This is a genomic window from Microbacterium gubbeenense DSM 15944, assembly GCF_000422745.1.
Lineage (GTDB): Bacteria > Actinomycetota > Actinomycetes > Actinomycetales > Microbacteriaceae > Microbacterium > Microbacterium gubbeenense.
Map to the genome: position 1 here is coordinate 1 of NZ_AUGQ01000011.1, position 55,198 is coordinate 55,198.

At 70.4% G+C, this 55,198-nt stretch carries 61 protein-coding genes and 1 pseudogene (1 of these 62 cut by a window edge); 46 read left to right on the top strand and 16 right to left on the bottom strand.

Translation table 11 applies throughout. The features are described from left to right. Positions 1–319 (top strand): ISL3 family transposase (locus G510_RS15990; protein ID WP_036322465.1); only part of this gene is annotated, 319 nt, incomplete at its 5' end. Here G510_RS15990 and G510_RS15995 read toward each other — a convergent pair. Then, positions 300–830: pseudogene (locus tag G510_RS15995) on the bottom strand (transposase family protein); the annotation flags it as partial. The gene G510_RS15990 and the pseudogene G510_RS15995 sit on opposite strands and share 20 nt — an antisense overlap. Positions 831–1,005: 175 nt before the next feature. On the opposite strand from G510_RS15995, the gene G510_RS0108005 reads away from it, so the two are divergent. The 5 genes from G510_RS0108005 (at position 1,006) to G510_RS0108025 (ending at position 6,368) form a co-directional block, all read left to right on the top strand. Then, positions 1,006–1,653, top strand: coding sequence for a TetR/AcrR family transcriptional regulator (locus G510_RS0108005; RefSeq protein WP_029153208.1), 648 nt, complete (start codon positions 1,006–1,008; stop codon positions 1,651–1,653). Then, on the top strand, positions 1,650–2,579 hold the full coding sequence (locus tag G510_RS0108010) for an ABC transporter ATP-binding protein (protein ID WP_029153209.1): 930 nt from the start codon (positions 1,650–1,652) through the stop codon (positions 2,577–2,579). The genes G510_RS0108005 and G510_RS0108010 overlap by 4 nt, the downstream gene beginning before the upstream one ends. After that, entirely contained in the window at positions 2,576–3,373 is a 798-nt protein-coding gene (locus tag G510_RS0108015) for an ABC transporter permease subunit (protein ID WP_169562586.1), read from the top strand. The genes G510_RS0108010 and G510_RS0108015 overlap by 4 nt, the downstream gene beginning before the upstream one ends. Before the next feature lie 410 nt (positions 3,374–3,783). Further along, positions 3,784–4,821 carry a YeiH family protein gene (locus G510_RS16000; protein WP_036322467.1) on the top strand — a complete coding sequence of 346 codons (1,038 nt, stop codon included), beginning with the start codon at positions 3,784–3,786 and terminating at the stop codon, positions 4,819–4,821. A 47-nt stretch (positions 4,822–4,868) separates the two neighbouring features. Further along, on the top strand, positions 4,869–6,368 hold the full coding sequence (locus tag G510_RS0108025) for an HNH endonuclease signature motif containing protein (protein WP_029153211.1): 1,500 nt from the start codon (positions 4,869–4,871) through the stop codon (positions 6,366–6,368). Positions 6,369–6,463: 95 nt separating this feature from the next. On the opposite strand, the gene G510_RS0108030 is transcribed toward G510_RS0108025, so the two are convergent. The 4 genes from G510_RS0108030 to G510_RS0108050 form a co-directional block, all read right to left on the bottom strand. After that, positions 6,464–6,646: an Rv0909 family putative TA system antitoxin gene (locus G510_RS0108030; RefSeq protein ID WP_029153212.1), complete on the bottom strand. Its 183-nt coding sequence runs from the start codon at positions 6,644–6,646 to the stop codon at positions 6,464–6,466. A gap of 93 nt (positions 6,647–6,739) precedes the next feature. Continuing rightward, complete coding sequence (locus tag G510_RS0108035; RefSeq protein ID WP_157560483.1) at positions 6,740–7,459, bottom strand: hypothetical protein; 720 nt, start codon at positions 7,457–7,459, stop codon at positions 6,740–6,742. 100 nt (positions 7,460–7,559) lie between these two features. Next, positions 7,560–8,261, bottom strand: coding sequence for an ABC transporter ATP-binding protein (locus G510_RS0108045; RefSeq protein WP_029153214.1), 702 nt, complete (start codon positions 8,259–8,261; stop codon positions 7,560–7,562). Further along, the gene (locus G510_RS0108050) at positions 8,258–8,629 is read right to left on the bottom strand and encodes a GntR family transcriptional regulator (protein ID WP_029153215.1); all 372 of its coding nucleotides are present in this window, start codon (positions 8,627–8,629) and stop codon (positions 8,258–8,260) included. Before G510_RS0108050 ends, G510_RS0108045 begins: the two co-directional genes overlap by 4 nt. A gap of 149 nt (positions 8,630–8,778) precedes the next feature. Between G510_RS0108050 and G510_RS0108055 the strand changes: the two genes are divergently transcribed. Genes G510_RS0108055 through G510_RS16005 form a run of 3 tightly spaced genes read left to right on the top strand, consistent with a single transcriptional unit; the run spans position 8,779 to position 10,665 of the window. Next, positions 8,779–10,002: an inorganic phosphate transporter gene (locus tag G510_RS0108055; protein WP_029153216.1), complete on the top strand. Its 1,224-nt coding sequence runs from the start codon at positions 8,779–8,781 to the stop codon at positions 10,000–10,002. 2 nt (positions 10,003–10,004) lie between these two features. After that, positions 10,005–10,289 carry a hypothetical protein gene (locus G510_RS0108060; RefSeq protein ID WP_051216596.1) on the top strand — a complete coding sequence of 95 codons (285 nt, stop codon included), beginning with the start codon at positions 10,005–10,007 and terminating at the stop codon, positions 10,287–10,289. A 1-nt stretch (position 10,290) separates the two neighbouring features. After that, entirely contained in the window at positions 10,291–10,665 is a 375-nt protein-coding gene (locus tag G510_RS16005; protein ID WP_084644273.1) for a DUF3349 domain-containing protein, read from the top strand. A 21-nt stretch (positions 10,666–10,686) separates the two neighbouring features. Here G510_RS16005 and G510_RS0108070 read toward each other — a convergent pair whose 3' ends face one another. Together G510_RS0108070 and G510_RS0108075 are read right to left on the bottom strand one after the other, a co-directional pair. Continuing rightward, entirely contained in the window at positions 10,687–11,253 is a 567-nt protein-coding gene (locus G510_RS0108070) for a hypothetical protein (protein ID WP_029153218.1), read from the bottom strand. After that, positions 11,250–12,059, bottom strand: a complete 810-nt coding sequence (locus tag G510_RS0108075) for a hypothetical protein (protein ID WP_029153219.1) — start codon at positions 12,057–12,059, stop codon at positions 11,250–11,252. The genes G510_RS0108070 and G510_RS0108075 overlap by 4 nt, the downstream gene beginning before the upstream one ends. A gap of 92 nt (positions 12,060–12,151) precedes the next feature. On the opposite strand from G510_RS0108075, the gene G510_RS0108080 reads away from it, so the two are divergent. Then, positions 12,152–13,447: a M20/M25/M40 family metallo-hydrolase gene (locus G510_RS0108080; protein ID WP_029153220.1), complete on the top strand. Its 1,296-nt coding sequence runs from the start codon at positions 12,152–12,154 to the stop codon at positions 13,445–13,447. Between the two features lie 18 nt (positions 13,448–13,465). Then, complete coding sequence (locus G510_RS0108085; RefSeq protein ID WP_029153221.1) at positions 13,466–14,308, top strand: undecaprenyl-diphosphate phosphatase; 843 nt, start codon at positions 13,466–13,468, stop codon at positions 14,306–14,308. A gap of 6 nt (positions 14,309–14,314) precedes the next feature. Here G510_RS0108085 and G510_RS0108090 read toward each other — a convergent pair whose 3' ends face one another. Further along, positions 14,315–15,169, bottom strand: a complete 855-nt coding sequence (locus tag G510_RS0108090; RefSeq protein ID WP_029153222.1) for a PAC2 family protein — start codon at positions 15,167–15,169, stop codon at positions 14,315–14,317. Between the two features lie 109 nt (positions 15,170–15,278). Here G510_RS0108090 and G510_RS0108095 point away from each other — a divergent pair, with 109 nt between their 5' ends. Genes G510_RS0108095 through tatC form a run of 6 tightly spaced genes read left to right on the top strand, consistent with a single transcriptional unit; the run spans position 15,279 to position 21,078 of the window. Next, positions 15,279–15,923, top strand: coding sequence for an HAD family hydrolase (locus G510_RS0108095; RefSeq protein ID WP_036322498.1), 645 nt, complete (start codon positions 15,279–15,281; stop codon positions 15,921–15,923). Continuing rightward, complete coding sequence (locus tag G510_RS0108100) at positions 15,920–16,942, top strand: tRNA (adenine-N1)-methyltransferase (protein WP_029153224.1); 1,023 nt, start codon at positions 15,920–15,922, stop codon at positions 16,940–16,942. Before G510_RS0108095 ends, G510_RS0108100 begins: the two co-directional genes overlap by 4 nt. A gap of 9 nt (positions 16,943–16,951) precedes the next feature. Then, positions 16,952–17,923: an FKBP-type peptidyl-prolyl cis-trans isomerase gene (locus G510_RS0108105; protein ID WP_029153225.1), complete on the top strand. Its 972-nt coding sequence runs from the start codon at positions 16,952–16,954 to the stop codon at positions 17,921–17,923. A 21-nt stretch (positions 17,924–17,944) separates the two neighbouring features. After that, positions 17,945–19,936, top strand: coding sequence for a helix-turn-helix transcriptional regulator (locus G510_RS17900; protein WP_084644274.1), 1,992 nt, complete (start codon positions 17,945–17,947; stop codon positions 19,934–19,936). Between the two features lie 53 nt (positions 19,937–19,989). Further along, positions 19,990–20,244, top strand: a complete 255-nt coding sequence (gene tatA, locus G510_RS0108120; protein ID WP_029153226.1) for a twin-arginine translocase TatA/TatE family subunit — start codon at positions 19,990–19,992, stop codon at positions 20,242–20,244. A 6-nt stretch (positions 20,245–20,250) separates the two neighbouring features. Beyond that, positions 20,251–21,078, top strand: coding sequence for a twin-arginine translocase subunit TatC (gene tatC / locus G510_RS0108125; RefSeq protein ID WP_029153227.1), 828 nt, complete (start codon positions 20,251–20,253; stop codon positions 21,076–21,078). A gap of 42 nt (positions 21,079–21,120) precedes the next feature. Here tatC and G510_RS0108130 read toward each other — a convergent pair whose 3' ends face one another. After that, positions 21,121–21,462: a carboxymuconolactone decarboxylase family protein gene (locus G510_RS0108130; RefSeq protein WP_029153228.1), complete on the bottom strand. Its 342-nt coding sequence runs from the start codon at positions 21,460–21,462 to the stop codon at positions 21,121–21,123. A gap of 145 nt (positions 21,463–21,607) precedes the next feature. Here G510_RS0108130 and G510_RS16020 point away from each other — a divergent pair, with 145 nt between their 5' ends. The 12 genes from G510_RS16020 (at position 21,608) to G510_RS0108190 (ending at position 36,904) form a co-directional block, all read left to right on the top strand. Further along, positions 21,608–22,762 (top strand): LLM class flavin-dependent oxidoreductase, encoded by a 1,155-nt coding sequence (locus tag G510_RS16020; RefSeq protein WP_051216597.1) that lies wholly within the window; start codon positions 21,608–21,610, stop codon positions 22,760–22,762. A 49-nt stretch (positions 22,763–22,811) separates the two neighbouring features. Continuing rightward, positions 22,812–24,452: an ABC transporter substrate-binding protein gene (locus tag G510_RS0108140; RefSeq protein ID WP_029153229.1), complete on the top strand. Its 1,641-nt coding sequence runs from the start codon at positions 22,812–22,814 to the stop codon at positions 24,450–24,452. Further along, on the top strand, positions 24,449–25,420 hold the full coding sequence (locus G510_RS0108145) for an ABC transporter permease (protein WP_169562588.1): 972 nt from the start codon (positions 24,449–24,451) through the stop codon (positions 25,418–25,420). The genes G510_RS0108140 and G510_RS0108145 overlap by 4 nt, the downstream gene beginning before the upstream one ends. Beyond that, positions 25,417–26,325, top strand: coding sequence for an ABC transporter permease (locus tag G510_RS0108150; RefSeq protein WP_029153231.1), 909 nt, complete (start codon positions 25,417–25,419; stop codon positions 26,323–26,325). Before G510_RS0108145 ends, G510_RS0108150 begins: the two co-directional genes overlap by 4 nt. Then, entirely contained in the window at positions 26,322–27,959 is a 1,638-nt protein-coding gene (locus tag G510_RS0108155) for a dipeptide ABC transporter ATP-binding protein (protein ID WP_211219165.1), read from the top strand. Before G510_RS0108150 ends, G510_RS0108155 begins: the two co-directional genes overlap by 4 nt. Continuing rightward, complete coding sequence (locus G510_RS16025; RefSeq protein ID WP_084644276.1) at positions 27,956–29,356, top strand: FAD-binding oxidoreductase; 1,401 nt, start codon at positions 27,956–27,958, stop codon at positions 29,354–29,356. The genes G510_RS0108155 and G510_RS16025 overlap by 4 nt, the downstream gene beginning before the upstream one ends. Beyond that, a complete protein-coding gene (locus G510_RS0108165; RefSeq protein ID WP_029153233.1) occupies positions 29,353–30,552 on the top strand; it encodes an aminotransferase-like domain-containing protein in 1,200 nt (399 codons plus the stop codon). Before G510_RS16025 ends, G510_RS0108165 begins: the two co-directional genes overlap by 4 nt. Continuing rightward, on the top strand, positions 30,549–31,961 hold the full coding sequence (locus tag G510_RS17535; protein ID WP_051216598.1) for an LLM class flavin-dependent oxidoreductase: 1,413 nt from the start codon (positions 30,549–30,551) through the stop codon (positions 31,959–31,961). The genes G510_RS0108165 and G510_RS17535 overlap by 4 nt, the downstream gene beginning before the upstream one ends. Next, positions 31,958–33,241: an LLM class flavin-dependent oxidoreductase gene (locus G510_RS0108175; protein ID WP_029153234.1), complete on the top strand. Its 1,284-nt coding sequence runs from the start codon at positions 31,958–31,960 to the stop codon at positions 33,239–33,241. Before G510_RS17535 ends, G510_RS0108175 begins: the two co-directional genes overlap by 4 nt. 22 nt (positions 33,242–33,263) lie before the next feature. After that, on the top strand, positions 33,264–35,669 hold the full coding sequence (locus tag G510_RS0108180; RefSeq protein WP_029153235.1) for a DEAD/DEAH box helicase: 2,406 nt from the start codon (positions 33,264–33,266) through the stop codon (positions 35,667–35,669). A gap of 81 nt (positions 35,670–35,750) precedes the next feature. After that, positions 35,751–36,437, top strand: coding sequence for a tRNA (guanosine(37)-N1)-methyltransferase TrmD (gene trmD, locus G510_RS0108185; protein ID WP_029153236.1), 687 nt, complete (start codon positions 35,751–35,753; stop codon positions 36,435–36,437). Next, positions 36,434–36,904 (top strand): MogA/MoaB family molybdenum cofactor biosynthesis protein, encoded by a 471-nt coding sequence (locus tag G510_RS0108190; protein WP_029153237.1) that lies wholly within the window; start codon positions 36,434–36,436, stop codon positions 36,902–36,904. Before trmD ends, G510_RS0108190 begins: the two co-directional genes overlap by 4 nt. A gap of 3 nt (positions 36,905–36,907) precedes the next feature. Here G510_RS0108190 and G510_RS0108195 read toward each other — a convergent pair whose 3' ends face one another. From G510_RS0108195 to G510_RS0108215, 5 genes are read right to left on the bottom strand one after another with little or no spacing between them, the layout of a single operon-like run. Next, positions 36,908–37,141 carry a MoaD/ThiS family protein gene (locus G510_RS0108195; protein ID WP_029153238.1) on the bottom strand — a complete coding sequence of 78 codons (234 nt, stop codon included), beginning with the start codon at positions 37,139–37,141 and terminating at the stop codon, positions 36,908–36,910. Continuing rightward, on the bottom strand, positions 37,138–37,386 hold the full coding sequence (locus tag G510_RS0108200) for a DUF6457 domain-containing protein (RefSeq protein WP_029153239.1): 249 nt from the start codon (positions 37,384–37,386) through the stop codon (positions 37,138–37,140). The genes G510_RS0108195 and G510_RS0108200 overlap by 4 nt, the downstream gene beginning before the upstream one ends. After that, the gene (moaC, locus tag G510_RS0108205) at positions 37,386–37,868 is read right to left on the bottom strand and encodes a cyclic pyranopterin monophosphate synthase MoaC (RefSeq protein ID WP_029153240.1); all 483 of its coding nucleotides are present in this window, start codon (positions 37,866–37,868) and stop codon (positions 37,386–37,388) included. The genes G510_RS0108200 and moaC overlap by 1 nt, the downstream gene beginning before the upstream one ends. Then, positions 37,865–39,067 (bottom strand): molybdopterin molybdotransferase MoeA, encoded by a 1,203-nt coding sequence (locus G510_RS0108210; protein ID WP_029153241.1) that lies wholly within the window; start codon positions 39,065–39,067, stop codon positions 37,865–37,867. Before G510_RS0108210 ends, moaC begins: the two co-directional genes overlap by 4 nt. Further along, the gene (locus G510_RS0108215) at positions 39,064–40,191 is read right to left on the bottom strand and encodes a ThiF family adenylyltransferase (RefSeq protein WP_029153242.1); all 1,128 of its coding nucleotides are present in this window, start codon (positions 40,189–40,191) and stop codon (positions 39,064–39,066) included. Before G510_RS0108215 ends, G510_RS0108210 begins: the two co-directional genes overlap by 4 nt. Before the next feature lie 56 nt (positions 40,192–40,247). Between G510_RS0108215 and moaA the strand changes: the two genes are divergently transcribed. Next, positions 40,248–41,306: a GTP 3',8-cyclase MoaA gene (gene moaA, locus G510_RS0108220; RefSeq protein WP_029153243.1), complete on the top strand. Its 1,059-nt coding sequence runs from the start codon at positions 40,248–40,250 to the stop codon at positions 41,304–41,306. Here moaA and map read toward each other — a convergent pair. Continuing rightward, positions 41,303–42,070, bottom strand: a complete 768-nt coding sequence (gene map / locus G510_RS0108225; protein ID WP_029153244.1) for a type I methionyl aminopeptidase — start codon at positions 42,068–42,070, stop codon at positions 41,303–41,305. The two genes, moaA and map, sit on opposite strands and share 4 nt — an antisense overlap. 253 nt (positions 42,071–42,323) lie before the next feature. Here map and rplS point away from each other — a divergent pair, with 253 nt between their 5' ends. The 8 genes from rplS to G510_RS0108265 all read left to right on the top strand — a co-directional run bounded on the left by rplS (position 42,324) and on the right by G510_RS0108265 (position 48,596). Then, positions 42,324–42,674, top strand: a complete 351-nt coding sequence (rplS, locus tag G510_RS0108230) for a 50S ribosomal protein L19 (RefSeq protein WP_029153245.1) — start codon at positions 42,324–42,326, stop codon at positions 42,672–42,674. Between the two features lie 76 nt (positions 42,675–42,750). Continuing rightward, complete coding sequence (gene lepB / locus G510_RS16035; protein WP_036322473.1) at positions 42,751–43,482, top strand: signal peptidase I; 732 nt, start codon at positions 42,751–42,753, stop codon at positions 43,480–43,482. Then, a complete protein-coding gene (locus tag G510_RS0108240; RefSeq protein WP_029153246.1) occupies positions 43,479–44,141 on the top strand; it encodes a ribonuclease HII in 663 nt (220 codons plus the stop codon). The genes lepB and G510_RS0108240 overlap by 4 nt, the downstream gene beginning before the upstream one ends. Before the next feature lie 27 nt (positions 44,142–44,168). Next, positions 44,169–44,495 carry a DUF2469 family protein gene (locus tag G510_RS0108245; RefSeq protein WP_029153247.1) on the top strand — a complete coding sequence of 109 codons (327 nt, stop codon included), beginning with the start codon at positions 44,169–44,171 and terminating at the stop codon, positions 44,493–44,495. 112 nt (positions 44,496–44,607) lie between these two features. After that, the gene (locus tag G510_RS0108250; protein WP_029153248.1) at positions 44,608–44,970 is read left to right on the top strand and encodes a YraN family protein; all 363 of its coding nucleotides are present in this window, start codon (positions 44,608–44,610) and stop codon (positions 44,968–44,970) included. Further along, positions 44,967–46,502, top strand: coding sequence for a YifB family Mg chelatase-like AAA ATPase (locus G510_RS0108255; RefSeq protein WP_029153249.1), 1,536 nt, complete (start codon positions 44,967–44,969; stop codon positions 46,500–46,502). The genes G510_RS0108250 and G510_RS0108255 overlap by 4 nt, the downstream gene beginning before the upstream one ends. Beyond that, positions 46,499–47,647, top strand: coding sequence for a DNA-processing protein DprA (dprA, locus tag G510_RS0108260; protein ID WP_051216599.1), 1,149 nt, complete (start codon positions 46,499–46,501; stop codon positions 47,645–47,647). The genes G510_RS0108255 and dprA overlap by 4 nt, the downstream gene beginning before the upstream one ends. 49 nt (positions 47,648–47,696) lie before the next feature. After that, entirely contained in the window at positions 47,697–48,596 is a 900-nt protein-coding gene (locus tag G510_RS0108265) for a tyrosine recombinase XerC (RefSeq protein WP_029153251.1), read from the top strand. Between the two features lie 12 nt (positions 48,597–48,608). On the opposite strand, the gene G510_RS0108270 is transcribed toward G510_RS0108265, so the two are convergent. Continuing rightward, positions 48,609–49,169 carry a murein hydrolase activator EnvC family protein gene (locus G510_RS0108270; RefSeq protein ID WP_036322476.1) on the bottom strand — a complete coding sequence of 187 codons (561 nt, stop codon included), beginning with the start codon at positions 49,167–49,169 and terminating at the stop codon, positions 48,609–48,611. 312 nt (positions 49,170–49,481) lie between these two features. On the opposite strand from G510_RS0108270, the gene rpsB reads away from it, so the two are divergent. From rpsB to G510_RS0108310, 8 genes are all read left to right on the top strand, one after another. After that, positions 49,482–50,351 (top strand): 30S ribosomal protein S2, encoded by an 870-nt coding sequence (gene rpsB / locus G510_RS0108275; protein WP_029153253.1) that lies wholly within the window; start codon positions 49,482–49,484, stop codon positions 50,349–50,351. Between the two features lie 29 nt (positions 50,352–50,380). Continuing rightward, positions 50,381–51,208, top strand: a complete 828-nt coding sequence (gene tsf / locus G510_RS0108280) for a translation elongation factor Ts (RefSeq protein WP_029153254.1) — start codon at positions 50,381–50,383, stop codon at positions 51,206–51,208. Between the two features lie 151 nt (positions 51,209–51,359). Beyond that, entirely contained in the window at positions 51,360–52,070 is a 711-nt protein-coding gene (gene pyrH, locus G510_RS0108285) for a UMP kinase (protein WP_425411292.1), read from the top strand. An 80-nt stretch (positions 52,071–52,150) separates the two neighbouring features. Then, complete coding sequence (gene frr / locus G510_RS0108290; protein WP_029153256.1) at positions 52,151–52,705, top strand: ribosome recycling factor; 555 nt, start codon at positions 52,151–52,153, stop codon at positions 52,703–52,705. Between the two features lie 2 nt (positions 52,706–52,707). Further along, positions 52,708–53,721, top strand: a complete 1,014-nt coding sequence (locus tag G510_RS0108295; protein WP_169562590.1) for a phosphatidate cytidylyltransferase — start codon at positions 52,708–52,710, stop codon at positions 53,719–53,721. After that, entirely contained in the window at positions 53,718–54,272 is a 555-nt protein-coding gene (locus G510_RS0108300) for a DivIVA domain-containing protein (RefSeq protein ID WP_029153258.1), read from the top strand. Before G510_RS0108295 ends, G510_RS0108300 begins: the two co-directional genes overlap by 4 nt. A gap of 219 nt (positions 54,273–54,491) precedes the next feature. Next, entirely contained in the window at positions 54,492–55,136 is a 645-nt protein-coding gene (locus G510_RS0108305; RefSeq protein WP_029153259.1) for an aggregation-promoting factor C-terminal-like domain-containing protein, read from the top strand. Positions 55,137–55,142: 6 nt separating this feature from the next. Then, positions 55,143–55,198 carry the 5' portion of a hypothetical protein gene (locus G510_RS0108310; RefSeq protein ID WP_029153260.1) on the top strand. Its footprint extends 229 nt past the window's final position, so the window shows 56 of its 285 coding nt (coding positions 1–56); its start codon is at positions 55,143–55,145; the stop codon falls past the right edge of the window.

Sequence of the window (55,198 nt, forward strand, 5' to 3'; positions counted from 1 at the left end):
CGTCGCCGCCTACCGGCACAAGAAGCCGGGCACGGGGAAGAAGATCTTCACGCGCGTCATCGCCCAGCTCGCCGGCGGCATCCCACAGGATCTGCCCGAGTTGATCACCCTCGGGCGGACGATCAAGCGGCGCGCGGGCGACATCCTCGCGTTCTTCGACCATCCCGGCACGAGCAATGGGCCGTCCGAGGCGATCAACGGCAGGCTCGAGCATCTCCGCGGCACCGCCCTGGGCTTCAGGAACCTGACCCACTACATCGCGAGGAGCTTGCTCGAGACCGGCGGGTTCAGGCCGCTACTACACCCTCAAACACGATGAGCCCCTTCACCCCCTCGAAGCGGTGCTCCTCGTCGATCAGCACCCGCTTGCCCTCGGCCATAACGGCGTCGTTGGCGGTGTCCCAGGCCACCCCGAGCCCCTCGGCGACCCGAGCCACGGTCAGGTGCTGGACCACGATCCCTTCCAGCGCCCACCGCAGAGCGCGCCGAGACAACTTGGCCCGGGGCTCGGCCGCGGCGGTGGTGTCCTGGCGCCACACATACCCGCAGCCGCTGCAGCGGTAACGGCGCACGACGACCTCCAGCGTCGTGGGCCGCCAGCCCAGTGGTTCGTGGGCAAGCCGTCGGACCACGGTGTCACGTGGTCTCCCTTCGCAGCCGCAGCGCCGGCACCACTGGTCGGGCTCGACCACCTGACAGGCCAATACGGCACGATCCGGCTCGAGTCGCTGCCCGGTGACAACGAGGCCGAGTTCGTCGAGGCGGCAGAAGGCAGTCAGGTCGGGGCTGGCGAACGCATCAGCGCGCCCGCCGACGGTAGCGTCGTGCACGTCGAGGTCTTTCGGGCTGAGTGTGTAGGAGCTCTCATCCTCGGGAGACCTCGACCCTCACCCCGACACCGACGCGCCGGCCCGCCGCGCGACGTGCGCTACACCCTCATCTGGGAAGAGCCCTGAATCATCGAGGCATTGACAACGTACTGAACGAGTGTTTAATGTGTTGAACATGCGTTCAGTTAATGTCGACGACCTGACCACTCGGGCCCGGATCCGCAATTCGGCCATCGAGCTGATCGGCGCGCACGGCTTCGACCGGGCGAGCATGCGAATGATCGCGCAGGCCGCGGAGGTGAGTCCGGCACTCGTCGTTCACCACTTCGGAGACAAGGACGGCCTGCGGGCGGCGTGCAATGCGCATGTCGCTGCGATGTTCACAGTCGAGCGCGAGGGGGCGGATGGGGCACAAATCACCATCCAGGCCATTCAGACGGCGCTGGGCGATCTCGACGCCTACGGACCCGCGCTCAACTACCTCGCGCGGATGCTGTCCGATGGCAGCTCGCGCTCGGCGGATGATCTGTTCGACGGCATCCTTCAGGGCACGCTCCAATCGGTTCGAGAGCAAGAGCAATCCGGAGTGATCCATCCGCAGAGCGACCCGGCGGGCACCGCGCTGATCCTCACGCTCTTCGGCCTCGCGCCCATCGTCCTGGCTCGCCATTTCTCACGGTCCCTCGGCGTGCAAGAGCTCACGCCCGCGGCCATCGCACGCATCACCGTCCCGCTGCTGGAACTGTTCACACACGGCTTCTACGCAGACGATTCGATCTTGAACGCGGCGAAGACCGCGATGGAGAACGAGGAGCAGCCATGACAACGCCTCCGATCATCCACTGCGACAAGCTGACCAAGAGATTCGGCAGCTTCACCGCCGTGCATGACCTCGAGCTCGACCTTTTGCCGGGAACCGTGCTCGGCTTCCTCGGTCCGAACGGGGCGGGTAAGAGCACCACGATTCGTATGATGCTCGGGCTTTCGAAGCCGACGTCGGGCACGGTGCGTCTCTTCGGTGAGGATCCGTTGCGCGGTCGAGCGGTGCGCGCGCGGGTCGGATACTCGCCGGGAGAGCTCCGCTTGGACGACCGACTGACCGTGGCCGCGACGCTGAGAAGCTGGGCGCGACTCCGCGGCGGCGTCGATGAGGCGTTCCGCGATCGCCTCATCGATCGGCTCGGGGTGCAGGTGGATCGGCACGTGCGCGGCCTCTCGACCGGGAATCGCCGCAAGGTCGCACTCGTCGGCGCGCTGATGTCGCGCCCGGAACTGCTGATTCTCGATGAGCCCACGAACGGGCTCGATCCGCTCGTGCAGCACGAGTTCATGTGCATCCTCGAAGAGGTCACGGCATCTGGCACGAGCGTGCTCCTGTCGTCGCACATTCTCAGTGAGGTCGAACGCATTGCCGACCGAATCGTCGTCATCCGGGCGGGTGCGGTCGTGGCGGATGGGGCCACCGACGAACTGCGCAGGGGTGCGTCTCAGGAGTACAGGGCCGTGTTCACGGACACCGCACCCGCACCATCCGCACTGGAGTCGCTCTCTGGGTCGCGATCGGTCGATTCTCCTCAAGCCGGTGAGCTGAGGGTCCAGTGGGCGGGACCGCCGCGCGAGCTCCTGCGGAAACTCAGCGAGTACGACCTCGAGTCGCTCACGGCGCCCGAGCCCGACCTGGGAACGGCGTTCATGTCGTACTACCGCAACGATCACAGTCCTGAGCTGTCGGAGAGGGGCGCATGGTGAACGCAGAACTTCTCAACCGAGGCCTCGGCGCACAGCGCCGCGGTGCTCTCGTCTGGGCGATCGCCCTGGTCGGCCTCACGGCGTCGGTGCTGGCGGTCTGGCCGGCGATGAGCGAGTCCGACTCCCTCGACTCGCTCGCCTCGGGCATGTCGCCGGAACTGGTCTCGGCGCTCGGTCTCGAAGCGTTGTCATCCCCCGCGGGATTCCTCAACGGCAACCTTTATGCGATCTTCCTTCCGCTGCTCTTCGCGGTGCTCGGCATCATGCACATGAACGCCCTCACTGCGGCAGACGAAGACTCCGGGCGTCTCGAACTGCTGCTCGCCCTCCCCGTCAGTCGCGTCAGCGTCTACCTCAGTCGGTTCGTCGCGGTCGTGCTCGTTCTGGTCGTTGTTGCGCTTCTCGTCGGAGCAACCGTCGCATTCGGGGGAGCGACTCTTGACATGGACCTCGAGGCCGCGGGAGTAGCGGCCGCGACCGTGAGCGTCCTTCTTCTCGCGCTGTTCCATGCCGCTCTCGCGCTGGCTCTGTCGGGCGCCGGACTGCGCGCGGGGGTCGTGGTCTCCGCGTCGTTCGGGGTGCTTGTCGTGGGGTACCTGATCTATGCGCTGCTGCCGATGATCGAGTCTTTCGATGATCTGGCGGCGGCATCGCCCTGGCACTGGGCGCTCGGTGGGCAACCCCTTGAAAGCGGATTCGACGGCACAGGTCTCGCGCTGTTGGGCGGCGGCACCACCGTGCTCGTTCTCGTGGGTCTCGTCGCAGTGCGTGAGCGAACTATCCGAACCGCCTAACGTCGAGCGTGGGCCGCTCGCGCAAAGCCTGCGTGCCATCGCGGCGGAGATCGGCGTGAGCCACACTGCCACGCGCCATCATGTCGGTTCGAACGCCGGGCTGCTCCCCGCGATCGCGCCAGAAGAGTTCGGCATACTGCGATCGCGGCGCGCAGTACCGCTGCGGATGCCGCCGCCACGCTGACAGTCGGCGGCGAGACAGCAGGTACGCTCACGCCACGTCATCCTGGCCCGGTCGCCGCGCTCGCGGCTGCAAGTTCCGAAGGCACTGTTCGGAGCGAACTCGCGTTCCCCGTCGATGGAGGTCAGCCGAGCGCGCTTCTCGTCGAGCCGGCGGACGGAGCCGAGGTCGGTCCGACGCTCCGTTGCGATTCCGGAAACGCCGGGCGCGCCGTGACATCCTGAATCTTGTGCAGTTCGCCCCCGTTCAGACTCTCCCGAAACGCTTCGTCGATCGGGGGAACGATGTCTGGCCGGGATTGCTCGTGTGCCTCGGAATCGCGGGCGTCGCGACGGTGATCGGCCGGTTCGTGCCGCTCGTCGGGTCGGCAATTCCCGCCGTGATCCTCGGCGTCGTCATCGCACTGGTGCGCCGGCCCAGCGGTCGTATCGCGCCGGGTGTGACGTATTCGGGCAAGTTCGTGCTGCAGTGCGCGGTCGTGCTGCTCGGATCCCAGCTGTCGCTCACGAGCATCGTGACAGTCGGCGCCGAATCGCTGCCGGTCATGCTCGTCTCGCTCGGGGTGTGCCTGATTGGCGCTTGGCTCATCGGCCGCGCAATGCGGATCGAGCGCGACATCACGACGCTCATCGGCGTCGGCACGGGCATCTGCGGTGCGTCCGCGATCGCCGCCGTCTCACCGATCATCAAGGCACGCAACGCGGACATCTCGTATGCGATCTCGACCGTGTTCCTGTTCAACATTCTCGCCGTCATGATCTTCCCGTTCGTCGGCCACGCGCTCGGCATGACGCCGCACGCGTTCGGGCTGTTCGCCGGAACCGCCGTGAACGACACGAGCTCGGTCGTGGCCGCCGCGAGCGTGTTCAGCGCCTCGGCGCTCGGCTTCGCGGTCGTGGTAAAGCTCGTGCGCACGCTCATGATCATCCCGATCAGCGTGACGCTCGCGGTTGTCGAAGCACGTCGATCCGGTCGGGGCGAACGCATGAGCCTCGCGCGGATCCTCACGCTCGTTCCCTGGTTCCTCATCGGTTTCGTGCTCGTCGCCTGTGTCGCATCGACCGGAGTCATCACGCCCGCAGCCACATCGGTGATCAGCGAGATCAGCGTCTTTCTCGTGGCGACGGCGCTTGCGGGAATCGGGCTGTCGACCGACCTGGCCGCGATCCGCACAGCGGGCCTGCGCCCGCTCGCGCTCGGCGGAATCCTGTCGTTGCTCGTGGCCATGAGCACTCTCAGCATGATGTTCGTGACGGGGCATATCTGACGCAAATACTCCTTGATCTGATCGTAGATATGTTCTAAACTGAAGACATGGCAAAGGCGTCGATATTCGAATCTCTCGCGGATGGTGTGCGCGAGCGAGTATCGGCGGCCGTGCCGGTCGTTGAGAGCCAGACGGCGGCCGTGTCCGCGCTGTCTGATAGCGATCTCGTGGCGACGGCGCAGGATCTCGAGGCGCTGGGGCGCCACGTCGATGCGCTGCGCGTGCGAGTTGCGGGCGAGATCGATGCCCGCTCCGATCGCGAGGGGTCGGGGCGCGCGAACGAGGATCGGCTCTCGGTGCGGTTCGACTGCGCGAACGCGGTCGAGGTGCTCGAGCGGGCGACGCTGGTCTCGGTTCGCGAGGCGCGTTCACGGATCCGCCTCGACCGTCGCACGCGCGAGCGTACGACGCTCACGGGCGTCCAGCGACCGGCGGAGTATCCGGCCGTTGCCGCGGCGCTGCACGACGGCGCGATCGGCGTCGAGACGGCTCACTACCTCACCGACGAGTTCGAGCGTCTCGAGCGTCGTGGGGGAGTGTCCCACGACGAGAAGGAGACGGGCGAGCGCGAGATCATCGAAGCCGCGGTGACGGGGTTCAGTGACGCGGACTGCTCGTCGGACGAGGTGCTGCCGCAGACGTTCGACGAGTTTCGCGTTATGGTCGGCGCCTGGGCCGAGTTCCTGACTCGCGACGGCGTCGAGCCGGATGCTGAGCTCGCGGCCCGCTTTCGTGGGATCCGGCTCGGTCGAGCCCGCGATGGGCTCGTGCCGCTGAGTGGAAGCCTGATGCCCGAGGCGGCGGCCGGTCTGCAACGACTGTTCGACGCGCACCGCGGCTCCTCTCCGAGATTCAGCACGATGCCCGAGCATGCGGCCGAGGGCGACGCGTGGGGCGACGAGATGATCGTCGACCCGCGCACGGTTCCGCAGATCCGGCACGACGTGTTCGTCTCGATGATTCAGACGGCGGCGGCATCGTCCGATGCGCCATCGCTCGGCGGCGCCGCGCCGACGCTCGTCGTGACCGTGAGCGCCGACGATCTAGACGGCGGCGTCGCCGATATTGAGGGAGTCGACATCCCGGTACCGGCGTCGGTCGCGCATCGAATCGCGTGCACCGGCGCGGTGCAGAAGGTGGTGTTCGATCAGGCGGGCCGAATCATCGACCTCGGCGCGCGGGAACGCCTGTTCAGCGCGCATCAGCGTCGAGCGATCGGCGTCCGCGACGGCGGTTGCATCATTCCAGGCTGTTCGATTCCGGCCGCATGGTGCGAGGTCCACCACGTCGACGAACACTCGCACGGCGGTCCGACGCACACCGACAACGGGGTGCTGCTCTGCTGGAGCCACCACCACAATCTGGATCGATCCGAGTGGCAGATCCAGATGCGTGACGGCGTGCCGTTCGTGAAGGCGCCGCGATGGGTCGATCATCGACGAATCTTCCGGCCGGTACGTTCTCGGAACGCCGAACGGGAGCGGATTCGACGACGACGGCGGGAGAAGACTGAGTCGCATCGCGAGGCGCCGGTGCTCGAGGTGTGACCTCAGCTCAGGTCATCTCGGCATGCTCCGCGCACGAAAACGGGCCGCCGCGACGCGATATCTGCGTCCCGGCGGCCCTCTCGTTCGGTCGAGTGTTACTCGTTCCCGATCTTGCCGTCGATGTTGTTGCGGATGTCGGCCGCCTGATCGGCATACTTGCCGTCGCCTACCTTGCCCGCAAGCCCCTCAGCCTTGTCGAGAACCGAGTCGCTGATCTCCTCGGCCTTTTCTGAATTCAGCGCATCCTTTGCGTTGTTCACAAGATCGTCGAAACCCATTGGCGGCCCCTTCCGTGTGCGTAAGGCGGTGCGAGCGCGCCGCTGGCACCAGTGTGCGTCAGAGATGGCACCGTTGTCCAGACCTTTCGCGAGTCAGCGCAGCGACGTGTGGCGCTGCACTGAGCGCGCACCCCACCACGCGAACAGGCACGACGCCGCGACGCTCACGAGCAGAATCCCGAGGCCGAACACCTCCGGCGCCTCGCCCGACGTGCCGCCCGCGACCTCATCGACGAAGGTGCGGAACATGCCCTCCGCAACGAACGAGCCTGCGTCGGGGCCCGTGAGCCGCGCGCCGAGCGGGACAAAGAGCATCGCCGCGAACCCGACGACCGTCACGGCGACGTACATGAGCACGGCGCCGATCACCGGCGCGCCGAAGCCGAGATGGTTGAAGCGCGCGCGTGCGCCGACCGACATGATTCCGGCGCCCACAATCACGAGGTAGACGAGCTGCAGCACGACGCATCCGACGAAGAACCAGGTCATGCTGGCTCCGAGCTGTTCGAGTCCGAGCCGCAGGAACTCGAAGACGTCCTGGCCGACAGACTGCGCGAATACCGCGGCGCACGCGAACAGCCCGAGCGCGGTCAGCACGACCGCCGCGAGCGATGCCGCGATGCCGTACAGCACCTTCGCCGAGAACAGCGCGCGCCCCGTTGCGGGAACGACCATCGTGAAGTAGCCCTCGCGGCCGTACATCGTGCGCCAGTAGTTCTCCGCGAGGATGCCGAGCACGATCGGTGTGAGGGCGATCATGGCGATGATCGCCACCCCCAGACCGATCCCGCCGAGCACCGGTACCTCGAGCACGAGATGACGAGCGATACGGTCGCGACGAGCATCAGAATTCCGACCGTGCTCGAGAGCGATTTCCACGTTGCGCTGAGGTCCTGCGCAAAGATCTTGCGGATCATGATGCATACACCTTTCGGAACAGAGAGTCGAGGCTCGTGCCGTGCTCGTCGCGCAGATCGTCTGCGGCGCCGCTCAGGAGTACTGAGCCGTCCTTGAGGAAGACGACGGCGTCGACGATCTGCTCGACGTCCTGGATCAGGTGGGTCGACACCACGAGCAGTGCGTCGTCGTCGAGGTTTCCGAGAATGCCGCGCAGGATCACGTCCCGCGACGCCGGATCCACGCCGGAGATCGGCTCGTCGAGGAGGTATACGCGCGCCCGGCGCGACATCGCGAGGGAGATCTGCACCTTCTCGCGCATGCCCTTCGACATCTCCTTGAGCGTTCGATCCCAGGGCAGCCCGAAGAAATCAATCATTTCGCGGGCCTTCGCCGCGTCGAAATCGGCGAAGAATCGTTCGAACAGGGCTATCGAGTCGGCTGCGCGGTGCGTATCGGGCAGGAACGAGGCGTCGGGAAGGAAAGAGACGAGCGCCTTCGATTCGGGGCCGGGCACGTGCCCGGCGACGCGCACCGAGCCGTCCCAGTCCGACAGCACGCCCGCGAGGATCTTGAGGAGCGTCGTCTTGCCGGATCCGTTGTCGCCCATGAGACCGACGATGCGGCCCGACGGGAGGCTGAGATCCAGCCCGCGCAGCGCTGCGCGCCCGCGGTAGGCCTTCGTGAGGTTCGTCACCTCGATGGCGGGAATGTTCATCGGTCTTCCTTTCGTGAGTTCCAGCGTTGCGCGAGCAGAGCAGTCGCCTCGTCGAGGCTCATGCCGAGACCCGCCGCGGCGGCGGCGAACCCATCAGCCGTCGTCGCGGCCAGCACGGCGCGCGCCTCGTCGATCGCGGCCGTGGTCCGGGTGACGAAGCGGCCTGCTGTGCGCTCCGTGGTGGTGAGTCCTAAGCGGTCCACTTCAGCGAGCGACTTCTGCACGGTGTTGGGATTCACACCGAGTTCGAGGGCGAGCTCGCGAACGGCCGGGACCTTCTGTCCGGGTCGCCAATCGCCGACGGCGATCCGTCGCCGGAACTCGTCGACGAGCTGCGCCCAGATCGGCCGCGCGTCATCGATCTGCATGGGGAATCCTCCGTATGGGAATCGTGGTGACGTCTGTGTGATTATATTACGACACTAATACAGATGGCAAGGGCGGAATGCCGATCGCCGCGGTGGCGCGAACGCACGTCTCGTCACATTTACAGCTGGGAGGGTGCGACGATTGACGTATGTCCGGTGAGCTCCTCATCCTGATCCTCGTGGTCGTCACAGCGATCGCATTCGACTTCACGAACGGATTCCATGACACCGGCAATGCGATGGCGACGTCCATCGCCACCGGCGCGCTGAAGCCGAAGGTCGCCGTCTCGATCTCGGCTGTGCTCAACCTGATCGGCGCGTTCCTCTCGGTCGAGGTAGCCACGACGATCACCAGAGACGTGCTGATGATTCAGACGGATACGGGGGATCTCGTCGCCGGGCTGAATCCGCAGACCGCGATGATGATCATCTTCGCGGGACTCGTGGGCGGCATCCTCTGGAACATCCTCACGTGGCTGCTCGGCCTGCCGTCCTCCTCCTCGCACGCGCTCTTCGGCGGCCTGATCGGCGCCGGTCTCGCGGGCATCGGGTTCGCCGGCGTCAACTGGGGAGGAATCGCCTCGAAGATCATTGTTCCGGCGTTCTTCTCGCCCGTGATCGCCTGCCTCATCGCGGCGATCGGCACGTGGTGCGTGTACCGCCTCACGCGTCGCGTGGCCACCAAGAGGCGCGAGACCGGCTTCCGCTGGGGTCAGATCGGAACCGCGTCCCTCGTCTCGCTCGCGCACGGCACGGGCGATGCGCAGAAGACGATGGGCGTGATCGCTCTCGCGCTCATCGCACACGGATCCCTGACGACCACGAGCATCGAGGAGCACGGCCTTCCGGTCTGGATCATCTTCGTCTGCGGCCTCGCGATCGCGCTCGGCACCTACCTCGGCGGATGGCGCATCATCCGCACGCTCGGCAAGGGACTCGTCGAGATCGAATCGCCCCAGGGCATGGCCGCCGAGGCGTCATCGGCCGCGATCATCCTCACGTCGTCGTCGATGGGCATGGCGCTGTCGACGACGCACGTCGCGACCGGATCGATTCTGGGATCCGGCGTCGGGCGCCCCGGAGCGACCGTTCGGTGGGGCGTCGCGGGACGCATGGCGTCGGCCTGGCTCATCACGATGCCGGCTGCGGGTATCGTCGGAGCTCTGTGCTTCTTCCTCGAACATGCGATCGGCGGGATCGTGGGAGCGCTCGTCGTGTTCGCACTCCTCGTCGCGGCGGCGCTGTACATGTACCTGCACAGCCGCCGGCAGAAGGTCGACGCGTCGAACGTCAACGCCGACTGGGACGAGGGCACACCGGCGAAGCGTTCCGACAGCGCGACGACGCCCGCTGAGACACAACTCGGAGAATGATCATGAACATCGACTTTGCGGAGATCGGCCTGGCGGCAGTCCGCGTGCTGGGCATCGGCCTGGTGTTCGGCGCCGGGCTGCCGGCACTGTTCGCGCTCGGCATGAAGCTCCACGCCGTGGGCGCCGGTACGACCGACGACGGCGTGGTGGCGCGCCGCAACCCGTTCGCGACCGTCGGCGCATATGCCCTCTACGCCGTCGTGATCGCCGCCGTGATCCTCGGCGTGCTGTTCGTGACGCGGCACACACTCGACCATTACTTCGGCCTCACACTGTTCGGATTCTGACATGGCAGAGAACATCATCAGCTCCGTCCTCAACTGGCTGCGTGCGGGATATCCCGAGGGCATCCCGCCGAAGGACTCCTTCCCGCTCATCGCGCTGCTCCGGCGCACGCTGATCGACGAGGACTACGAAGCGATCGTCGCCGAGCTCGCGGCCGACGAGGAGAAGAAGATCCGCGTGCGTCACATCCGGAGCGCGATCGAGCGCGCGACCTCCGAAGATCCCGCCGAAGAGGATGTGCGGGAGGTCGCCGCGCGCCTCGCTGCTGGGGGATGGCCCCTGAGCGGAAAGGCGATGCGCCTCGCCGAGGAGACCGAGACCGACGCGGCGGCGGATGACGCGGACGCGAAGGGTGCGGGAGGGCCGCCGACCCCGTAGTCCTCTGGTTCCGTGCGGTCCTCAACCGCCGAGCGGCTCGCCCCAGGAATCGAGCGACTGGCGAGTATCGATCACGAAGGCCTGCGGGTGATTCGGCAGGTAGCGCACCACCAGGTCCTCGGATCCCGAGACGAACGCGTCGCGGTCCGGGTACGTGACCGGCGAGAAGAACGGCAGGTTGAGCGTGTACCGGTGCCCGTTGTCGGCATCGAAGGTGACGGTCTCGAACGAGCCCATGTCATCCGTCTGGATGGCGACGGCTCTCTCGCCGTGCTCGTAGATGTAGCCGCGCGTGATCGGGCCGAAGATGAGGCTCGCGATCGCGATGACGAAGCCCGAGAACACGACGAGCGCGAGCAGGAAGAAGAACCAGCTCTGCACCTTCGCGGCGACTCTCGAGGCGGCGGGGAACTCGGGCCCGGCCATGCCGCGCTCGACGCGCAGCTGATCGAGCCGTGATCGCTTCGGGACACTCTGTCTGGCGGCGACGACGAGGCCCAGGGCGCTGAACGCCCCGAGGAAGACCATCTCGTACGCGTGCGTGGCGGGGAAGTTCGCGAGCCACACGAGCGAGTCCATGACGTTCATGCGAGGCCCTCCTGTCGCTGGATGGTCATGTGGACGCGCTCGGGATGCGCGGGCTCGTACGTCGCGAACACGGGGGAGCCGACCTGCACGTGCGAGAGCGCATCGGGGTGCACGAAGACGGTCGAGTCGGCTTCGAACGCCGCGGACCCGTCGGCCGGTGTGATGAGCAGGCGGGTCGTGATCTGAACCTGCCCCTCGCGCTGCGCGCCCGTCGGGCGCAGGGCGAGCACGCTCGCGGGCTGAGAGATGCCGCGCGTCCGCGCGGAGATCAGCTCGTCGGCGACGAGCCCGTGGGCGATGCGCCAGCGCAGCATCATCTGCTCGACGCCGTGCGTGCTCGGATCCGCGAGCGCGACGTGATCCGGGTCTCCGGGCCGGAACAGCACGGGCAGCATGCCGCGCGGCTGCACGTGGATGACCTCGGGCGCCGACAGGACCTGCCTGAAGCTCGACACGAACGCTTCGCCCTCCACCGGCTGCACGTCGAGGAAGATCTCGTACTGCGGCACCTCGTTGATCGTCATGCCCGTGCGACGCGTCTCGATGACGGTCGCGGGGGCGAGCTGCTGCGGGCCTCGCGCTGACCTGCGACGGCGGGGCCTCCCGGCGCCCACGAGGACCCCGAACGTCAGAAGTACTCCCCAGGCGACTCCGCCCACGATGAAGAAGACATCGACCGATCCCGTGATGGACGGGATCGGAAGGATCGACGTCGTCTGATCGACGCCGAAGAGCGACTCTGCGATCCGCACGAGGAGCAACGCGCTGAGGACGAGCCAGACGATGCGTATGATCCACGTGAACATGACTTGATCGTACGGCGGCCGGATCGGCTCCCGGTCGCGGGTTCTCGCCGTCGTTCCAGGTTCTGCGGGGTCGCCCGGGTAGCGTAGAGCGCATGCCTGCTGAGGAGCTCCCCGAAGTCGTGCGCCTCGCGCGCGACCTGATCCGCATCGACACCACCAACTACGGCGGCGGTCGCGCGAACGGCGAGCGCGAAGCCGCCCGGTACGTCGGGGCGTTCCTCGAAGGCCTCGGGCTCGAGCCCGAATACTACGAACCGGTGGAGCGCCGGACGAACGTCATGGCGCGCGTCGAGGGCGCCGACCCGTCGAAGCCCGCCCTCGTGCTGCACGGACACCTCGACGTCGTGCCCGCCGTTGCCGCCGACTGGTCGGTGGATCCGTTCGCGGGCGAGATCAGGGACGGCCTGCTCTGGGGCCGCGGCGCGGTCGACATGAAGGACATGGACGCGATGATTCTCGCGTCGGTCGCCGACCTGATCCGCTCGGGCGAGAAGCCGGCGCGCGACCTGATCCTCGTCTTCTTCAGCGACGAGGAGAACGGCGGCGTCGAGGGGTCGGCGCGCGTGGTCAAGGAGCGTCCCGAGTGGTTCCGCGGCGCGACCGAGGCCATCAGCGAGGTCGGCGGCTACTCGATTCCGGTCGGCGACAAGAGCGCCTACCTGCTGCAGGTGGGGGAGAAGGCGCTCATGTGGATCACGCTGCGCGCCCGCGGCCGTGCCGGTCACGGCAGCCGCGTGCACCCCGACAACGCGATCACTCGGCTTGCGCGCGCCGTCGAGAAGATCGGATCCGCGACGTGGCCCGTCGAGCTCACCGACACGACGCGTGCGCTGCTCGACGGGATGACGGGCGTGTGCGGATCCGACAGCGACGACCCGGATGAGATCGCGCGGCTCGCGGGTCCGGCCGAGGCGTTCCTCGCCTCGACGTGGCGCACGACGGCGAACCCGACCGGGCTGACCGCCGGGTACAAGCACAACGTCATCCCCGACGCGGCGAGCGCGACGCTCGACGTGCGGGTTCTGCCGGGCACCGAGGAGCGCGTGCTCGCGGAGCTTTCCGAGCTCGTCGGCGACGACGTCGAGATCGAGATCTTCCACCGCGACATCGGGCTCGAGGCGCCGTTCGAGGGCGCCCTCGTCGAGGCGATGGTCGGCGCACTCGGGGCGCACGACCCCGGGGTTCCCGTGCTGCCGTACCTGCTCGGCGCCGGGACGGACAACAAGGCCCTGTCGACGATCGGCATCACCGGATACGGTTTCGCGCCGCTGCAGCTGCCGCGCGACCTCGACTTCACAGGAATGTTCCACGGCGTCGACGAGCGCGTGCCGACGGCCGCCCTCGAGTTCGGCCAGAAGGTCCTCACGGACCTCATTCGCACCTACTGACCACCAGAAGGATCACGCATGAACATCATCGAGGCGATCATCCTCGGCCTCGTGCAGGGGCTCACGGAGTTCCTGCCGATCTCGTCGAGCGCCCACCTCCGCATCGTCGGCGTGTTCCTGCCGTCGCAGTCGGATCCGGGCGCGACGTTCACTGCGATCACGCAGATCGGCACCGAGATCGCCGTTCTCGTCTACTTCTGGGCGAAGATCGTGCGCATCGTGAAGCGCTGGGCGCTGTCGCTCGCGGGGAAGGTGCCCCGCGACGATCCGGATGCGCGCATGGGCTGGCTCGTGATCGTCGCGTCCGTGCCGATCGGCATCCTCGGCTTCACGCTGCAGGACTATATCCGCGACGTGTTCCGGAACCTCTGGCTCGTCGCCGCCGTGCTGATCATCTTCGGCCTGATCCTCGGGGCGGCCGATCGGTACGGGGCGCGCAAGCGCGACATGGACGAGGTGACGTACCCGCAGGGCATCACGATCGGCGTCGCGCAGGCCCTCGCGCTCGTGCCCGGCGTCTCGCGCTCCGGGGCGACAACGACGGCCGCACGCCTGTTCGGGTTCAAGCGCACGACGGCGGCCGAGTTCTCGTTCCTGATGGCGATTCCGGCGGTCATGGGATCCGGGCTGTTCGAGGTCGTGCACGGGCTCGAGCACAACGACCCCGGCCCCTACGGGTGGAGCGGCGTGATCGTTGCGACGGTCGTCGCGTTTCTCGTCGGCTGGTTCGTCGTGGCCTACCTCATGCGCTACCTCGAGCGCGGCAGCTTCATGCCGTTCGTGATCTACCGGATCCTGCTCGGCGTCGCCATCATGGTGATGCTCGGCTTCGGCGTCCTCACGCCGTTCGCCAATTCCTGACGCGGATCAGCCGCGGCGGCCCTTGCCCGGGCCGCCGTCGCCGCGCAGGTAGCGCTCGAACGCCTGCGCGATCGCGTCGCCGGACGCCTCGGGGGAGTCCCACGTGTCGCGCGTCTCCTCGAGCTGGTGGATGTAGTCGGTCATCTCGTCGTCGTCGGCCGCGGCCGCATCGACGGTGGCCTCCCACGTCGCCGCATCCTTCGGGAGCGATCCGAGGTCGAGCTCGCGGCCCGTCAGATCGCCGAGCTTCTCGAGCAGCGCCAGCGACGCCTTGGGCGACGGCGTCGCGCCCGCGACGTAGTGCGGCACGCTCGCCCAGAGCGAGAGGGTCGGGATCCCCGCGCGCTCCGCGCCGTCGGCGAGCACGCCGAGGATGCCGGTCGGGCCCTCGTAGCGGCTGCGGTCGAGGTCGAGCCCGCCGCGGATCAGCTCGTTCTCACTCGACGCGTGCACCGCGATCGGCCGCGTGTGCGGCACGTCGCTCATCATCGCCCCGACGGTGACGAACGAGGTCACGTCCTCGGCGAGCAGCCCGTCGATGAACTCCGCGGTGAAGCTGCGCCACGCGCGCGCCGGCTCGACGCCGTGCAGCGTCCAGAAGCCCGAGGCGTCGGCCGGGCGCTTGAGCGTCGCCTCCGGCCATTCGAGCTCGCGACGGCCCTCGCCGTCCATGCGCATGAACGGCCGGGTGTACTGATAGTCGAAGAACAGCTCGGGGTCGACCGAGACGACCTCGGTGCTCGGCTGAAGCTGCCTCAGCACGCGCACGCACTGGGACGCGGCCTCTCCGGCGTCGTTCCAGCCGTCGAACGCGGCGACCGCCACGCGCGGTCCGAGAAGCTGCTGTGACTGCTCGTCCATCGGGATCCCTCCTGAAGGTCTTCTTCCAGGCTATCGCTCCGGCGCACAACACTAGGCTGGTGCGGTGACTCTCACCGACTTCGCCCTGCCCAAGGCTGTCCTCTGGGACATGGACGGCACGCTCGTCGATACCGAGCCGTACTGGATCGCCGGCGAGAAGACGCTCGTCGCTCGCTTCGGCCGGATCTGGACCGACGAGGACTCGCTGCAGCTCGTGGGCAACGACCTCGAGGGGTCCGCCGCGGTCCTGCAGTCGGCCGGCGTCGACATGCCCGTGCCCGAGATCGTCGAGCACCTGACCGATCAGGTGCTCGCGCAACTGACCGAGCACGGCGTGCCGTTCCGCCCCGGCGCCAAGGAACTGCTCCTCGCCCTTCGAGACGCCGGCGTGAAGACGGCGATCGTGACGATGTCGCGGCACCGCATGGCCGAGCAGGTCGTCAGCAGCATCGACTTCGACGCGTTCGACGCGATCCTCGGCGGCGACAACGTCGCGCGCCCGAAGCCCTTCCCGGATCCGTACCTCGCCGGCGCCGAGGCGCTCGGCGTCGACATCCGCGACTGCGTCGCGCTCGAAGACTCGCCGACGGGCCTGCGAGCCGCGGTTGCGTCGGGCGCGACGAGCATCGGCATCGAGCACTTCGTGTCGCTGGAGGGCCTCGGTGCGGCGGACGTCTGGAAGACCCTCGCGGGTCGCGGACCGGACGACCTGGCGCGGCTCTGGAATTCAGGCCGCGCGGAGGGCGGCGCGTGAGCGCGGTGAGGGGTCCGTTCGTCTACGGCGACCGCGTGCAGCTGACCGGCCCGAAGGGCAAGCTGCAGACGATCACCCTCGTCGAGGACGGCGAGCTGCACACTCACCTGGGCGTCCTGCGCCACAGCGCGATCGCGGGCGAGCCCGACGGATCCGTTGTGACCAACAGCGAGGGCCACGAGTACCTGTGCCTGCGCCCGCTGCTGCGCGACTTCGTCATGTCGATGCCGCGCGGGGCTGCGATCGTGTACCCGAAGGACGCGGCGCAGATCGTCGCCCAGGCCGACATCTTCCCGGGCGCGGTCGTCGTGGAGGCGGGCGTCGGATCCGGCGCGCTGTCGATGTCGCTCCTGCGAGCGGTCGGCGAGCGCGGCGAGCTGCACTCGTTCGAGCGCCGCGCGGAGTTCGCCGAGGTGGCGCGCGCGAACATCACGACCTTCTTCGGCGGGGTGCCGGATCAGTGGGAGATCCATTTCGGCGACCTCGCGGAGGCGCTCCCGCGCGACATGGCGGACGGATCCGTCGATCGCGTCGTGCTCGACATGCTCGCCCCGTGGGAGGTGCTGCCGGCCGTCAGTGACGCCCTCGCGCCGGGCGGCGTGGTCACCTGCTACGTCGCAACGGCGACCCAGCTCAGCCGCGTCGCGGAGTTCATCCGGGGCCTCGGCTGCTTCACCGAGCCCGAGTCGAGCGAGACGATGGTGCGCGGCTGGCACGTCGACGGGCTCGCGGTGCGGCCCGATCACCGCATGGTCGGACACACGGGCTTCCTGATCTCATCGCGCCGGCTGGCACCCGGATCCCTCGCCCCCGAGGTGAAGCGCCGGGCGTCGAAGCGCAGCTACGGCGACGCCGACGAGAACGAGTGGACCCCGGGATCGGTCGGAGATCGCGAGATCACCGACAAGAACCTGCGCAAGCGCGTGCGCGACGCGGAGAAGGCCGCGGCGGGCGCAGAACGCGCCGCTGCGCTGCGCGGCGACGACCAGGTGGGCGGATCCTCATCCGCATCGGTTTAGACTGTGCCGGTGCGCAAGACGACAGCCGTAGCCAGTGTTCTGGGCCTCGCCGCCCTCGCCCTCGTAGGATGCTCCGCCGCTCCTGAGACTCCGGAGACGTGCGGTCGCGCCGACGACAGCGCGCTGGCGTCGATCGACGTCTCGGGCGACTTCGGCGCCGACATGACGGTCGACGCCCCCGCGGGCTTCCGCTCCGCCGACGTCGCCGTCGGCGACATCGTGGTGGGCGATGGCCCCGTCATCGAGTCGATGAACCAGGGCGTCGCGTTCGACGTCCTCTTCGTCGACCCCGCAACCGGGGCGAAGATTCCGCTGTGGGACGGCCCCGGCAGCATGATGCGCGTCGCGACCCCGACGGCGGTCTCGCAGCAGATGCTCCCCGCCATCGAGGACGCGCTCGCCTGCGCGAGCGAGGGCTCGCGCATCGTCGCATCGCTCGGCGAGGACGGCGTGACCGAGGAATTCGGTGCGCAGCTGCAGAGCGTGCTGCAGCAGGTCGGTCAAGCGGCGGGTGCGGGGGACGCCGAGGCGCCGGATCTTGACAGCGTGCTGCTCGTCATCGACGTGAACCGCGTGCTTCCGGCCGCGGCCGACGGCACCCCCGTGTACAACTCGGCGTTCGGCATGCCGAGCGTCGTGCGCGACACGAACGGCGTTCCCGGAATCACGGTGCCGATCGCGGATGCGCCCACCGAGCAGACGACGCAGACCCTGCTCAAGGGCGACGGCGCGGTGCTCGGTGAGTCCGACGCCGTCACGGTGCAGTACACGAACGTCAGCTGGACGTCGCGTTCGGTCACCACCTCGACATGGGAGAGCGGCGCGCCCGAGACGAGCGCGCTCGCCGACCTTCCCGAGGGCTTCGCGGAGGCGCTCAAGGGCGCCACGGTCGGATCCCAGGTGCTCACGGTCGTGCCGGGCGAGTCCGGCGAGGCGACCGTGTCGGTCATCGACGTGCTCGGAGCGGTCCCCGCCGCCTGAGCCGCACCGTAAGATTGCCGCGTGGCACAGCGGATCCCGCCCGAAGAGCGGCTCATGAATCTCACGGTCGCCCTCCTGGGCACCGAGATCGGGCTGACGCGCGCCGAGATCTTCTCGTCGGTGACCGGCTACGTCGAGCAGGTGAGCGCGGGCTCCGATGAGGCGGCGATGGGCCGCATGTTCGAGCGCGACAAGGAGACGCTCGTCGAGCTCGGCACGCGCATCGAGGTGATCGGCGACGTCGTCAACCCGCGCAACATGCGCGACGCGCGCTATCGCATCCCCCGGGAGGACAACTCCCTGCCCGACGATCTCGAGTTCACACCCGGCGAGCTCGCCGTGCTGAGCCTCGCGGCCGACGCGTGGAGCGAGGCCGCGATGTCGCGCGAGGCGCGCTCGGGGCTGCGCAAGATCCGCGCGCTGGGCTACGACGTCGACGAGCCGATCCTCGGGTTCACGCCGCGCCTCGACGCGCGCGACGAATCGTTCGCCCCGCTCGAGGACGCGATCGCGCGCGGGGCCGAAGTGACGTTCGACTACCTGCGGCCGGGCTCTCAGCGGGTTCGGACCCGGCGCGTGCGCCCGCGCGCGCTCGTGATGTTCGAGTCGCGCTGGCACCTGCGCGGGCGCGACGAGGCGCTGGGGGAGGACCGCACGTTCCTGCTCAGCCGCATCGTGTCGGACGTCCGGACGACCGGCGTGCGGTTCGACCCGGACGACGGCGACCAGAGCGCGGAGCAGACGCTCGAGGGGCTCCGCGCGCTCGCGGATGGGCAGCGCGCGAGGATCGCGGCGGTTCCGGGATCCGAAGCCGCGCTGCGACTCGGCCGGCGATCCCTTGCGGGTCGCGACGCCGACGAGCTCGTGGTGCCGTACGTCGACGCGTACGTGCTCGCCGACGAGATCGCCTCGTACGGGCCCGAGGCGCGCGTGATCGAGCCCCACGAACTGCGCGAACTCGTGCGCGACCGGCTCCGCGCGGTGCGGATCCTGCACTCGCGCCCGGCGGATCTGCGCGACGCAGACGAGGCCGTCGCCGTGCGGCCCGCGCGCCGCCGCAGCACTGACGGGGCCGAGCGAGTGCGCATCTATCTGACCCTCGTGCCGTGGCTGCTGGAGCGCGCGGACGTGACGGTCGCCGACGCGGCCGCGGAGTTCGGCGTCACGCCCGCCGAGCTGCGCAAGATGCTCGCCACGCTGTCGATGGTGGGCGAGCCGACCGCTGGGTTCTACTCGGGCGAGATGTTCGACATCGACTGGGACGCGCTCGACGGGCACGACACCATCCGTTTGACGCACACGGTCGGCGTCGAGCGCGTGCAGCGGTTCACGACGCGCGAGGTCGCCGCCCTCGTCGCCGGCCTGCAGCTCGTCGCCGCCGTGCCGGGAGTCGCGGACGCCGGAACCCTGCGCGACCTGCGGGCGAAGCTCGCGCGCGGCGCGGGGACCGCCGACCGGGCCGATCAGGTGCTCGTCGACGAACCGGTCGACGCCGCGCGCGCCGAGCTCGCCCGTGCCGTTCAGGAGCGCGTCGAGGTGACGTTCGAGTACCGCCGCCCGGGCGGGGAGACCACGACGCGCACGGTGGATCCGTCGGGCCTCCTGATCGCGGGCGGCCAGTGGTACCTGCGGGGCTGGTGCCACCTGCGCGAGGCGACCCGCACGTTCCTCATCGAACGGATCGACGGCCTCGTGGTCACGTCGGTGCCGGCGCGGCACTCGGCCGAACCGCAACCGGGCCTGTTCACGCCGGGAGACGACGACATCGTCGCGACCCTGCGGTTCCCGACGCACGTGCGGCCGCTGATCGCGGGCTTCCTCGAACACGCCGAGCTCGCCGAGCGCGATCACGAGACGTTCGCGCGGATCCCGGTCGCCGATGTCGCGACGCTCCGCCGCCTGGCGGCGCGCGGGGGAGGCGATATCGAGGTGCTCTCGCCGCGCGACGCGAGGGACGCCGCGCGCGACTGGGCGCGATCCGGAGAAGAACATCTCGACGAGTCGCCGGTGTAACGGCCGATCGGCGTTAGACTGACCGAAACGTTCCCCAGAGCTTGGAGTACCTCGTGCACCTCCCCGGTGGAGTTCAGATCCTTCTGATACTCGTCGTCATCCTGCTGATCTTCGGCGCGTCGCGTCTGCCCGCCCTCGCGAAGAGCATGGGACAGTCCGCGCGCGTCTTCAAGAGCGAGATCAAGCAGATGAAGGACGACGGCACGGCGCAGAACGAGGCGGCGGACGAGACGGATGGTTCGTCGACCGCGGCAACATCGACACCGCCCTCTTCTGAGGGCGCGTCTCCTGACACGCCAAAGCAGTAGCTGAGGATGGCAGGCTCCCTCCCGAGCGAGGGTGCCGCAGGCGAGCGCGGCTTGCCGAAGGAACGACGGATGACGCTTGCGGGGCATCTCCGCGAACTTCGGCGTCGGCTCATCATCGCGGCGCTCGCGCTCCTCGCGGGCATGATCGCGTCGGCGTTCCTGACCGACTGGATCATCACCTGGCTCACCTTCCCGATCCAGAAGGTGGCCGAGAACATCGGCGATTCCGACTTCACGCGGCTGACGTTCACGACGGTCACCGGGCCGTTCGACATGCGCTTCCGCATCGCACTGATCGCGGGAATCGTGATCTCCTCGCCCGTGTGGCTCTGGCAGATCTGGCGGTTCATCACCCCCGGTCTCACGCGCCGCGAGTTCTGGTATGCGATCGGGTTCGTCGGCGCGGCGATCCCTTTGTTCCTCGGCGGCGTCGTGCTGGCGCTGTTCCTGCTGCCGAACATCATCACGGTGATGTCGTCGTTCTTCCCGGACGACATCGCTCAGGTCGGCCAGCTGTTCACCGCGATCGAGTACTACAACTTCGTCTTCCGCACGCTCGTGATCGTCGGCATCGGGTTCGTCACTCCGGTGTTCATCGTCGCGCTCAACCTCGCCGGCGTGATCCGCGGCAAGCAGGTCATCCTGGCGTGGCGCTGGGTGCTGATCGTGTGCCTCGTCTTCGGCATGCTCGTCTCGCCGCCGGCCGACGTCATCACCATGGTGCTCGTGGCGAGCATCCTGTTCGTGCTCTACATGCTGGCCGCGCTGCTGTGCGTGCTGTTCGACTGGCGCCGGCGCAAGAAGAACCCCGACCTGTTCGTCGACGTCGACTGAAGAGGGACGCCCGCTCGCGCGGGCGTCCCTCGATCGTCGGTCTCAGTGCTTGTGGGGCTCGCCGAGCTTGAACGCGAGGCGGCCGTGGGCGTACGCGCCGCCGGCCTTGAGCGCCGAGGCGACCCACGCGGCCTCCGCGATCTCGGCCTCGGTCGCGCCCGCCTTCATCGCATTGGCGGTGTGGCCGTCGATGCAGTAGACGCACTGCGTCGTGATCGCCACGGCCACCGCGATCAGCTCGCGGTACTTCAGCGGAACCTCGCGGCCCTCGGGCGCGAACACGGCGCTGTTGAAGTCGTTGAACGCCTTCAGCACGTCGGGCGTGTGCTCCTTGTAGGTCGAGACGTACTGCTTGTCGGACGGGTCGAGATAGTGATCGCTCATGTGGCGATCGTATCGGTGCGCCCGCGGGCCGCGGCGATTCTGCGGGCATCTTTCGCTATGTGACGGACGGTTTCTCCCGCACGGCGGTGCGCGGATAGCGTCGCCGACGAAGGACGAGAATCCGATTGCGAAAGGGGGTGGCGCCGTGACCGAAGAGGGTATCCGGCTTCACTGGTATCTGCCGACAGCGGGAGAATCGCGCGACGTGCAGCGCGGCGGCACGAACGTGCGCACCGTCGATGACGCCGCCCCGCGCTCGCCGTTCCGCGCGCCGACGCTGTCGTACCTGACGCAGGTCGCCCTCGCCGTGGAGGAGGCCGGTTTCGACTCCGTGCTCGTGCCGACGGGCTCGTACTGCGAGGATCCGTGGGTCGTCGCTTCCGCCCTCGCGGCGGTGACGAGGCGCCTGCGCCTGCTCGTCGCGCTGCACCCGCGCACCGCGACCGCCGTCTCGTTCGCGCACCGCGCCGCCAGCCTGCAGCGGCTCAGCGGCGGGCGCCTCGCCCTCAACGTGGTCACGGGCGAGCCCGGCGCGGAGGCCGAACAGCACGGCGACTTCGGCGACAAGGCCGATCAGTACCTGCGCACGGGCGAGTTCCTCGACGCCTACCGTGCGCTCTTCCGCGGCGAGCGGATCGACCGCGACGGCACGCACGTCGCGCTGCGGGGCGCGGACCTCGACCAGGTGCCGTCCGTTGAGATCCCCGAACGGCCCGAGGTGTGGTTCGGCGGCTCGTCGAGCTACGCCGGCGACGTCGCCGCGCGCTACGCGGACGTCTACCTGTCGTGGCTCGAGCCGCTCGACCAGCTGCGCGAGAAGGTCGAGTGGATCCGCTCGCTCGCGGCCGCCCAGGGGCGCGAGGTGCGCTTCGGCGTGCGCGGGTGGATCCTGGCGCGCGACACGCACGAGCAGGCGGAGCGCGACGCGCTCGCTCTGCTCGACGGCATCGACCACGAGCGCCAGGCGGCGCTGCGCGAGCAGCTCCTCGCCCGGCAGTCGGTCGGACAGCAGCGCGGCCAGGCGCTCATCGCGAACGCGAACGTCGACGACCCGACCTCGCTGTGGGTCGCGCCCGGCATCTGGGGCGGCTTCGGGCTGCTCGCGGGCGGCGCCGCGACGGGATTCGTCGGCAGCCACGCCGCCATCGCCGATCGCTTGACGGAACTCGCCGACATCGGCATCCACGACGTGATCGTGTCGGGCTTCCCCAACCTCGAAGAGACGCGGTGGATGGCCGACGGGCTCGCGCCCGAGCTCGCCCGCCGCGGGCTGCTCGACCGCGGCGGCCGTCGGACGTAAGGCCCTTCGGGCACGACACGACCGCGAACCCTTACGACAGGACCCTCCCATGACGTCACGAATCCTCCGCACGGCGACCGCCGCCGCGGTGGCGATCGTCTCCGCGACGCTGCTCGCGGGCTGCGGTGACGCCTCCGGTCCTGCGGCGACGGACACGCCCGCCGAGGGCGGCACCGTCACGTGGGGCGTGAGCATCGAGCCCGACTGCTACGACCCGCACGCCTCGAGCCAGCAGAACGCCTTCCCGATCATCCGCAACTACGCGGAGTCGCTCGTCGGCAAGCAGCTCGATGGCAGCTACGTGCCGTGGCTCGCCGAGTCGTGGGAGATCTCTGACGACGAGACGGTCTACACCTTCCACCTGCGCGACGACGTCACGTTCAGCGACGGCACGAGACTCGACGCCGAGATCGTGAAGACGAACTACGACGCCATCACGGCGGAGGACTCGACGCTGAGCGGCAAGACGTCGTTGAGCTCGTACGCGTCGAGCCGCGTGGTCGACGACCACACGATCGAGATGACGCTGACCGAGCCCGATGCGGCGTTCCTCGACGCCGCGTCCGACGTGTGGACGTCGATCCTCGCCCCCGCGGCGTTCGATCAGGGCGGCGACCACTGCCGCGCCGACGACCCGACGCTCATCACGACGGGTCCGTTCGTCATCGACGAGTGGATCCCGGGCCAGAGCGTGTCGTTCTCCGCGCGGGACGACTACGACTGGGCGCCCGGCTATGCGGCGCACACGGGGCGCGCCCACGTCGACGAGGCGGTCTACCGGTTCCTGCCCGAGGCGACCGTGCGCACGGGAGCGCTGACCGCCGATCAGGTCGACGTCATCGAGAACGTGCAGGTCACCGACACGCAGGTCTTCGAGGACGTGCCCGGGTTCCAGTACCTGCGCGGGCCGTCCACCGGAACGGCGTTCAGCCTCAACGTCAACATCAACCACGCGCCCGCCGACGACGTGCGCGTGCGCCAGGCGCTCCGCGACGGCGTCGACCTCGACGCGATCGTGCGCGGCCAGTACCTCGGCACGGTCGAGCGCGCGTACTCGAGCCTCGGCCCCGACAACGAGTACTTCGACGAGGATCTCGTCGGCGCGTGGGGCAACGACGTCGACGGGGCGAATGCGCTGCTCGACGAGGCCGGCTGGACCGGACGCGACGCGCAGGGCTACCGCACGAAGGACGGCGAGCGGCTGACGATCGAGGTCGGCTATCCCGAGCCGTACGTGCGCGATGAGCGCGACATCCTGCTGCAGGCGATCCAGTCGTCGCTGCGCGACGACATCGGCATGGATCTCGACCTGCAGATCATCACCGCGGCGCAGTACAGCGACGAGAACGCGAAGGGCACGTGGTCGATCTACCCGAACACGCTGCAGACCGCCGACCCGACCACGATGTTCCGCAGCCTGTTTACGAGCGCGGGGTTCCTGTACCTCGACGACCCCGACGCGACCGGTGATCTCGACGATCTCGTGGAGGAGAGCAAGCGCTCGACCGATCCCGCCGCGCGCAAGGCCGTGTTCGACGAGATTCAGGAGTCGGTCGTGTCGGACGCCCGATACATTCCGCTCTTCCACCCCGTGTACACGATCGCGGCGAGCGACCGCGTGGGCGGGCTGGGCTTCGAGGCGAAGACCAACGGACCCGCGAGCTCCTACGACGTGTGGGTCGCCGAATGAGCGCCGTCGCGGTCGAGGCGCCCCGTCGTGCGGGCGTGCACCCGCTGCTCGCGGTGCTTGTGCGCCGCGTGATCTCGGGCGTCATCGTGCTGTGGCTCACGGCGAGCGCGGCGTTCTGGACGCTGCAGCTCGTGCCGGGCTCGCCCATCGACATCCTGGCGGGAGACCTCGCCGACGCCGAGCTGCGCGCCTCGCTCGCCCGCGACTGGGGCCTCGATCAGTCGGCCTGGCAGCAGTACGTCGAGTTCCTCGGCCGCCTCGCGACCGGCGACCTCGGCACGTCCTACGTGCAGCGCCAGCCCGTCACCGCGATCCTCGCCGACCAGCTCGGCTCGACCTTCGTGCTCGCGCTCACGGCCGGCATCCTCGCCGTGATCATCGCCGTGGTGCTCTCGACCGCCTCGGTCGGCCGGGCCCGCGTGCGCCGCGGGGTGCTCTCGACCCTCGAGCTCGTGTTCGTCTCGGTCCCCGTGTTCTGGTCGGGCCTGCTCCTGCTGTTCCTGTTCTCCTTCCAGCTCGGCTGGTTCCCGGCCGCCGGCGCCGGGAGCGTGCGCTCGCTCGTGCTCCCCGCGCTCACCCTCGCTCTGCCGACGGCGGGCCTGCTCAGCCAGGTGCTGCGCGAATCGATGGAGCGCACGCTGACCGAGCCGTTCATCGTGACCGTGCGCTCGCGCGGCGTGCGCGAATCGCTCGTCGTGTGGCGCCACGCGCTGCGCCACGCCGCACTGCCCGGGATGACCGTGATCGGCAGCCTCGTCGGCGGCCTGCTCGGCGGCGCCGTGATCACGGAGACCGTGTTCGGCCGTCCCGGCATCGGATCCATCAGCCTGCAGGCCGTCAGCAACAAGGACGTTCCCGTCGTGATCGGTGTCGTGCTGCTCGCGGCCGCCATCTACGTCGTCGTGTCCACGCTGCTCGACCTGCTCTACACGCTCGCGGATCCGCGGCTGCGAGGAGGCGCGCGATGAGCGTCACGAACCTGGTGCGTCGGCCGAAGGTCGAGATATCCGCGGATGGCGGCCTGAAGCCCCGCGGCGGACGGCCCGCGCCGACGCCGACCGTCATCGCCGCGGCCGCCGTGCTCGCGCTGATCGCGCTCTTCGTCGTGTGGCCCGGGCTGTTCACGGGGTGGGATCCGATCCGCAGCGACGTCGCCAACAGCCTGCGCGGGCCGTCGGGCGAGCACTGGTTCGGAACCGACCGGCTCGGGCGCGACGTGTATTCGCGCGTCGTGCACGGCGCGCGGTACTCGATCCTGATCGGCATCGCGGCCACGGCGATCGGTGTGGTCGGCGGCACGATCCTCGGCATCGGCGCGGGACTGTCCGGCGCGTTCCTGCGCGGCGCGGTGGGGCGGCTGCTCGACGAGGCGCTCACCCGCGTGATCGACGTGTTCTCGTCGCTTCCCGCGATCCTGCTCGCCATGCTCGTCGTGACGTTCACCGGGCCGGGCATCGGCAATATCGCCATCGCGATCGGCATCGCCGGAATGCCGCTGTACGCCCGCGTCGTGCGCAGCCAGACGATGATCGTGACCCGCACCGACTACGTCGCACACTCCGCCGTCTACGGCAGGTCGCGCGCCGCGGTGCTCATCGAGCACGTGCTGCCGAACGCCCTGACCGCGGTGCCGGTGCTCGCGGCGATCGACATCGGAACGTCGATCCTCGCGGTGAGCGGGCTCAGCTTCCTCGGACTCGGGCCACAGCCCCCGACGCCCGAGTGGGGAGTCATGCTCTCCGAGGGCCGCGACATCCTGCGCATCGCGCCGTGGGCGGGACTGTTCCCCGGATTGTTCATCACCGTGACGGTCATCGCCGTCACAATCGTCGGCCGCTGGTTCCAGCACGTCGCGGACAGGAGATTCTCGTGAGCCTCGACCCCCTCGTCGCCGTCGAGAACCTCTCGGTGAGCTTCGGCGCGCCGGTGAAGCGCGCACCGCGCACGACGGTCGTGAGCGGCGTGACGTTCTCGGTCCTGCCCGGACAGTGCGTCGCGATCGTGGGGGAATCGGGATCCGGCAAGTCGGTCACCGCGCGCACCCTCCTCGGGCTCGAGGGCCCGAACGGACGGGTCTCGGCCGACCTGATCGACATCGGCGGGCGCGATGCGCGATCCTTCAGCGAGACCGACTGGCGCCGCGTGCGCGGCGGGCAGATCGGCATGGTGCTGCAGGACGCGCTCGTCTCGCTCGATCCGCTGCGCACGGTCGGCGCCGAGATCGCGGAGGTGCTGCACACCCACCACATCGTGCCGCGCCAGGCGTCGCGCGCCCGCGCGATCGAGCTGCTCGAACAGGTGGGCGTGCCCCGCGCGGACGAGCGCATCGACCAGCACCCGCACGAGCTGTCGGGCGGGCTGCGCCAGCGCGCGCTCATCGCCGCGGCGATCGCGGCGAACCCGCGGCTGATCATCGCGGACGAGCCCACCACGGCGCTCGACGTGACGGTGCAGCGGCAGGTGCTCGACACGCTGCGGCGCCGCGTGGACGCGGGCAGCGGGCTGCTTCTGATCTCGCACGACCTCGCCGTCGTCGCGGGGATCGCCGACCACGTCATCGTGATGAAGGACGGCGTCGTCGTCGAACAGGGCCCGGCGCACGAGGTGCTCGGCGCCCCCACGACCGAGTACACGCGACGGCTGATCGCGGCGGTCCCGTCGGCCGACTCGCGCGGCCTGCGGCTGTCCCGCGCGGACGACGGCGGCAAGGCGGCGCGCGAGCCGCTTCCTCTGCGGACGATCGACCGCGGGGAGATCGTGCTGGAGGCCACGGGGCTGAAGAAGGCGTTCCGGCGCAGCGTCGCGGTCGACGACGTGTCGCTCGACCTCGCGCGGGGCGAGACCCTCGGCATCGTCGGCGAGTCGGGATCCGGCAAGTCGACGGTCGTGAACCTGCTGCTCGGCCTCACGGATCCCGATGCGGGCGAGGTACGGCTCGAGGGCGAGGCGTGGGCGCCGCTGCCCGAACGGGATCGCCGCCGCCGGCGCCGTGCGGTGCAGCTCATCTCGCAGGATCCGCTGAGCTCGTTCGACCCGCGCTGGGACGTCGCGCGCGTGATCGCCGAGTCGACGAGGGCGACGGGGCTCACGGGGCGCGCCGCGCGGGAGCGCGCCGAGTGGCTGCTCGACCGCGTCGGGCTGCCGGCCGCCGTGCTCGAACGCCACCCGCGCTCGCTGTCCGGCGGCCAGCGGCAGCGCGTCGCGATCGCGCGGGCGCTCGCGCCGGATCCGCTCGTGCTCGTGTGCGACGAGCCCACGAGCGCGCTCGACGTCTCGGTGCAGGCGCAGGTGCTTGACCTGCTCGCGGAGATCCAAGCGGAGCGGGGCATGTCGCTCGTGTTCGTCTCGCACGACCTCGGCGTCGTGCATCACGTGGCCGATAGGGTCATCGTCATGAAGGATGCCCGAATCGTCGAGCACGGCGACGTCGACGACGTGTTCCTGCGGCCGCGCGAGGCCTACACCCGTCGGCTCGTCGACGCGCTGCCCGAGGTGGTGGCCTCGTGAGCGCGGTTCTGAGCGCGCTGCGGGGCGTGCTCGGGCCCGACGAGATCCTGCCGGTCGACGACCGATACCAGACGGACGAGACGGGCGTGGCGCCCGCGTCGCCCGCGGCGGCCGTGGTCGCGCCGCGCTCGGTCGCGGCCGTGCAGGCCGTCGCGCGCGTCGCCACGTCCCTCCGCACGCCCATCGTCGTGCGCGGCGCGGGAACAGGCCTGTCCGGGGGCGCCATCGCGACGCCGGGAGGCATCGTGCTCTCGACCGAGCGCCTCGACGCCATCGCGGTCGATCCGGACGACCAGGTCGCCGTCGTCGGACCGGGCGCGATCACGGCCCGGATCGACGCCGCGGCGCGGCAGCACGGCCTCATGTACGCGCCCGATCCGGCCTCGAGCGCGCGCAGCTCGATCGGCGGAAACATCGCCACGGGCGCCGGCGGCCTGCGCTGCGTGAAGTACGGGGTGACGCGCGACGCGGTGCTCGCCCTCGACGTCGTGCTCGCCGACGGCGAGCTGCTCTCGACCGGTCACCGCGCCGTCAAGGGCGTGACCGGGCTCGACCTCACCGCGCTCTTCGTCGGCAGCGAGGGAACCCTCGGCATCGTCGTGGGCGCGACGCTGCGCCTCGTGCCGGCGCCCGCCCGCGAGCGCTCGCTGATCGTGTCGGCGGCGAACCTCGATGAGGCGGGCCGGGCGATCCGCGCGGCGACGGGATCCGGCGTGCGTCCGTCGGGCGTCGAGCTGATCGACCGCGGCGCGCTGCAGAACATCGACGAGAACCTCGGCACCGACCTCGAGCGCCGGCACGGCGACGCCCTCGTGCTCGTGAGCACCGATGGGCCCGGCGCCGACGTCGAGATCGACGAGATCACGCGCGCGCTCGCGGCCGACGGCCTCGCGCCCGAGGTGCTGTCCCCGGAGGACGGGCTGCGATACGCGGAGCTGCGCCGCTCGGGCAGGGGATCGCGGCCCGGCACATGGAAGATCGGCGAGGACATGGCGGTGCCGCGATCGCAGGTCGTGCCCGCGCTCGCCGCGCTGCGCGAGATCGGCGCCGAGTTCGGGGTGTCGACCGAGGTCGTCGCGCACGCCGGCGACGGCAACCTGCACCCCACCGTGTTCACGCCGCAGCAGCCGGGCGAGACCGAGCCCCCGGAGCGGCTCGTGCGGGCGGCCGATGCCCTCGTGCGCCGCGCCCTCGACCTCGGGGGGACGCTGTCCGGCGAGCACGGCATCGGCCGCGCGAAGCGCCCGTGGCTGGCCGACGAGCTGGGCGAGGCGCAGCTCGCGCTGCAGCGCCGCCTCAAGGCCGTGTTCGACCCGCACGGGCTGCTCGCGCCCGACGGCTTCCTCTCCGAGGACCACACGACGACCGTTCTGACGAGACACGAGGTTCCCGCATGACGAACCACACCCTGCAGCTTGCCGACCGCGTGCGCGGCCTTACGGCGCCGACGACCTTCGGGCGGGTGTTGGGCGTGCCGCCTGAGGGATCCGTCGCGCTCACGAGCGGATCGCCGGACGTCGGTCTCCTGCCTGCCGACGAGATCGCTGACGCCACGGCGGCCGTGATCGCGGATCCTGTTCGTCGCGCGCGGGCGCTCGACTACGCGGCGCGACCCGGCAGCCTCGAGCTGCGCGAATGGATCGCGGCTCGCGAGGGCGTCGATCCGTCGCGCGTGTTCATCACGAACGGTGCCCTGCACGCGATCTCGGTGTCGCTGCAGTCCACGGTCAACCCCGGCGACGTGCTCGTCGTGGAGAGCCCGCTGTACCCGCTCGCGCTGTCGGTCGCCCAGCTCACGGGCGCCGTCGTCGAGACGGTGCCGACCGACGCGCACGGGCTCGACGTCGACGCGCTCGAGGCGAAGCTGTCGGCCGGTCTGCGCCCGGCGGCCGTGTACGTCGTGCCCGACTTCCAGAACCCCTCTGGCGCCGTGCTCGCCCCGGAGCGCCGCGTGCGCCTCGTCGAGCTCGCGGAGCGCTACGGCTTCGTCGTCGTCTCCGACAACCCGTACGCGACGCTGCGGTGGGCGGGGGAAGTCATCCCCGACCTCGACCCGGCGAGCGATCGCGTCATCCACGCGAACACGTTCTCGAAGGTGCTCGGGCCGGGGCTGCGCGTGGGCTGGCTCGTGCTGCCCGAGTGGGCGTACCCGGGCGCGGTCGACATCCGCGCGCGCACCGACCAGCACCCGTCGAGCCTCATTCAGGAGATCGTCGCCGAGATCGCGGCGCGCCGCGGCCGGTTCGACGAGATCGCTCGCCGCGCGACCGCCGAGTACGCCGTGCGGGCCGAGGCGCTCATCGGCGGGCTGCGCGACGGCCTCGGCGACGCGATCGACGTGGCAACCCCAGAGGGCGGCCTCTTCGCCTGGGTCAGGCTGAACCGGGTCGGCGCGGACGAGCTCGCCGAGCACCTCGCGAACCGCGGAATCCTCGTGAATCCGGGAAGCCAGTTCTCGCCCGCGGGGACCGCGACGGCCGACACGCTCGCGCGGATCCGCCTGACGTTCGCGCGCCACGACGCCGATACGCTGAGACAGGCCGCGCGATCGATCTCCGAGGCCCATCACGACCTGGAGGCCGCACGCCGATGAGCGTTCAGATCACCCGCACCGACTGGTTCGACGAGCACGTCACCGCGTTCCGCGACCAGATGGACGCCGAGATCCAGCCGCGCTACGCGCACGTGCGCGATCAGGTGCCGCGCGTCGAGGTCGACACCGACACGATCCTCGTCACCCTCATCGCGACGTCCGGCGGCGAGCCCGTCGGCACGGTCGCCCTCAAGCGCACCGGCGACTTCGGCGAGGTCAAGCGGCTCTTCGTGCACGAGCGCGGCCGCCGCCTCGGCGTCGCGGTCGCGCTGATGACCGCGATCGAGCAGGCGGCGAGCGAGGAGGGCTTCCGCGAGCTGTTCCTGCAGACCGGCAGCGAGCAGCCGCAGGCCATGGCGCTGTACGAGCGCGAGGGGTGGATCCCCGTGACCCCGTTCGGCCCGTACGCGGGCGACACGATCCTCAGCCGCTGCTACGTCAAGAACCTCGTGTCGCCGATCGTGGCGGCCGAGGTGCGGCAGGACGGATCCGTTGACGGCGTGCTCTCGACGATCACCGCGCTCGACGAGGCGGGCGCCGACCTCGCGCTCGTCGATGACGGCACGCTCGACGGCGCGGGCGGATCCTCGCTCGACGCGCCGCTCGTCGCGGCCGCGGCCGTCACCGAGGCGCCCCGGATCGCGGTCGCGCCGCGCGTGCGCGTCACGCACACCGAACCGTTCAACGTCGCCAAGGCGATCCAGAGCCTCGACTGGAGCTCGGCCGGCCGCGCCGGCTGGCTCGTCGGCGTCTCGGAGACGGCGGCAGAGGCTTCCGCCGTCGGACGCCGCCCCGCGCCCGAATCCGAGACCGCTTGGGCGGAGGCGGCCGCGGTCATCGACACGTCGCGCCGTCTGTGGGACTCGTGGGAGGACGACGCCGAGATCCGTGATGAGTCGACCGGTCGGTTCATCGACGCCGGCCGCGTGCACTACGTCGACGTCGAGACCGAGTGGTTCAGCGTCAAGGGCCCCTCGATCGTGCCGCGCTCGCCGCAGGGCCAGATCCCCGTGATCGTCGAGGCGGCGCTCGACGATTCATCGCTCGAGGTCGCGGCCGCCGAGGCCGACATCGTGCGCGTTTCGGGTCCGCGCGCGGGGGAGACCGCCCGCCGCGTGCGGGAGCTCGCCGGCGCCCGCCCCGTGCGGGTGCTGGTCGATCTCGATCCCGAGAGCGTGATCGCCGCCCCGCACGCGCGCTCCGACGACGAGCAGTTCGCGGCGTGGGCCGCGTTCGTGCGCGCGGCGTCGGGCGCCGACGGCGTCGTGCTGACCGGATCCGCCGCCGCGAACGCGCGCGCCGCACGCGCGATCGCCGGGGCCCGCGGATCCGCGCGCACGCTGCGCGAGAGAATCGGGCTCGAACGGCCCGCCAGCAGATACGCGGCACCGGAAGGAACGACCCGATGACGAAGCGCCAGGTTCACCTCGGGGCGCACTTCCCGGGCGTCAACGCGACGACGATCTGGACGCGCCCGGAATCGGGCAGCCAGATCGACCCGGCCTCGTTCGCGCACCTCGCCCGCACCGCCGAGCGCGGCTTCATGGACCTCATGTTCCTCGCCGAGGGGCTGCGCCTGCGCGAGCATGCGGGCGAGATCCACGACCTCGACGTCGTCGGCCGCCCCGACACGCTCGTGCAGCTCGCGCAGGTGGCGCGCCAGACCTCGCACATCGGGCTCGTCGCGACGCTCAGCACGACCTTCAACGAGCCGGCGGAGTTCGCGCGCCAGCTCGCAACGCTCGACGCGCTGTCGAACGGGCGCGCCGCGTGGAACCTCGTCACGAGCCACGGCGCCTTCTTCGGGGCGAACTTCCGCCGGGGCGGCTTCCTCGCCGACGACGACCGCTACGCGCGGGCCGAGTCGTTCACCGACGCCGTGTTCGCGCTGTGGGACGCGGCGGGAACGGGCGAAGAGGTGCGCGTGTCGGACGAGTTCTTCGACATCGCCGCCCGGCCGACCGTTCCGCCGACCCCGCAGGGCCGCCCGGTCGTGATGCAGGCCGGTGTGTCGCCCGAGGGGCGCGAGATCGCCGCCCGCTACGCCGACGCGATCTTCTCGCCGTTCGCCGCCGGTCCCGCCGCGGAGGACTTCGCGGCCGATATGCGTCGCCGGCTCACGGCGCACGGCCGCGCGGACGACGCGCTCAAGATCCTGCCCGGCACCGGGTTCGCCCTCGGCGACACGCACGAGGAGGCGCTCGAGCAGGCCGAGCGCGACCGGTGGGATCAGGTGAGCCCCGCGACCGCGGTGCGCCAGATCGAGACGATCTGGGGCCGCCGCTTCGAGGGCTTCGACGCCGAGGGCGCGCTGCCGCCGATCGGCGACGTCGTCGAGGGCGTGGAGCTGTCGGCGGGGCGCGCGAAGGTACACACGGACAATCGCGCGCAGGCGGCCGAGCTCATCGAGCGGGCCGAGGCAGAGGGCCTGACCGCACGTGCCGTCGTGGTCGCGACGACGACGCGTCGCTCGCCGCTGGTGGGAACCGCGTCCGAGGTCGCGCAGATCATCGACGAGTCGGTGCAGGAGCGCCGGAGCGACGGGTTCATGATCATTCCGTCGATCACTCCGACCGGCCTCGATCGCTTCGTCGACGAGGTCGTGCCCGAGCTGCAGAACCGCGGCTCGTACCGCACGGAATGGACGGGCCGCACGCTGCGGGAGAACCTCGGATCCACCGGAGCGTGACCCGCCGTGGTGAGATGGGGGAATGAGCTCCGCGACGCCCGCTGAAAACTACGCCGAGGCGCGCGCCGAGCGCGACTACCCCGAGACGGCGGCGTTCGCTCGCGCGCAGCGCTTCGACCTCGATCCGTTCCAGCTCGAGGGCTGCCGCGCGCTCGAGCGCGGATCGAGCGCGCTCGTGGCCGCCCCGACGGGGGCGGGGAAGACGATCGTCGGCGAGTTCGCGATCCACCTCGCGATGGCCTCCGCGCGCGACAAGGCGTTCTACACGACGCCCATGAAGGCGCTGTCGAACCAGAAGTTCCGCGAGCTGCAGGAGGTGTACGGCGCCGACAACGTCGGCCTGCTCACCGGCGACACGAACATCAACTCGCACGCGCGCGTCGTCGTGATGACGACCGAGGTCCTGCGCAACATGATCTACGCCGGATCGGGCGCCCTCGACGACCTCCGCTACGTCGTCATGGACGAGGTGCACTACCTCGCGGACCGGTTCCGCGGCGCGGTGTGGGAGGAGGTCATCATCCACCTCCCGCAGAGCGTTCGGCTCGTGGGGCTGTCGGCGACGGTGTCGAACGCCGAGGAGTTCGGCGACTGGATCGGCACCGTGCGCGGCGGCACCGAGGTCATCGTCTCGGAGATCCGGCCCGTGCCGCTCGAGCAGCACGTGCTCGCCCGCGGCGAGCTGGTGCCCCTGTTCGACGGCCGCGGCACCGACGTGAACCGCGAGCTCCTGCGCATGGGCCCGGGGCTGAGCTCGGGCGGCGGCGGTCACCACCGCGGCCGGGGGCGGGGAAAGCAGGTCGTCCGGCCGCCGCGCGGGGGCGGACGGCTCGACCGCGCCCGCGCGATCGAGCTGCTGGATCGCCAGCACCTGCTGCCCGCGATCTTCTTCATCTTCAGCCGCGTCGGGTGCGACCAGGCGGTCGTGCAGACGCGGCACGCGGGGATCCGCGTCACGACGCCCGAGGAGCGCAGCGAGATCCGCCGCATCGTGCACGAGCGCACGGCGGCGCTGCAGGACGAGGACCTGGGCGTGCTGGGCTTCTACGAGTGGTCGAGGGACCTCGAGCGCGGCATCGCGGCGCACCACGCGGGCCTCCTCCCGGCGTTCAAGGAGGTCGTTGAGGAGCTCTTCCAGAAGAAGCTCGTGAAGGTCGTCTTCGCGACCGAGACGCTCGCGCTCGGCATCAACATGCCGGCTCGCACGGTCGTGCTCGAGAAGCTCGAGAAGTTCAACGGCGAGACGAGGGCGCCGATCACGTCGGGGGAGTACACGCAGCTGACGGGCCGCGCGGGCCGGCGCGGAATCGATGTCGAGGGACACGCGGTCGTGCACTGGTCGGACGGCATGAACCCCGAGGCGGTGGCCTCGCTCGCCTCGCGCCGCACCTACCCGCTGAACTCGTCGTTCCGGCCGACGTACAACATGGCCGTGAACCTCATCGACCAGTACGGCCGGCCCGCCGCGCGCGACATCCTCGAGTCGTCGTTCGCGCAGTTCCAGGCCGACCGCGCGGTGGTCGACATCGCGCGGGAGGTCAAGCGGGCCGAGGAATCGCTCGACGGGTACCTCGAGGCGATGACCTGCCACCTGGGCGACTTCGCCGAGTATGCGGGGATCCGGCGCGAGCTGAGCGACCTCGAGAAGAAGGCGCGCAAGGACGTCTCGGCGTCGAAGGCGCGCACGGAGCAGCGGCGCCAGAAGATGGCGCGGCTGAAGAAGAACATGCAGCGACACCCCTGCCACCAGTGCGCCGACCGCGAGAAGCACGCGCGCTGGGGCGAGCGGTACTACCACCTGAAGCGGCGCACCGACAAGCTGCGCCGCGAGATCGACACGCGCACGGGCACGGTCGCACGCCAGTTCGACCGGATCGTCGATGTGCTCGTCGTGCTCGACTACGTGGCGATCGAGAAGGGCGAGGCGACCCTGACGGATACGGGCGCCCGCATGAAGCGCATCTACGGCGACCGCGACCTGCTCGTGGCCGAGTCGCTGCGGCAGGAGCTGTGGACGAGCCTCGATCCCGCCTCGCTCGCGGCGCTCGCGTGCTGCCTCGTCTACGAGCCGCGGCGCACTGAGCAGGGCGAGGGCCCGCTGCCGCGCGGACCGTTCCGCGATGCCCTCGACGCGACCGACCGGCTGTGGGCCGATCTCGATGACCTCGAGCAGCAGCACCGGCTGCCCGGCACATCGCCGATCGCGCCGGGCCTGGCGCAGGCGATGCACATGTGGGCGAACGGCCAGCTGCTCGATCGCGTGCTCGGCGCGGCTGACATGGCCGCCGGCGACTTCGTGCGCTGGACGAAGCAGACGATCGACCTGCTCGACCAGATCTCGATGGTCGCCGAGGGCGACCTCTCCCGCACGGCTCGCCGGTCCCTGGACGCGGTGCGCCGAGGAATCGTGGCCTACTCGGCGGTCTGACCCCCCAAACCTTCATTTCTGGCACGTCTCTTCATCTGCCAGATGAAGAGACGTGCCAGAAATGAGGAATAGCATCGGGGGGTGCGCATCGATATCGTGACCATCTTCCCGTCCTTCTTCGATGTCCTCGATGTCTCGCTCATCGGCAAGGCGCGCGAATCCGGAGTGCTCGACCTGCGCGTCAAGGACCTCCGCGATCACGCCCACGATCGCCACCGCACCGTCGACGACACGCCGTACGGCGGCGGGGCCGGCATGGTGATGAAGCCCGAGCCGTGGGGCGAGGCGCTCGACGAGATCCTCGGCGACGACTCGGTGCTCGTCGTACCGACCCCGTCCGGCGAGGTGTTCACCCAGTCCACGGCGCGCGAGCTCGCCGAGGAGAGCCACCTCGTGTTCGCGTGCGGCCGCTACGAGGGCATCGACCAGCGCGTGCTCGACCACTACGCCTCCCGCGGGCGCGTACGGCAGGTGAGCATCGGCGATTACGTGCTCAACGGCGGCGAGGTGGCGTCGATGGCCATGATCGAGGCGATCGGTCGGCTCATCCCCGGCGTCGTCGGCAACCCCGAGAGCCTCGTCGAGGAATCGCACGAGCTCGGCATGCTCGAGTACCCGATCTACACCAAGCCGGCCGAATGGCGCGGCCTCACCGTGCCCGACGTGCTGCTCAGCGGCCACCACGCGAAGATCGCCGACTGGCGCCGCGACCAGTCGCTCGAGCGCACGCGCGAGCGCCGCCCCGACCTGCTGGATCGCCCCGAGTGATCCGCGCCGCCGTCATCACCGTGAGCGACCGCTCCTTCGCGGGGCAGCGCGAGGATCTCGCGGGACCCGCGGCGGTTCAGGCGCTCGCCGACCAGGGATGGCAGGCGGATCTCCGCGTCGTCCCCGACGGATCCGCGAGCGTCTCAGGCGCCATCCGCGCGGCGATCGCATCGGGCGCGCGCCTCGTCGTCACGACGGGAGGTACGGGCATCGCCCCGCGCGATGAGACCCCCGAGGGCACGCGCGAGGTCATCGACCGCGAGATCCCCGGGATCTCGGACGCCCTGCGCGCGCTCGGATCCGAGGCGCCCGGCGCGCTGCTGTCCCGAGGCGTCGCGGGCGCGTCGGGCGATGCGCTCGTCGTGAATCTGCCCGGATCCCCGCGGGCGGTCACCGAGTCGATGCCGCTGATCCTCCGCGTCGCGCCGCACGCGCTCGCGCAGCTCAGCGGCGAGGATCACGCCTGACGCTCACCCGCCCGCGAACGGCGGCAGCACGTCGATCGTCTCGGATCCGCAGAGCGCGACGTCGTCGTCGTGACGGGATCCGTCGACGAGCACGGCGCAGCGCGGCAGGATGCCGGCAAGACCCGCGTGGTCGGCGACGATGCCGAGGCGGAGCGCGTCGAGCGTCGGCTCCGTGCGCCGCTCGGAGGCGAGGCCGGCGGCCTCCTCAGCGGCCGCGAAGTAGCGAACCGTCGTCATGCGTTCCACCCCTTCGCGAGCGCCGTGACCCGGGATATCGCCCCGGCCGCGTCGCCGTCGCGCCCGGCCGCGAGGCCCGCGAGGAAGGCCGTGAGCGGCGCCGCGGGGCGGGCAACCCCGTGTGCGACGTCGCGGGCGAGGTCGAGCACGAGCGCGATATCGACGTCGGCGGGGCTCAGCCCGAGCTCGGCGCAGGCGGCGCGCGTCCACTCGTCGAGCGCCTCGGGAGGCAGATGCTCGGCCATCAGAACCCCTCTCCGTCGCGGACCCAGTCGCCGCTGCGACCGCCCGTCTTCTTCACGATGCGGGCGCTCTCGATGAGCGCCGTGCGATCGATGCCCTTGACCATGTCGAGCACGGCGAGCGCCGCGACCGTGACGGCCGTGATGGCCTCCATCTCGACCCCCGTGCGGTCGGCGGTCCGGCACGTCGCCTCGATGAAGACGCCGTCGTCGTCGACGCGCAGATCGACGCTCGCCCCGTGCACGCCGATCACGTGCGCGAGCGGCAGGAGCTCGGGCGTGCGCTTCACGGCCTGGATCCCCGCGACGCGCGCCACGGCGAGCACGTCCCCCTTGGGCACGGATCCGTCGCGCAGCGCCGCGATCGTCGAGGCGGCTGCGCGCACGAATCCGCGCGCCGTGGCGGCGCGGACCGTCGGCTGTTTCTGCGTGACGTCGACCATGCGGGCATGGCCGGAGGCATCGAGGTGGGTGAAAGTGCTCATGCGAACAGCATGACATCCACGACGTCGCCCGGCGCGACGAACGCCGTCTCGGCGTCGACGATCGCGTAGGCGTCGGCGAGCCCGAGGCCGCCGGCGAGGTGGGATCCGGAACCCCCCGCGGTCGCGGGGCGCACGCCCGCGCCGTCCCACGCGACGGGGATGACCTGCGTGCGGCCGACGGGCGTGCGCCAGCCCTCGGTCGCCGGGAACCTCCCGCGCGGCCGATCGATCTGGGCGCGCCCCTGGAGCGCGAGCAGTGCGGGCCGCACGAACATCTCGAACGACACCGCGACGCTCACGGGGTTGCCGGGGAGGCCGAAGAACAGCGCGCCGTCTTCCAGCACGCCAAACGCCTGCGGTTTGCCGGGCTGCATCGCGACCCGGTCGAAGCGGATCCGCTTATCGAGCGCGAGCTTGACGGGTTCGTACGCGCCGGCGCTGACGCCGCCCGAGGTGATCACGACGTCGGCCGCCGTGTGCTCCAGCCGCTCGAGCAGCTCTGCGGGATCATCGCCGACGTGCGCTCTGACGACGACCTCGGCGCCGGCCTGGGCGCACAGGCGTTCGAGCAGGGTCGAGTTCGAGTCGGGGATCTCGCTGGCGCCCGGCACGACACCGGGCGCGGTGAGTTCCGCGCCGGTCGAGACGACGGCGACGCGGGGTCGGCGCGCGACCGCGACGGAGGTCACCCCGGAAGCGATGAGCGAGGAGATCTGGAGGGGGCCGAGCGGCCGGCCGGCCGGAAGGGCGATGTCGCCCGCCGCGAGATCCTCCGCGCGACGCCGGATGTGCGCGCCGCGGGCGCGGGGTGCGCGCGTGACGCGGATGGATCCGAGCGAGTCGGCCAGGCCGCCCGCCGTGTCCTCGAACGGCACGATCGCATCGGCTTCTGTCGGTACCGGCGCGCCCGTCATGATCCTCGCCGCGTCTCCCGCGGCGAGGCGGGGATCGTCCGCGGATCCGGCGGGCACGTCCGCGACGACCCGCAGCGTCGCACCACCGGCCTTGACGTCATCGAAGCGCACCGCGAACCCGTCCATCGCCGAGTTGTCGAAGGCGGGGATATCGAGAAGGGAGAGCGCATCGGCGACGAGCGTGCGGCCCTCGGCGCCGGTGACCGGCAGCTCCTCGGAGCCGAGGCGTGAGACGGCCGCGAGGATCCGCTCGCGATGCTCGCCGATCGGGACGAGCGCGCTCATGCGCCCGCGCGATCGCCGGCCGGATCCGCGGATCCGAGCGCGTTCCAGGCCGCGATTCCGCCGGCGAGCGACCGGGTTCTGAGGCCCTCCCGCGCGAGCACGGCCGTCGCGCGCGCCGAACGGACGCCAGCCGCGCAGACGGTGACGATGTCGCGGCCCGCGGCGCGTTCGCTGATCCGCTCGGCAGCCGCGCGCGGGTCGCGCAGGATCTCGGGGAGAGGCAGCGCCATCGCGCCGGTAACGCCCGATCTCTCCCGCTCGCCCGCCGCGCGCACGTCGATGAGGAGCATCGTGTCGGGTATCAGGTCGGCCGCGCGGATCTCGACGGGCTCGGGAGACGCCGCGCCCGGGCGGCCCGAGGATCCCGTGAGCGGCACCTCGCGCGTGGTGCCGCGCAGCGCATCGACGAGGGCGATGCGCCCGACGAGCGGCTCGCCGATACCGGTGATCAGCAGGATCGCCTGCGTCGCCATGATCGATCCGACGTGCATCACGAGCGCGCCGAGCACGCCGACGTCGGCGCAGCTCGGGAGGTCGCCGGCCGACCCGGCGGGGTACAGGTCGCTGAGCCTCGTCGCGGTCGTGCCCGCGGGCGGCGCCGACCAGAAGACCGTGACCTGCGCGTGGAACTCCTGCACGACGCCCCACACGAGGGGCACGCCGAGGCTCTCGCAGGCGGCCGCGACGAGGAGGCGGGTGTCGAACGAGTCGGTGCCGTCGAGCACGAGGTCGGCCCCGCTCAGCACCTCCGCGGCGTTGTCGGCGGTGAGCCTTCTCGCGACGGCCGCGACGGTGCACTCGGGGGCGAGGTCGGCGGCCGCTCGGACCGCGCTGTCGACCTTCGGGGCGTCCACGTCGCGCACGCGGTGGATCACCTGGCGCTGCAGGTTGGAGTGCTCGACCACATCGTCGTCGATGACGGTGATCCTGCCCACGCCCGCGGCGGCGAGCGCGAGGACGGCGGGGGATCCGAGGCCGCCGGCGCCGACGATCGCGACGTGTGCGGCGCGCAGCCGGCGCTGCCCGATCTCGCCGAGCGGATAGAGCGCGGCGTGGCGGGCGGTGCGCGCCGCTTCGGCGCCCGAGAGGCGGTCCGCGGGTGCCACGAGCGGGGGGAGAGACATGATTCGAGAGTACTCACGCGCGAGCCGGCGGGCGCGCAGGGGCTTACGGTGGGGAGATGACAGCCGTCCCGATCGTCCTGGCAGAGCGCGCGGATCTCGCATTCGCCGATGCGCCGGGATCCGGGCCGCTCGTCGACCGGTTCGGGCGCGTGCACCGCGACCTGCGGATCTCGCTCACTGACCGGTGCTCGCTGCGCTGCACCTACTGCATGCCCGAACAGGGCAACGAGTGGCTCGCCCGGCAGAGCATCTTGGGCACCGTCGAGATCGAACGCGTGGCGCGAATCGCCGCGTCGCTCGGCATCTCGACGTTCCGCCTCACGGGCGGCGAGCCGCTGCTCCGGCGCGACCTGGAGGAGGTCATCGGCCGGCTGTCGGCGCTTGAAACCCCCGATGGGCCCGTCGAGATCGCCATGACGACGAACGCGATCGGCCTGGATGAGCGGCTGCCGCGGCTCATCGACGCGGGGCTCGGCCGGCTCAACATCTCGGTCGACACGATCCGCGCCGACCGGTTCTCCGACCTCACGAGGCGCGACCGTCTGGGCGACGTGCTGGCGGGGATCCGCGCCGCATCGGAATCGGCGCTCACGCCGCTGAAGCTCAACGCCGTCGCCATGCGGGGCGTCAACGACGACGAGCTGGCGGATCTCGTGCAGTTCGCGATCGACCACGGCGCCCAGATGCGGTTCATCGAGCAGATGCCGCTTGACGCGGGGCACACGTGGGACCGCGCGCGGATGGTCACGCGGGACGAGATCCTCGAGGCGCTCGCCGAGCGCTGGGAGCTGACGGCGGTTCCCGGCCGGGGCGGCGCCCCCGCCGAATCCTGGCGCCTCGACGGATCCGCGCACACCGTTGGCGTCATCGCATCGGTCACCGCGCCGTTCTGCGGCGCGTGCGATCGGGTGCGCCTGACGGCCGACGGTCAGATGCGCAACTGCCTGTTCTCGAACAGCGAGTTCGACCTCGTGCCGATTCTGCGCGGCGGCGGATCCGATGCCGACATCGAAGACCTGCTGCGGCGCTGCATCTGGAAGAAGCTGCCGGGGCACGCGATCAACGACCCCAGCTTCCTCCAGCCCGCGAGAGGGATGAACGCGATCGGCGGCTAGGCCTGCGACAGGATCAGGGGCCCGTCGGCGGTGATCGCGATCGTGTGCTCGCTGTGCGCGCCGCGGGATCCGTCGGCGCTCTTGAGCGTCCAGCCGTCGCCCTCATCGGTGATGAGCTTGTCGGTCGTCTGCAGGAACCACGGCTCGATCGCGACGACGAGGCCGGGCTTCAGCGGAAAGCCGCGCCCAGCGCGCCCGTTGTTCGGAATGTGCGGGTCGCCGTGCATCGTGCGGCCGACGCCGTGGCCGCCGAAGTCGGTGTTGATCTTCAGGCCCTCGGCGTGCGCGATCTCCGCGATCGCGGCCGAGATGTCGCCGACCTTGCCGCCGGGCTGGGCGGCGGCGATACCCGCCGCGAGGGCGCGCTCGGTCGTGTCGATGAGCCTGAGATCCTCGTCGCGCGGCGTGCCGACGACGAACGAGACGGCGGAGTCGGCGACCCAGCCGTTCACGGACACCGCGAAGTCGAGGGTGACGAGGTCGCCGTCCTGGATGCGGTAGTCGAACGGCTTTCCGTGCAGCACGGCGTCGTTGATCGAGGTGCAGATCACGTAGCCGAACGGGCCGGATCCGAACGAGGGCGCGTAGTCGAGGTAGCAGCTCTCGGCGCCCGCGGCGCGGATCAGCTCGTGGGCGCGACGGTCGATGTCGAGCAGGTTCGTGCCGACCTTCGTCTCACCGCGGAGGGTCTTGAGCGTCTCGGCGACGAATCGGCCAGCAGGCCGCATCTCGTCGATCTCCGCGGGCGTGCGCAACTCGATCATGGAATTCCTTTCGCGTGTCCGACCATTGTCGCGCACCCGCCCGGGTGCGCGCTGATCCCGGCGTTTCGCGTCGGTCGCCGGATGTGGCAGAATAGATCTTCGTGCCGTGATCGGTGCGCCCGTTGGTGCACCAGGTTTCGACTCTGCCACAGGGGAGTCGAGGGAGGATCCGCGAGGATCGCCTCACGAGCACCGCTCTTCTTTCTTCCTTTTCACGCGGCCGACCTGTGGCGACTGCAGAGAGCGATTCATCATGAACATCATCGATGCCGTCGACGCAGCCTCGCTGCGCACCGACATCCCCGCGTTCGGCCCGGGCGACACCGTCAAGGTGCACGTCAACATCATCGAGGGCAGCCGCTCGCGCGTTCAGGTGTTCCAGGGCGTCGTGCTCGGCCGTCAGGGCGCGGGCCTCGGCGAGACCTTCACGGTCCGCAAGGTCAGCTTCCAGGTGGGCGTCGAGCGCATGTTCCCGGTGCACTCGCCCGTCATCGAGAAGATCGAGCGCGTCAGCCGCGGCGACGTGCGCCGCGCGAAGATCTACTACCTGCGCGGTCTCACCGGCAAGAAGGCGAAGATCCGCGAGAAGCGCGACAACGCCTGATCTCCGATCAGATTCATAGAGATCGCCCCGTGACGCCTGCGTCACGGGGCGATCTTCTTGTGGGAACCTGGAGCCGATGACAAGCGAATCACCGACCTCGCCGCCCGCCCGACCGCCTCGGGGCCGGGGTGCGCTGGCGTTCGTGCGCGACGTCATCGTCATCGTCGTCGTCGCGGTGCTCGTCTCGGTGCTCATCAAGGCCTTCGTCGTGCGATCGTTCTACATCCCCTCCGCCTCGATGGAGCAGACGCTGATGGTCGACGACAAGATCCTCGTCGACGAGCTCACGGTCGATTGGACCGGATACGAGCGCGGCGATGTCGTCGTGTTCGAAGATCCGGGCGGGTGGCTGGAGGGCGCCGAGACCGAACCGCCCGGTGGGATCACCGGCGCGATCGACTGGGCGCTAAATGCCGTTGGCCTGTCCGCATCCGACTCCGAGGACCACCTCGTCAAGCGCATCATCGGCATGCCCGGCGACCACGTCCAGTGCTGCAACCAGCTCGGGCAGGTGACGGTGAACGGCGCCGGAATCGACGAGCTCGACTACCTCAACCTGCCGGACGGATCCACGCTCGCCTCGACGCAGGACTTCGACGTGACGGTGCCCGAGGGGGCCGTCTGGGTCATGGGTGACAACCGCAACAGGTCGCGCGACTCGCGGTACCACAACGAGCAGCCCGGCGGCGGCTTCGTGCCGATCGACAAGATCGTCGGGCGGGTCGTGCTGCGCACTTGGCCGCTCGACCGGTTCGGCACGCTCGAACACTCGACGGCCGCCGTGGGCGTTCCGGACGCGGCTCAGTGAGCCCGGTCGCACCCACCCTCGAGCTCGAGACGCGGCTGCTCGACGAGGCGCCATTGCTGTTCGGCCTCGACGAGGTCGGTCGGGGCGCGCTGGCCGGACCGGTAACGGTCGGCGCCGCGGTCATCGACTCCTCGGCGTTGCGAGCCGGCGTGCCCGAGGGGCTGCGCGACTCGAAGCTCGTCACCGAGAAGAGGCGGCCGCAGGTCGCCGAGCGCACGGCCGCCTGGGTGCGCGGCACGGGGCTCGGGTGGGCGACGCCCGGCGAGGTCGACGAGGTCGGCATCATCGGCGCGCTCGGCCTGGCGGCGACCCGCGCGCTCGAGACCCTGCGCTCGCGCGGCTTCGATCCGGCGGAAGGGATCAGCCTGCTCGACGGCAACCACGACTATCTCTCGCGGATCGCGCTGCCGAGCCTCGGGAAGATCGACGTGCGCACCGTCATCAAGGGCGACCGCGACCAGGCCGTCATCTCCGCGGCCTCGATCGCGGCGAAGGTCTCGCGGGATGCCCTGATGGTCGATCTGCACGACCAGCACGAGGCGTACGCGTGGAACCGCAACAAGGGATACGCGAGCGCGGCCCATCGCGCGGCCATCGACGCGCACGGGCTCACGAACCACCATCGGCGGTCGTGGGCGATCGGCCCGGCGCTGACCTGAGGCGAAGCCTCGTAGGATGGAACGACCATGGATGAAGATGCATTTGAGGACTTCGATCGCGAGCTCGAGCTCTCGCTGTATCGCGAGTACCGCGACGTCGTCGGACAGTTCCAGTACGTGGTCGAGACCGAGCGCCGCTTCTACCTTGCCAACGACGTCAACGTCGTTCGGCACGACACCGAGCACGACTTCTACTTCGAGCTCACGATGCGCGACGTATGGGTGTGGGACATCTACCGCGCCGACCGCTTCGTGACGTCGGTGCGGGTGCTCACGTTCAAGGACGTCAACGTCGAAGAGCTCTCGCGGCGCGACTTCGAGCTGCCCGACGACCTGTCGATCGGCAAGCCCTGACGACGCGCTCAGCGCGCTAACATTCGCGGATCTTCCGGATCCGTCCACACCATCCGCGTGATCACGCGGGAGCCCGAAAGCGGGCCCGCGCCGGAAACGGCACGGTGGGGTCATGTCACACAACCTGACCCTCGGGCGCGCGGGGGAAGAACGCGCCGCGGAACACCTCGTGGGCGAGGGCTACGAGATCGTCGATCGCAACTGGCGGTGCTCAGACGGCGAGCTCGACATCGTCGCGGTACGCGGATCCGACATTGCGGTCGTCGAGGTCAAGACCCGGTCGTCCACGCGGTACGGGCACCCTCTCGAGGCGCTGGACGACAGGAAGACCGCCCGGCTGTGGCGGCTCGCCCACATGTGGGCCCGCGCGCATCCGAATCACGCGCGGGGCCGGCGCGTGCGCGTCGACGCGATCGCCATCACCGGCGCCGACCCGGCGCGGGCGAGCATCGAGCACCTGAAGGGCATCGGATGATCGTCGTGCGCACGTGGGCGGTCGCGCTCACGGGGCTCAGCGGCGAACTCATCGAGGTCGAGGCCGACATCACGCAGCATCGGCCGGACTTCCGGCTGATCGGCATGCCCGACAAGGCCCTCGGCGAGGCCGTGCGCCGCGTGATGAACGCGTGCGAGAACAGCGGGCTGTCGCTTCCCGACCGGCGCCTGACGGTGAACCTCTCGCCCGCGAGCCTGCCGAAGCAGGGGTCAGGCTTCGACCTTGCCGTTGCCCTCGCCGCCGTCGCGACCGACGGGCGGCTCGATCCGTCGTCGCTCGCGCGCACGGTGCACATCGGCGAGCTCGGGCTCGACGGCCGCGTCCGGGCCGTCGCGGGGGTGCTGCCCTCGGTCATCGCCGCGGTGTCCGCCGGCCGGGACCGCGTGGTCGTGCCGGCCGATAACGCCGACGAGGCGCGGCTCGTCACGGGCGCGGACGTGATCGCCGTGCGCACGCTCGCCGAGGCCGCCCGCCTGCACGGGGCCGAGGTCGACGATCAGGTGCTGACCGCCGATGAGCCGCCCGAGGCCCGCCCGGAGCCGGCGCCGAGCGAGCCGCCCCCGGGCGACCTCGCGGACGTCGTCGGACAGCCCGAGGCGGTCGAGGCGCTGCTCGTCGCGGCCGCGGGAGGCCATCATCTGCTCATGTCCGGGCCGCCGGGCGCGGGGAAGACGATGCTCGCACGCCGGCTTCCGGGCATCCTCCCGGCGCTCGACGACGAGGCCGCGCTCGAGGTCGCGTCGGTCAGGTCGCTCGCGGGGCGGGCAGTTTCCTCGCTCTCGCGCGTGCCGCCGTTCGAGGCGCCGCACCACTCCGCGACGCTGGCGGCGCTCGTCGGCGGGGGATCCCGCAGGGCGAGCCCCGGCGCGATCGCGCGTGCGTCGCGCGGCGTGCTGTTCATCGACGAGGTCGCCGAGGCGCCGCGCTCGCTGCTCGACGCGCTCCGGCAGCCGCTCGAGCACGGGTCGATCTCCATCCACCGTGTGGGGTTCACCGCGAGCTTCCCGGCGCGGTTCCAGCTCGTGCTGGCCATGAACCCGTGCCCGTGCGGCGAGTTCGGCGTGGTCGGCGGCACCTGCACCTGTTCGCCCGCCGACGTGCGCCGATACGCGGGCAAGATCTCGGGCCCGCTGCGCGACCGGGTCGACATCGACCTGCGGCTGCAGCGGGTCTCGCGGCTCGACGGCGCGACGGGGCGCCGAACCTCGAGCGACGAGGCGCGCTCCCGGGTCGTCGCCGCGCGCGAGCGCGCCGCCGAACGGCTCGCGGATACCCCGTGGCGCACGAACGCCGAGACGACCGGCACGTGGCTGCGCGACGGGCCGTACGCGCTGTCCGGCCCGCCTCGATACTCGCTCGAGTCGGCGCTGAGCCGCGGCGTGCTGACCCTGCGCGCGCACGACCGCGTGCTGCGGGTGGCGTGGACGATCGCCGACTTGGCCGGGCGAGAGACGCCGACGGCGGCGGACGTGGGCCGGGCGCTGTTCCTCAAGAAGGGAGTCACCTCATGACTGATCGCCTCAGGATCGACCGGCTGCTGCCTGCCGAGGTGCGCCGGGCCGCGAGATCGTGGCTCGGACCGGGCGATATCGACGACCGGATCGCGCGCGTCGCCTGGTCGGTGCTCGTCGAGCCGGGCGACGGCATCGCCGGGCAGCTGATCGCGCGCCATGGGCCGGCCGCCGCGCTCGAGGCCATCGCGGGCGCCGATGCGGACTCAGCCGATATCCGTGCCGCCGCCGATCGCTGGCGACCGCGCTGGGACGCGGGTCTTGTCGCGGGGGCGATCGACGCCGCCGCGCGACGTGGGTGCTCGTTCGTCGTCGCGGGAGACGATGGGTGGCCCACGGGGCTCGACGACCTCGGGCCGCACGCTCCGGTGGGGCTCTGGATCCGGGGCGACGCCGCGGTCCTCACGAGCGCATCCGTCGCCATCGTCGGGGCGCGCGCGGCCACGCCTTACGGAGAGCACGTGGCGGGCAGCCTCGCGAGCGACCTTTCAGCCGACGGGTTCACGGTCGTGTCCGGCGCGGCCTACGGGATCGACGGCGCCGCTCACGGGTCCGCGCTCGCCGCGGGCGGGCGCACGGCGGCCTTCGTCGCGGGCGGCGCAGACCGCGTGTATCCGTCCGGGCACGCGAACCTCCTGCAGCAGATCGCCGCGAGCGGCGCGGTCGTCGCGGAGTGTCCGCCCGGCACCACGCCGACGCGCTGGCGATTTCTCGCACGCAATCGGAACATCGCTGCCGCAACTCTCGGCACCGTCGTGGTCGAGGCGGGCGCCCGCAGCGGCAGCATCAACACGGCTGGGCACGCGGGCACCCTCGGCCGGCCCCTCGGCGCAGTGCCGGGACCAGTCACGAGCTCGACGTCGTCCGGGTGCCACCGCTTGCTGCGCGAATACGACGCAGTCTGCGTGACGTGCGCCGCCGACGTGAGAGAGCTCGTCGGCGCGGGCACGGATCCCCAGCCGCTCGTGTACGACTCGCCCGACGCGATCCGGGTCGGCGACGCGCTCAGCCGCCGGCCGCGCACTCTCGACGATCTCGCCCGGCGCAGCGGCCTCGCGCCCGACGACGTGGCCGCCGTGCTCGGGCTGCTCGCGCTCGAGGGGCGGGCCGAAGCCCGCGCCGACGGGTGGGTGGGCGCGTCGTAGTGCCGCGTGGCGATCGGGCAGTGACGGCGATCCGCGCGATGCTGGGGGAGTGAGACTGTCCCAGGCGATCGACGCGTACGCGGCGCATCTCGGCGATGTGCGCCGGCTGTCGCCCGCGACGGTGCGCGCCTACCGTGCCGACCTCGTTGATCTTATGTCGGCGAGCGGCGACATCGACATCCGGGCCGTCGATCTCGGCGGCCTGCGCGACTGGCTGTGGCGCGCGTCGCAGCGCGGAGACGCCCGGTCGACCCTCGCCCGGCGCACGTCGTCGGCGCGGGGCATGTTCTCGTGGGCGCTCGACAACGAGCTGATCGACGTCGATCCGAGCCTGCGGCTGGTGACGCCGAAGAAGCCGCAGACGCTGCCGCGGGTCGCCAGTGCGGAGGGCCTCGACGAGCTGCTCGGTCGGGCACAAGCGGCAGCCTCCGAGGGCGATCCGGTGGCGCTGCGCGACCACGCGATCCTCGAGGCGCTGTACGCGACGGGCATTCGCGTGTCGGAACTGTGCGGGATCGACCTCGACGATCTCGACCTATCGAGCGCGACCGCGGTCGTGATGGGCAAGGGATCGAAACAGCGCGTCGTGCCTTTCGGGGCACCCGCCCGCCGGGCGATCGAGGCCTACCTCGCGCGCGGCCGGGGCGCGCTCGCGGCCCGCGCGGAGACGCCGACACCGGCGGTGTTCCTCGGCGTCCGCGGTGGCCGGGTCGGCCCGCGGACCGTGTACGACCTCGTCGCGCGCAGCATCAGCCCGATCGTGGGACAGTCCGCCGGTCCGCACGCGCTGCGCCATTCCGCCGCGACCCACCTGCTCGACGGCGGGGCCGACCTGCGCGCGGTGCAGGAGCTGCTCGGGCACGCGAGCCTCGGCACGACCCAGGTCTACACCCACGTCTCGAGCGAACGGCTGCGCGCCGCCTACCGCCTCGCGCACCCGCGGGCCTAGCTCGGCCGGGCATCACCCGCAGCACGGCAGCAGAACGGGGCGTTCGAGCGCTCCGAGCAGCGCGAGCGGATTGATGTATTCGCCGTCGAGCCTCGCACCGAGGTGCAGGCCGCCCGCCGGGGTGTGCCCTCCCTCGGCGAGCGTGCCCACGACGGAACCCTGGGCGACGGGGGCACCGGGCGAGAGGTCGCTCTCGACCGGCTCCAGTGTCGAGACGAGTCCGCCGCCGTGATCGATCGTGATCAGCGGTCGGTCCACGACGACGCCGCGGAACGCGATGACGCCGTCGTCCGGCGCGAGGATGTCGTCCCCGGAGACGGCGACGTCGATGCCTCGGTGACCCGGCCCGTACGGATTCTCCGGAGCCTCGAACGCCCTCACGACCTCCGGCACCCCGCCCGGCCAGATCCAGCGCGGCGCCTCGCTCTCGTCGGCCGCGGACGGGGCGCTCTCGCGGGCGGAGGCCGGATCGGCACACGGCGGCACGAGCAGAACCACGGCGAAGACGATGCCGGCGACGGCGAGTGCACGGGCGCGACGGGCGGGGGAGGACGGTCGGATCGGGGAGCGCATAGCGCCAGGAAACCGCATCCGAGAAGACCCCGCTCGGCCGCACCCCGCGATTGGGGACGGATCCGCCGGATCCGCCCGCTGTGAGCGCGCTGACCCGCGCTTTTCTCGCGGATCGGTGCTGTACACTGAAGGTCGCATCCCGCACTGCGGGGTGACTTCGCGTGTCTCAGCGGCTTCGGCCGCGTCGCTTCTTCCACCGGTCCCTCCCCGCGAGGGCGGAAGTGCGTCGGGCACCAGGCTCGCCAGCGGCTCGCTGGCATCTCAACCGAAACCGGCGCGCACTGAGCGCGCCTCGATACAAGGAGTACGACCATGGCCGTCGTCACAATTCGCCAGCTGCTCGACAGCGGCGTCCACTTCGGACACCAGACCCGCCGGTGGAACCCGAAGGTGAAGCGCTTCATCCTCACGGATCGCTCGGGCATCCACATCATCGACCTGCAGCAGTCGCTCGGCTACATCGACAGCGCCTACGACTTCGTCAAGGAGACCGTTGCCCACGGCGGCACGATCCTCTTCGTCGGCACCAAGAAGCAGGCCCAGGAAGTGCTCGCCGAGCAGGCGACGCGCGTCGGTCAGCCCTACGTCAACCAGCGCTGGCTCGGTGGCCTCCTCACCAACTTCCAGACGGTGTCGAAGCGCCTCGCACGCATGAAGGAGCTCGAGGAGCTCGACTTCGACAACCCCTCCGAGTCCGGCTTCACGAAGAAGGAGCTCCTGCTCAAGAAGCGCGAGCTGACCAAGCTGCACAAGTCGCTCGGCGGCATCCGCAACCTCACGAAGACGCCGTCGGCCCTCTGGGTCGTCGACGCCAAGCGCGAGCACCTCGCGATCGACGAGGCGCGCAAGCTGGGCATCCCGGTCATCGGCATCCTCGACACGAACATCGACCCCGACGACCTCGCGTACCCGATCCCGGGCAACGACGACGCGATCCGCTCCGTCGGTCTGCTCACGCGGATCATCGCGGACGCGGCCGCCGATGGCCTGCAGCAGCGCCACAACCCGACCGAGGGCGGCACCGAGGAGCCCCTCGCCGAGTGGGAGCAGGAGCTCCTGACGCAGGGCACCGACGAGGCGCCCGCCGCCGAGGCAGCTGCCGAGAAGGCTGACGCCGAGGCGCCCGCTGCTGAGGCCGCCTCCGAAGAGGCGCCCGCCGCGGACGCGCCCGCAGCCGAGTAATCGAAACCGACATCAAGGGGAACTCACTCATGGCAAAGGTCAGCATCGCCGACATCAAGACGCTGCGCGAGCAGCTCGGCACCGGCATGGTGGACACCAAGAAGGCGCTCGAGGAAGCCGATGGCGACCTCGAGAAGGCCGTCGAGATCCTGCGTCTGCAGGGCGCGAAGGGCAACGCGAAGCGGGCCGACCGCGCCGCGACCGAGGGCCTCGTCGCCGCGGTCGAGAACGCGGGTTCGGCAACGATCATCGAGCTCGCGTGCGAGACCGACTTCGTTGCGAAGAACGAGAAGTTCATCGCCCTCGCCGACAAGGTGCTCGCCGCGGTCGCCGCAGCGGGCGCGAACGGTGTGGACTCGGCCGCTGCGGCCGACGTCGACGGCAAGACCGTCGCCGACACGATCTCCGACGAGGCGGCCGTGCTCGGTGAGAAGATCGAGCTGCGCGGAGCGACGACCCTTACGGGCGACGCGTTCCAGATCTACCTGCACAAGACGAACAAGGACCTGCCCGCGCAGGTCGGCGTCGTCGTCGCCTACACGGGCGCCGACGCGGAGACGGCTCGCTCCATCGCGCAGCACATCTCCTTCGCCGCTCCCGAGTACCTCACGCGCGACGAGGTTCCCACGGAGGTCGTCGACAAGGAGCGTGACATCGTCACCGAGATCTCGCGCAGCGAGGGCAAGCCCGAGGCTGCCCTGCCGAAGATCATCGAGGGTCGTGTCGGCGCGTTCTTCAAGCAGGTCGTGCTGCTCGACCAGCCGTACGCGAAGGACAACAAGCTGTCGATCCAGAAGGTCGCCGACGCCGCGGGGATCACGATCTCCGGCTTCGAGCGCTTCAAGGTCGGCGCGTAAGCACCCGCAGGCCGGTCAAGGGCCCGGAATCCGCGCGAGCGGGTTCCGGGCCCTTTCGCGTTCCCCCGGGCGTCTTCGCAGAAATCCGGCGACCCGACTGCGGTAGCGTTATGGGCACTGCCTGTACGGCGCTCGAGAGGAAGAAATCATCGTGACCAGCACCACCCGCCGCGTACTGCTCAAGCTTTCAGGAGAGGCATTCGGGGGTGGCCAGCTCGGCGTCGCGCCTGACGTCGTCAGCGAGATCGCCCGTGCGATCGCCACGGCCGCGACCGAGGTCGAGATCGCCGTGGTGGTCGGCGGCGGCAACTTCTTCCGCGGCGCGGAGCTGTCCAAGAGCGGCATGGAGCGCGCCCGCGCCGACTACATGGGCATGCTCGGAACCGTGATGAACGCGCTCGCGCTGCAGGACTTCCTCGAGCAGGCGGGCACCGAGACCCGCGTGCAGTCGGCGATCGAGATGCGCCAGGTCGCCGAGCCGTACATCCCGCGCAAGGCCGAGCGCCACCTCGAGAAGGGGCGCGTCGTCATTTTCGGCGCCGGAGCGGGGCTGCCGTACTTCTCAACCGACACCGTCGCGGCGCAGCGCGCGCTGGAGGTGCGCGCCGATGAGGTGCTCGTCGCCAAGAACGGCGTCGACGGCGTGTACTCGGCCGACCCCCGCATCGACCCGACCGCCGTCAAGCTCGACCACGTCTCGTACAACGATGCGCTCGTGGGCGGCCTCAAGGTCGTCGACTCGACCGCGCTCAGCCTCTGCATGGACAACGGCATGGGCATGCGCGTGTTCGGCATGGAGCCCGCCTCGAACATCACGAGCGCGCTGCGCGGCGACAAGATCGGCACGAGCGTCACCATCTGACCGGCGCGCCGCGCCCCGGAGCCCGGGGTGCGGAGCCGCAACCGTAGAATCGTCTACACACCCCGATGAATGGAGTCCCCGTGATCGCCGACGTCCTGTCCGAAGCCACGAGCCGCATGGAGCGCGCCGTCGAATCGGCGAAGGAAGACTTCGCGACCGTCCGCACCGGCCGCGCGAACCCCCAGCTCTTCCAGAAGCTCATCGTCGACTACTACGGTTCTCCGACGCCCCTGCAGCAGCTGGCCGCGCTCGCGAACCCCGAGGCGCGCACGCTTCTCGTGACGCCCTACGACAAGTCGGCCCTCGGCGCGATCGAGCAGGCCATTCGCGACATGCCGAACCTCGGGGCGAACCCGACCAACGACGGCACCATCGTTCGCGTGACGATGCCCGAGCTCACCGAGGAGCGCCGCAAGGAGTACGTCAAGCTCGTCCGCGCCAAGGCCGAGGACGCGCGCGTGCGCGTGCGCGGCGTCCGCCGCCAGGTGAAGGACGACCTGACCGCGCTGAAGGACGAGGTCGGCGAAGACGACGTCGCTCGCGGCGAGAAGGACCTCGACGCGCTGACGAAGAAGCACGTCGACCTGATCGACGAGGCCCTCGCGCGCAAGGAAGCCGAGCTGCTCGAGGTCTGATGATGACGGGCGCAGGCGACGACGATCCTCAGCGGGAGACCCCCGCTGAGGATCCGTCGCGCCCGGAGGCGGGTTCCGCCTCGCTCCAGGCACGGCTGACGACCGCGCGCGACGATTTCGAGAATCGCGTCGATCGCGCTCGCGAACAGATCGACGCGACGAACGCCCGGATCATGAAGCGCACCGGCCGCGACCTCTTCGCGGCGATCGGCGTGGGCGTCATCGCCGGGGCGGCCGTCATCGGGTCTCTGCTGTTCCTGAAGTGGGTCTTCGCGATCCTCGCGCTCGCGATCGCGGGTCTCGGCGTGTTCGAGATCACGCGGGCGCTGCAGGCGCGGGGTCGTCGCATCGACCTCGTGCCGCAGCTGGTCGCCGTGGTCATCATCATCTCGGCCGCGTTCTGGTTCCATTCGGCGGTGCACTGGACGGCGCTGTTCCTCGCGCTCGCGTTCATCGTCGTGTGGCGCGTCGTGGCGCAGATGTCCGGCAGCGACGGGCGCGTGTACGCCTCGATCTTCACCGACATCATCGTCGGCTGCTTCATCTCGATCTACGTGCCGTTCCTCGCGAGCTCTGCGCTCGTGCTGCTGCGCCACGAGGGTGGGGAATGGTGGATCCTCGCGTTCCTCCTCGTCGTCGTGGCCGCCGACACGGGCGCGTACGCGACCGGCCTCGCCTTCGGCCGCCACAAGATGGCGCCGCGGATCAGCCCGGGCAAGACCTGGGAGGGCTTCGCGGGCGGGGCGGTCGTCTCGCTCATCGCGGGCGCGCTGGCGGGCGAGTTCATGCTCGGCATCCCGTGGTGGGCGGGCGCGATCTTCGCCGCGCCGCTCGTGCTGTCGGCCATGATGGGCGACCTCGGCGAATCGATGATCAAGCGCGACCTCGGCATCAAGGACATGAGTTCCTGGCTGCCGGGTCACGGCGGCGTGCTCGACCGGCTCGACAGCATCCTGCCGTCGGCCGTCGTCGCCCTCGCCATGTTCCAACTGTTGGCACCCCTCGGAGCGTCATGACCACTCAGAGCACCGGAGCGCCGTTCGCGCACGCCGCGCGGGGCGTCCGCGGGTACGACGCCCAGGCTGTCGACGCCTTCCTCGAGCGCGCCCGCGTCTCGTTCCAGGGCGGCGGAGGGCTCACGAGCGACGACGTGCGCACGGCGTCCTTCCCTCTGGTCCGCGGCGGGTTCGACGTTCCGAGCGTCGACGCCGCGCTCGCCCGACTCGAGGACGCGATGGCGGCCCGCGAGCGCGATGCGCGGATCCGCGAGACCGGCGCCGGCGCCTGGGTCGCGGGCGCGAAGAGCGAGGCGCAGGAACTGCTCGGGCGCATGTCCCGCCCGGAGGGGCACCGGTTCGACCGCGTGGCGTGGCACCGCTCGGGCTACTCGGTCGTCGAGGTCGACATCGTCGCGACCCGCATTTCTCGTTATTTCGCCGCAGGAGAGCCGATCACGGCCGACCAGGTGCGCTCCGCGGCATTCCACCCGCAGCGCGGCGGCTACCGCGAAGAGCAGGTGGACGCGGCCCTCGATGCGGCCGTGCGCGTGATCCTCGCGGTGCGATAACGACGCCATTCTCAGAATATCGTCCGAATGTCCCAATAGGATGTCACGTTCGGGTAACAGTCAGGTAGACTCACGATCACTGTGACTTCTGAGAACAACGATTCCCGTCCCCAATCTCGTCGAGAGGCCCGCTCGATCGAGCGCTCGGCCATCGCCGAAGGGCGGCGCACGACTCGCTCGCTCGAAGCGGGACGGCGCCATCGTTCGCACCCGACCCCCGTGGCATCGCGCGCGCGTCGTGCGGCCATCGCGGTGGTCGGAGGCGTCGCCGTCGTGGGGTTCCTCGCCGCGACGCTCGCGCCCGTGATCGGATCGCAGGTCGCCGAGGCGAGCCAGGATCCCGCCGCATCGCGGTACGCGACCGCGGCCGATGAGGCGCAGCTGTTCGCCGCGGCGAACGCCGGCAGCCTGAACGCGCTCGGCACCGTGTCCTACGAGGCCGAGCTGCGCACGCCGACGCCGACCCCCACGCCCGCGCCCGCCGCGATCGCCGCCCCGGGCCAGCAGCCCGAGGCGCCCGCGGAAGAGGGCCAGCCGTCGGGCGAGGTCCCCGCGCCGTACTCGGCTCCCGCACCGTTCTCGGGCGGCGGTTCGCCCGCCGAGTGGATGGCGGCCGCTGGCATCGCCGAAAGCGACTGGGGCTACGTCGACTACGTCGTCAGCCGCGAGAGCGGATGGAACCCGAACGCCACGAACCCCTCCTCCGGTGCATGCGGCCTCGTGCAGGCATACCCGTGCAGCAAGGTTCCGGGCGGCGGGTACGACCCGGTCGCCAACCTGCAGTGGGCCAACGGCTATGCGGTCGGACGCTACGGCAGCTGGGCGGGCGCGTACGCGTTCTGGGTGTCGAACAACTGGTGGTGATCCCGCATGGGCAGGTCGCGCAAGCGCCGGCCCGAGCGCCGCTCGCCTGACGACAGCCTCGA

Excerpts from the sequence above, each read along its gene's own strand:
- G510_RS0108005 (WP_029153208.1), top strand. The coding sequence starts at position 1,006 with ATGCGTTCAGTTAATGTCGACGACCTGACCACTCGGGCCCGGATCCGC.
- G510_RS0108010 (WP_029153209.1), top strand. The coding sequence starts at position 1,650 with ATGACAACGCCTCCGATCATCCACTGCGACAAGCTGACCAAGAGATTC.
- G510_RS0108025 (WP_029153211.1), top strand. The coding sequence starts at position 4,869 with ATGGCAAAGGCGTCGATATTCGAATCTCTCGCGGATGGTGTGCGCGAG.
- G510_RS0108030 (WP_029153212.1), bottom strand. The coding sequence starts at position 6,646 with ATGGGTTTCGACGATCTTGTGAACAACGCAAAGGATGCGCTGAATTCA.
- G510_RS0108045 (WP_029153214.1), bottom strand. The coding sequence starts at position 8,261 with ATGAACATTCCCGCCATCGAGGTGACGAACCTCACGAAGGCCTACCGC.
- G510_RS0108050 (WP_029153215.1), bottom strand. The coding sequence starts at position 8,629 with ATGCAGATCGATGACGCGCGGCCGATCTGGGCGCAGCTCGTCGACGAG.
- G510_RS0108055 (WP_029153216.1), top strand. The coding sequence starts at position 8,779 with ATGTCCGGTGAGCTCCTCATCCTGATCCTCGTGGTCGTCACAGCGATC.
- G510_RS0108060 (WP_051216596.1), top strand. The coding sequence starts at position 10,005 with ATGAACATCGACTTTGCGGAGATCGGCCTGGCGGCAGTCCGCGTGCTG.
- G510_RS16005 (WP_084644273.1), top strand. The coding sequence starts at position 10,291 with ATGGCAGAGAACATCATCAGCTCCGTCCTCAACTGGCTGCGTGCGGGA.
- G510_RS0108070 (WP_029153218.1), bottom strand. The coding sequence starts at position 11,253 with ATGAACGTCATGGACTCGCTCGTGTGGCTCGCGAACTTCCCCGCCACG.
- G510_RS0108075 (WP_029153219.1), bottom strand. The coding sequence starts at position 12,059 with ATGTTCACGTGGATCATACGCATCGTCTGGCTCGTCCTCAGCGCGTTG.
- G510_RS0108080 (WP_029153220.1), top strand. The coding sequence starts at position 12,152 with ATGCCTGCTGAGGAGCTCCCCGAAGTCGTGCGCCTCGCGCGCGACCTG.
- G510_RS0108085 (WP_029153221.1), top strand. The coding sequence starts at position 13,466 with ATGAACATCATCGAGGCGATCATCCTCGGCCTCGTGCAGGGGCTCACG.
- G510_RS0108090 (WP_029153222.1), bottom strand. The coding sequence starts at position 15,169 with ATGGACGAGCAGTCACAGCAGCTTCTCGGACCGCGCGTGGCGGTCGCC.
- G510_RS0108095 (WP_036322498.1), top strand. The coding sequence starts at position 15,279 with ATGGACGGCACGCTCGTCGATACCGAGCCGTACTGGATCGCCGGCGAG.
- tatC (WP_029153227.1), top strand. The coding sequence starts at position 20,251 with ATGGCAGGCTCCCTCCCGAGCGAGGGTGCCGCAGGCGAGCGCGGCTTG.
- G510_RS0108130 (WP_029153228.1), bottom strand. The coding sequence starts at position 21,462 with ATGAGCGATCACTATCTCGACCCGTCCGACAAGCAGTACGTCTCGACC.
- G510_RS0108140 (WP_029153229.1), top strand. The coding sequence starts at position 22,812 with ATGACGTCACGAATCCTCCGCACGGCGACCGCCGCCGCGGTGGCGATC.
- G510_RS0108145 (WP_169562588.1), top strand. The coding sequence starts at position 24,449 with ATGAGCGCCGTCGCGGTCGAGGCGCCCCGTCGTGCGGGCGTGCACCCG.
- G510_RS0108150 (WP_029153231.1), top strand. The coding sequence starts at position 25,417 with ATGAGCGTCACGAACCTGGTGCGTCGGCCGAAGGTCGAGATATCCGCG.
- G510_RS0108165 (WP_029153233.1), top strand. The coding sequence starts at position 29,353 with ATGACGAACCACACCCTGCAGCTTGCCGACCGCGTGCGCGGCCTTACG.
- G510_RS17535 (WP_051216598.1), top strand. The coding sequence starts at position 30,549 with ATGAGCGTTCAGATCACCCGCACCGACTGGTTCGACGAGCACGTCACC.
- G510_RS0108175 (WP_029153234.1), top strand. The coding sequence starts at position 31,958 with ATGACGAAGCGCCAGGTTCACCTCGGGGCGCACTTCCCGGGCGTCAAC.
- G510_RS0108180 (WP_029153235.1), top strand. The coding sequence starts at position 33,264 with ATGAGCTCCGCGACGCCCGCTGAAAACTACGCCGAGGCGCGCGCCGAG.
- G510_RS0108195 (WP_029153238.1), bottom strand. The coding sequence starts at position 37,141 with ATGACGACGGTTCGCTACTTCGCGGCCGCTGAGGAGGCCGCCGGCCTC.
- G510_RS0108200 (WP_029153239.1), bottom strand. The coding sequence starts at position 37,386 with ATGGCCGAGCATCTGCCTCCCGAGGCGCTCGACGAGTGGACGCGCGCC.
- moaC (WP_029153240.1), bottom strand. The coding sequence starts at position 37,868 with ATGAGCACTTTCACCCACCTCGATGCCTCCGGCCATGCCCGCATGGTC.
- G510_RS0108210 (WP_029153241.1), bottom strand. The coding sequence starts at position 39,067 with ATGAGCGCGCTCGTCCCGATCGGCGAGCATCGCGAGCGGATCCTCGCG.
- G510_RS0108215 (WP_029153242.1), bottom strand. The coding sequence starts at position 40,191 with ATGTCTCTCCCCCCGCTCGTGGCACCCGCGGACCGCCTCTCGGGCGCC.
- moaA (WP_029153243.1), top strand. The coding sequence starts at position 40,248 with ATGACAGCCGTCCCGATCGTCCTGGCAGAGCGCGCGGATCTCGCATTC.
- map (WP_029153244.1), bottom strand. The coding sequence starts at position 42,070 with ATGATCGAGTTGCGCACGCCCGCGGAGATCGACGAGATGCGGCCTGCT.
- rplS (WP_029153245.1), top strand. The coding sequence starts at position 42,324 with ATGAACATCATCGATGCCGTCGACGCAGCCTCGCTGCGCACCGACATC.
- lepB (WP_036322473.1), top strand. The coding sequence starts at position 42,751 with ATGACAAGCGAATCACCGACCTCGCCGCCCGCCCGACCGCCTCGGGGC.
- G510_RS0108245 (WP_029153247.1), top strand. The coding sequence starts at position 44,169 with ATGGATGAAGATGCATTTGAGGACTTCGATCGCGAGCTCGAGCTCTCG.
- G510_RS0108250 (WP_029153248.1), top strand. The coding sequence starts at position 44,608 with ATGTCACACAACCTGACCCTCGGGCGCGCGGGGGAAGAACGCGCCGCG.
- G510_RS0108255 (WP_029153249.1), top strand. The coding sequence starts at position 44,967 with ATGATCGTCGTGCGCACGTGGGCGGTCGCGCTCACGGGGCTCAGCGGC.
- dprA (WP_051216599.1), top strand. The coding sequence starts at position 46,499 with ATGACTGATCGCCTCAGGATCGACCGGCTGCTGCCTGCCGAGGTGCGC.
- G510_RS0108270 (WP_036322476.1), bottom strand. The coding sequence starts at position 49,169 with ATGCGCTCCCCGATCCGACCGTCCTCCCCCGCCCGTCGCGCCCGTGCA.
- rpsB (WP_029153253.1), top strand. The coding sequence starts at position 49,482 with ATGGCCGTCGTCACAATTCGCCAGCTGCTCGACAGCGGCGTCCACTTC.
- tsf (WP_029153254.1), top strand. The coding sequence starts at position 50,381 with ATGGCAAAGGTCAGCATCGCCGACATCAAGACGCTGCGCGAGCAGCTC.
- G510_RS0108295 (WP_169562590.1), top strand. The coding sequence starts at position 52,708 with ATGACGGGCGCAGGCGACGACGATCCTCAGCGGGAGACCCCCGCTGAG.
- G510_RS0108300 (WP_029153258.1), top strand. The coding sequence starts at position 53,718 with ATGACCACTCAGAGCACCGGAGCGCCGTTCGCGCACGCCGCGCGGGGC.